Raw genomic sequence first — 42,486 nt, 5'->3', positions numbered from 1 at the left:
ACGCTTCACCGCCGAGCAATGCACAAACTACTTCAGCGCCGCAGGTTACGAGCCAGAGTGATCAGATTCTGCTCTAGCCGGCCGACTGGATCATGTAGAGCTTGCGCGTGGTCTCCCGGATCCGCCATTCGCCCTTCCATCCCCGCGGCAGCACGAGAAGGTCGCCCGGCCCCAGCTCGCGTGTCTCACCGTCGGCGCGGCTCACCTCCACCCGCCCTGAAATGATGTGGCATATTTCCGACGAACCCGACCGATCGGCGGTGAAGCGGCCGGGCGTGCACTCCCAGATGCCGACATCGATGGTCCCGTCCGGGGACTGGAAGAGCGAGCGCGCCGCCTCGATCTGATTGCCCTCGATGGACGTGGGCTTTGGGGAGAACGCGCCGATGTCAGCCTTGGCAAGGTCGTGGAAGGTCGAAAGATCGATCAAGTCGGACTCCATGGATCAGAGCATTCCGGGAAAAGTACAACGTTTTCCGCCCGGAATTGCGAAATAACAAAGACTTGGAGTGGGTCAACGATTCCAACCAAGGTTGAACCGCCCTAATGGCCTGTGATGCTGTCGGCCAGGGCGGCAAGCCTGGAAGTGTGTGCCAGGCCGGCAGCTTCGCGGCGATCGGCGAGATGATAAAGCTGGTACATCGAATGCACGCCAAGCCAGCGGAATGGCTCCGGCTCCCAGCGCCGCACGGTGCGGTTGACCCAGGGCAGGCGCGTCAGCTCCGTGTCTTGGCCGAGGATCAGGTCGGCAAGCGTGCGCCCCGAAAGATTGGAGCTCGACACGCCAAGCCCGACATAGCCACCGGCCCAGCCGATGCGGGTCGCGGGATCGAGGCCGACGGTCGTGCACCAGTCGCGCGGCACGCCGAGCACACCGCACCAGGCGTGCTCGATGCGGCAGCCCCCAGTCTGCGGCAGGAGCGTCGTCAGGATCTGGTGCAGCTGATCGATCGTGGCCTGCTGCGTCTGCCCCTTGACGTCGGTGCGCGAGCCGTAGCGATAGGGCACGCCGCGCCCGCCCATGGTGATGCGGCCCTCGCGCGTGCGCTGAGCGTAGCAATAAGCGTGGGCGGCATTGCCGAGAAGCTCGTGGCCTTCCCAGCCGATCTGGCGCCAAAGCTCCTCGGACAGCGGCTCGGTCACGATCTGCGCGCTGTTGAGCGCCAGCCAGGTCCGCTCCTCGCCGGGAATGCCGGCCGTGAACCCCTCCGTCGCCCGGATGATGGTTTCCGCGCGCACTGTGCCGCGGTCGGTCATCACGCTGCCCTTGGTGATGGCGGTCACCGTTGTCTGTTCGTAGATCGGCACGCCCAGCCGCTCGACGGCGGCGGCAAGCCCGCGCACCAGCTTGGCCGGCTGCACGCGCGCCTGGCCATGGATGACGAAGCCGCCCATGACATTGCGCACGTTGATGCGCGCCCGCGTCGCCGCTGCGTCGAGCAGCTCGATGCGTTTAGGGTCTGCGTCCCATGAGCGGATCGTCTCGCATTCCTCACGCACGCGTTCCAGCTGCGCCGGATTGGTGGCGACCGTCAGATTGTCGACGCGGCGGATATCGGCTTCGATGCCCTCTTCCGTCGCCACCCGGATCACCTCGTCGACGCAGCCGGCCATCGCCTTCTGCATGGCGGTGACGCCTTGCCGGGTCGAGGTCTTCAGATATTTCTCGCGCGACCAGCCGAAGCCGCCCGACAGCCAGCCGCCATTGCGGCCCGATGCGCCGAAACCGGCAAACTCGCGCTCGATCAGCGCGACGCGCAGCGAGGGCTTGGCCTTCTTCAGATAATAGGCGGTCCACAGCCCGGTATAGCCGGCGCCGACGATCGCGACATCCGCCTCGATGTCGCCGGGCAAGGGTGGCCGGGGCGCGGGAACCCCGCCCAGATCCGCATACCAGAACGATATGTCGCCGTTGCGCTTGGCTTGCATGGGATGACTTTCGGGTTGATTGGGATCAGGTCAGCGTTGTGTCGGCCGTGCTGTCGTCGACCAGAAGCTTGGCGTCGGCACCGTTGAAGCAGAGCTCCACCGTCTCGCCGAGGCCAAAGCTCTCGCCGGTCAGCGGCGAGCGCACGATCGCCGTGGAGCCGTCGGCGAGCCTGACTTCGTATTTCGATCCCGAGCCGAGATAGATGGCTTCCGCGATCGTCCCCGGCAGCCGGTTGGTAGTGCCCGCCGCGCTCTGGCCAGGCCGGCGGATGGCGAGCTTTTCGGGGCGCAGCAGCATGACCGGGCTGGCCTCCCCGGCAATCCGCCGTGGCGCCGTCACCGTCTCGCCGGCGATGCGCAGAGCCGTGCTGGCGCCGTCGCTTCGCGCCTCTCCGCGCAGCACGGTGGAGTCGCCGATGAAGCGGCCGACGAACAGCGTCTTCGGTTCATCGTAGAGCTCGCGCCCGGTACCGACCTGCTCGATCCGTCCCCGATTGAACACGGCGATGCGGTCGGACAGGACCAGCGCCTCTTCCTGATCATGCGTCACATAGACGAAAGTGGTGCCGAGCTCGCGGTGGATGCGCTTGATCTCGAGCTGGAGCCATTCGCGCAGCTTCTTGTCGAGCGCGCCGAGCGGCTCGTCCATCAGCAACAGCGGCGGGTCGAAGACGATGGCGCGTGCCAGCGCCACGCGCTGCTGCTGGCCACCCGACAGTTCGCTGGGATAGCGATGCGCGAAATCGCCCATCTTGACCAAGTCGAGCGCCCTTGCCACGCGCGCCTTGCGCTGCGCCTGATCGACGCCGCGCAGGGTCAACGGATAGGCGACATTGCGGCCGACGCTCATATGCGGGAACAGCGCATAATGCTGGAAGACGACGCCGATATTGCGCTTGTGCGCCGGCACGCCGACCACGCTTTTTCCCCCGACCATCAGCTTGCCGCTGGTCACATCCGTAAAGCCGGCGACCACATTGAGCGTCGTGGTCTTGCCCGAACCGCTCGGGCCGAGCAGCGTCATGAACTCGCCGGGCTCGATCCTGAGCGAAATGCCGTCCAGCGCCTTGAAGCCGCCATAGGCCTTGCTGATCGACTCCAGATCGATCGCCGCACCCTTGTTCTGCCGTTCCGGCTTCATTGGCGTCCCTTCGGCTCACGGCCAAGAAGAAGCATGCCGCCACCGATCAGGATCGTGGTGGCGCACAGCAGGATGGTGCCGACGGCGGCGACCGTCGGGTCGGCATCGCGGGTGATGGAGGAGAATATCTGCACGGGCAAGGTCTTCAGATAGGGGTTGGTGATGAACAGCGATACGACGATCTCGTCGAAGGACGTGGCGAAGGCGAAAAGCAGTCCGGACAGCATGCCGGGCAGGATCAGCGGCATCGTCACCGTGCGGAACGTGGTGAGCGCGCCGGCGCCAAGGCTTGCGGCGGCCGTTTCCAGGCGCCTGTCGAACACTTCGAGACTGGCAGAGACCGCGATCAGCACGAAGGGAAGCGCAAGGATGGTATGGGCGAGCACGAACCCCGCCAGCGTCCCGACCAGCTGCGCATCGAGATAGACGGCATAGATGCTAATGGCCAGGACGACGCCCGGCACCACCATCGGGGTCAGCATCAGCATCCGCAGGAGATTGGCGGGCCGCGCCTTCATACGATCCAGGCCGAAGGCGGCAAGCGTGCCGAGCACCGTAGCCAGCACCGCCACGATCGAGGCAACCTTCAGCGAATTCAGGAAGCTGGAGGACCAGTCCGGATTGGTGAGGAAATTCTGGTACCACTGCCAGGAGAAACCCTGCGGCGGGAAAGCAAGCGACTTGTTCCCGTTGAACGACATCGGCACGACGACCAGCGTCGGCGCCACCAGCCAGATCGCCACCAGCAGGCAGACGAGGCCGAGGATCACACGGGTGAGCGGCTTCATTTCCATCAGCGTCGCTCCGCTTCCCGATAGCGCGAGCGCATCACCGGTGCCGCCAGCGCCAGAAGCACGAAAGTGGTGACCAGAAGCACCACGCCCATGGCGCCGCCCCGGCCCCATTGCAGCAGGCTGAGCACCTGGGTCTGGACCAGCGTCGACAGCATGGTCGAGCGCGGCCCGCCGAGCAGCGCCGGCGTGATATAGAAGCCCAGCGCCAGGATGAAGACGATGATCGCCCCGGCATAGACGCCCGGCAGCGACAACGGCAGATAGACGGTGAAGAAGGCGCGGGAAGGTCGCGCGCCAAGACTCTGCGCCGCCCGCATCAGCCTGAGGTCGATGCCTTTCATCACCGAATAGAGCGGCAGGATCATGAAGGGCAAAAGCACCTGCGCCATACCGATCACGACGCCGGTCTGCGTGCGGATCAGTCGGATGCCGTCAAAACCGGCCGACCTCAGCAACGAATTGATGACGCCCGAATCCTGCAGCAGAATCACCCAGGAGAGCGTGCGCACCACGCCGCTCACCCAGAACGGGATCAGCACGCACAGCACCAGGATAAGCCGCACGCGCGGCCCGACGGCGGTCATCAGATAGGCATAGGGATAAGCACAGGCCACACAGACCACCGTGACCCAGGCCGAGATGACAAAGGTGCGCTGCAGCACCGTCAGATTGACGGGCGCGCCGAAGAACCAGATGTAGTTCTGCACGCCCCATTGCGGCTCCGACAGGCTGCGCAGCACGATGGTGAGCAGCGGGTAGCCGATCACGGCCACCAGCAGGAGCAGCGCCGGCAGCGTGAGCGCGTACGGCCTCCATGCCCAGCCCGCCCGGTTCGGGGCGGAAGGCGTCGTCGGTTCGAGCGCGCTCACGGGATTTGCCTCTCTCAGCCGGTCAGTTGCCGGCCATCAGCGCGGACCACTTCTCCTGCGCCACCGCGAAGTTCGGGACCCAGAACTTGAAGTTCTGCTTGTAGCCCTGCTTCTGGCGCTCGGGCGTGTTGGTCAGGAAGGCGGCGACGGAAGCGTCGACCTTGGGCTGCGCGTCGCTGTTGATCGGCGTATAGGAAGTCTGCTCGGTCAGGACCTCCTGGGCATGCTTGCCGAGATAGGCATTGAGCAGCGCGTAGGATGCGTCCGTATCCTTGACGCCGACCGGGATCGTCATCTGGTCCATCACCACCAGCCAGTCCTGCCAGGCCGGCGCATATTTGGCGCCGTTCTTGACGGCGGTCATGGCGCGGCCGGTCCACATCATCAGCATGTCGGCCTCGCCGGACTCCGCCAGCTGCTGCGATTCAGCCCCCGTCTTCCAGAAAATGGTATCGGGGCCGAGCTTGCGGACCACGTCGATGGCCTTGTCGATATCAGCCACGGTCATGGCCTTCGGGTCGCCGCCGGCAACCTTGAACGCCTGTTCCAGCAAGCCGCCGGTCGGGCTGCCGGAGCCGTCGATCCCGCGCACGCCCGGGAATTTCTGGGTATCGAAGAAGTCCGCCCAGCTCTTGGGCGGGTTATCCTTGTACTTTTCCTTGTTGTACATCAGCACGACGCCGTAGTTCATCGCCGGCACCGAGCATTCGCCGACCTGGCCTGCCGGAATCTTCGAGACGTCGAGCTTCGTCAGATCCAGCTTCTGGAACAGCTTGCCGCAATAGACGTAAGGCGGCAGGTCGTCGGTGTCGACGACATCCCATGTGACATTGCCGGACTCGACCTGCGCCTGCAGCTTGGCGATCTCTGTCGGCCCGTCATTGAGCAGCTTGACCCCGGACTTGTCGACGAACTCCTTCAGCGCCGCCGCCTGGCCGTCCTGGTAGATGCCGCCGTAGGAGACGAATGTCAGGGTCTTGCCCTTGAGCGACCCCTCCTTCACCTCGCCTGCCACCGGCTTGTCCTGCGCAAAGGCCGCGCCTGTCAGGACACCGAGCGCCAGAGCGGCGCCAAGCCTTGCATATCTCGATTTCAACATGACACTAACTCTCCCATTCATGCCCGCGTTTTGATCGGACTACCTGGCCGCGAGCGGTTTCCAGGCCGTGTATTGATCGAGTTCGGCGCGCGCAGAGGTCGGCGGCGCGATAATCCACATCACTTCGGCTCGGCCACCGCCGATGTTCTCGCTGCGATGCGGCGTCGATGTCGTGTATTCGATGCTGTCGCCCTCTTCCAGGACATGGCGCGCCTCGCCGAGCGAGACCTCGACGATGCCGCGCAGCACGACGAGCATTTCATGCGCGTCGCCATGCGTGTATTGGTCGTGCCCGGTCGAGCCGCCTATGTCGAATTCGCCGACATAGACCTCCATGTCGCTCAGCGGCGGGCGCGAGAGCAGCATCTTGCGGCAGCCGTCGCTGGGCGGCAGGCTCGGCCGCTCGCTGCGCCGAAGCACGCCGTGGTTCCGCGCGGCACTTTCCTCGAACAGCATCGCGACGCTGACGCCAAGCGCCGAAGCCATCTGGTTGAGCGAAGCGGTGCTGGCGCCGGTCAGGCCGCGTTCGAGCTGGCTGATGAAGCTGGCGCTGGTCCCGGTCGCCTCCGCGAGGTCGCGCAATGACAGCCTGCGGGCGAGGCGAAGGCCCTTGAGCCGCATGCCCAGCACCTGATGGGCATGGGTCGCGGCCAATGCGTCGAGCGTCTTCACTGAAGCCTGGCCGGAAGCCCTGCCCATGCCGTCTCCTCACCTCACTTAACGAAATGTACAGTACCACTGTACAGCTGGCAAGCCGCGCATGAGGCCAGGACCGCGGCACTCTTCGGGCCAGGCTTGCAGCCAAATATTTGCGCCGGAGCAGGATGTGTCTGCCGGACGACACGAGGACGGGCAGGAGAATCCCCTACCCTTCGCCGGAAAGGTCCCGGCGCGCCTTTTCGAGCTCCTCGGCATAGCGCCGCATCAAATGGCCCTCGGTCAGCAGGCCGAGCACGATGTGATCGGTGAAGTCCTCGACCACGGCCAGTTCTTCGGCGCCGGCGCGCTGGAACGTCTCGGCGGCGGCCTGCACGTTCATGCTTGGCACCAGAACGGCATCCTTGTACTGGGCCAGATCGCGCACCGGCACATCGTCATCGGAGGGGTCGCTGTGCAGTTCGGCCACGATCAGCACGCCGACATACTCATCACCCGGGTCGACGGCGATAACGCGCTGGGCAGAGCCGAGCGGGATTTCCTTGCGGAAGGCGGCAAGCTTCGTCGAGGCATCGATGGTCTTGATGTCTTCGCGCATCATCGAGCCGACGGTGAGGCTGCGCATCCAGCCGACGTCGTGGGCGCTGCGGATGGTCTCGCCGCGCAGATGGAAGCGCCATGTCGAGAACGAATAGCCGAAGGTTTCGCGCACCAGGATCGCCGCCATGATCGAGGCCGCCAGCACCACGCCGGTGAGCGTCAGGTCGCGGGTCGATTCCAGCGCCAGGAAGGTCATCGTCAGCGGGCCGCCGACAACACCGACGGCAAGCGAGGTCATGCCGACGACGGCGGCGACGGCAGGGTCGATGCCGGTCGCCGGTGAGACGAGCGCCATCACGCCGGCGAACGCCTTGCCGAGCAGCGCGCCGAGGAACAGCGAGGCGAAGAACAGGCCGCCACGAAAGCCGGAGCCTAGGGAAATGGCCGACGCTGCCAGCTTCAGCACGAAGACGCTGGCCACCGCCGCCAGCCCGTAGTTCATGGCGAATTCGCGATGCAGCGCGCCATGGCCGCTGGACAGGACCTGCGGCGTAACCAGGCCCAGCAGGCCGACAATGACACCGCCGATGACGGGCCGCACCGAGGCATCGATCGACAGTTTGGCAAAGCCGCGTTCGATCAGCGTCACCAACTGCATGATGGCGATCGAAGCGGCACCGCCGAGCAGGCCGAGCAGCAGGAACGGCACATATTGGCTGGGCGTCAGTGCCGGCAGGCCGGCGAGCTCCAGCGGGAACGGCACGCCGCCGAACACTTCCGCTGTCAGCGAGGCCGAGATAGCGGCGGTCATGACAGGCGCGACGTTGGCGACCGAATAGATGCCGATGACCAGTTCGAAGCCATAGAACGCGCCAGTCAGCGGCGCGTCGAAGGCGGCGGCGATGGCCCCGGCCGCGCCGCAGCCGACCAGGATGCGGACATCGTTGCGGCGCAGCCTGAAGATACGCGCCAGCCGCGATGCCAGGCCGGAGCCGACCTGTGTATAGCCGGCTTCCAGCCCGACCGAGGCGCCAAAGCCGCTCGAGATCATCGTCTGGCAGACGATGACGAAAGTATCGGTGAGCGACATGCGCCCGCCATAGAGCGCATTGGCTTCGATCGGATCGACGGGTGTGCGGAACTTGCGCTTTCTCAGCCAGATCACGCTCAGACCGAGCAGGATACCGCCTATTGCCGGGACCAGCGCCTGCATCGGATTGGCGAGCGAGAACATGCCGGAAAGCCGGCCGCCAGGTTGAACGCCGAACAGCAAGCCGTGCAGGTCCTGCACGATCTGGCTCATCGCGGTGACCAGAATGCCCGCCATGACGCCGACAACGCCAGCCAGGATGACCACGGCGATGCCGCGCGCCTCGAGCAGAGGAATTGACCTCAGGAGCACCGCGCGCATCCGGCGGGCGTAGACTTCGCTGTGGGTTCTGGAAAGCACCGGGGCGGCTCGCCGAAATGAAAGGCAATGGAAGACCCGCCTGATACGCCGGGCGGCTCGGCAAGACAACCACAATGCCGACATCAAAGGCGCCATTATGGCCGAGAGACCGGCTGATTTCGGTCTTTCCCGCCCCTTGGTCGTGAAGCCACCGGTTCCGCCGTCAGTCGGTATCCTGATTGTTATTCGATCAGGTCGGCATAGGCTCGCCGGCCTCATAGAGCACGAGGTTACGCTCACCAATGCTGAGTGCCGGCCAGCTTGAACGCCACTCGGCGATGTGCGGCGAGCGGAAATGCGCATCGAGTGCCGCCTTGTCGCGCCATACCTCGGTGACCCGGATCAGCCCCGCGTCAAGCACATCCCGCGCATAGGAATATTCAAGGCAGCCGTCCTCGCCACGGCTGCCCGAGATCATGCGCTCGATCGCGGGCCTTGCCTCCTCGAACATATTGGGAGGCAAACGGATCGTACCGATGATCAGGAGCATGGGTCTTCCTTCTTGCGTTGCATCCGGTTCGGCCACTTTCCCACCCTCGCGCAAGCTTGGCCAGCTACCCTCGCCGGGCTGTCGCATGCTTGGCAGCCCATGGTTCGAGGACGAGAATGGCGATCAGCGAAAGCATCCAGCCCGGCGCGGTGGCCAAGAACGGCCGCGACATCTTCTTCGCGCTCGGCATCGTCGTCATCCTGGCGGTTCTGTTCCTGCCGATCCCCGCCTTCCTCATCGACATCGGCCTCGCCTTCTCGATCGCGCTTTCGGTGCTGATCCTGATGGTGGCGCTGTGGATCCAGCGGCCCCTCGATTTCTCGTCGTTCCCGACCGTGCTGCTCATCGCCACCATGCTGCGGCTATCGCTCAACATCGCCACCACGCGTATGATCCTGTCGCATGGCAATGAGGGCACGCACGCCGCCGGCTATGTCATCGCCGGCTTCTCAAAGCTGGTCATGGCCAGCGACTTCGTCATCGGCCTGATCGTCTTCATGATCCTGATCGTGGTGAACTTCATCGTCATTACCAAGGGCGCCACCCGTATCGCCGAAGTCGGCGCCCGCTTCACCCTCGATGCCATCCCCGGCAAGCAGATGTCGATCGACGCCGATCTCTCCGCCGGCATGATCGACGAAAAGACGGCGCAGCTGCGCCGCCGCGAACTGGAGGAGGAATCGTCTTTCTTCGGCTCGATGGACGGCGCTTCGAAATTCGTCCGCGGCGACGCCATCGCCGGCCTCATCATCACCGCCATCAACATCGTCGGCGGCATCGCCATCGGCTATATCAGGCACGGCATGGGCATGGGCGAAGCCGCCGACGTGTTCATCAAGCTGTCCGTCGGCGACGGTCTGGTCACCCAGATCCCGGCGCTGATCGTGTCGCTCGCCGCCGGCCTGCTGGTCTCCAAGGGCGGCACCCGCGGCTCCACCAATCAGGCGGTGTTTGGCCAGCTCGGCGCCCATCCACGCGCCCTCTATGTGGCGGCGGCGCTACTGGTGCTGCTCGGCCTCATGCCTGGCCTGCCATTGTTCCCCTTCTTCGCGCTCGCCGGCGGCATGGCTGGCCTCGGCTACGTCATCCCGATGCGCCACGACCGCGCCGTCGCCGAAGCCGAGGCGCTGAAGAGCCAGGAGAAGGCGACCAAGGCCGAGGAAGAGAAGAACTCGGTCAAGGCCTCGCTCGCCACCGCCGAGATCGAGTTGCTGATCGGCAAGCAGCTTTCGACCCGGCTGCTGGTCTCGCATCAGGAACTGGTCTTCCGCATGGCCAAGATGCGCAAGAAATTCGCCCAGCAATACGGTTTCGTCGTGCCGGAAGTGCGCGTTGCCGACGATTTCGCCATCCCGCCGAAGAGCTACCAGATCAAGGTGCACGGCACGGTGGTCGCCGAATATTCGATGCGCGTCGGTGAGATCATGGTGCTGCTCGGCAACCGCGACCTGCCCGAAATCCCGGGCGAAGAGATCCGCGAGCCAGCCTTCGGCATGCGCGCCTATTCGGTCATGGAAACCTTCGCCGAGGATTTGAAGCGCGAGAGCTTCACCTTCGCCGACAACATGTCGGTGCTGCTCACCCATCTCTCGGAAGTCATCCGCAACAACCTGCCGCAGCTTCTATCCTACAAGGACATGAAGGCGCTGCTCGAACGCCAGGACCAGGAATACCGCAAGCTCGCCGACGAGATCTGCACCACGCACATCTCCTACCCGGGCCTGCAGGCGGTGCTGAAGCTGCTTCTGGCCGAGCGCGTCTCGATCCGCAACCTGCACCTGATCATCGAGGCGATCGCCGAGATCGCACCGCATGTGCGCCGCACCGAGCAGATCGTCGAGCATGTCCGCATCCGCATGGCCCAGCAGATCTGCGGCGACCTGTCCGAGGGCGGCGTGCTCAAGGTGCTGCGCCTCGGCAACCGCTGGGACCTTGCTTTCCACCAGAGCCTCAAGCGCGACGCCAAGGGCGAGGTGCGCGAATTCGACATCGATCCGCGCCAGCTGGAAGAATTCGGCCAGGACGCCACCAAGGCGATCAAGAAGCACCTGGAAGCCGGCGAACGTTTCGTCTTGGTCACCGCGCCGGACGCCCGCCCCTATGTGCGCATGATCATCGAGCGCCTGTTCACCACGCTGCCGGTGCTCTCCCACGTCGAAATCGCCAAGGGCGTCGAGATCAGGGTGCTCGGAACCATATCGTGAGCGTTCTCTCGCAAGCGGTCGTCATCGCGGCATTCCTCGCCTTCTGCCGCATCGGCGCCTGCTTCATGCTGATGCCGGGCCTGTCCAGCGCGCGCGTCCCGATGCAGGTCAGGCTGTTCGTGGCGGTGGCCGCGACCGGCGGCCTGCTCGCCTTCCTGTGGGACCGCATCTTTCCCTTTGTCGATCCGCGCCCGCAGATCCTGGTGCCGATGATCATTTCGGAACTCCTGGTCGGCGGTCTGATCGGCGCCATGACCAGGCTCTACATGGAAGCGCTGCGCTTCATGGGTTCGGCCATCGCCATGCTGATCGGCTATGGCGGCTCGGGCGGACCGGCGATCGAGGAGCCGGAACCGCAGGCCGCCCTTGCCGCCATCATCTCGTTCTCGGCGCTCTTGATGCTGTTCGTCTTCGATTTCGATCATGAGATCGTGCGTGCGCTGGTGGCCTCCTACACGGTCGCGCCGATCAACGTCTTCTTCAATCCGCAGGCGGCCCTCGTCGATATCACCGACACGGTTTCGGACACCTTCTTCCTGGTCATCCGCCTCGGCAGCCCGTTTGTCGCCTATGCCATTCTGGTCAATCTGACGATCGGCTTCGTCAACAAGCTGACCCCGCAGATCCCGATCTATTTCATCTCACAGCCCTTCGTCATCGCCGGCGGGATGATCATCTTCTATTTCGCCGTCGGCACCATGCTGTCGCTGTTCGTCAATGGCTTCGTCGACCTGACGCTGGCGAGGTGACATGAGCACGCGCAAGGATCGCCTCAAGAAACTGGTCAAGGTGCAGGAACAGCTGAAGGCGCTCCATGAAACCCGTCGCGCCACCTTCCTGGCCGCCGCCAACGCCGCCGAGGCAGAGGCCAGGGAATTGATCGGACACTTCGACCAGGACAATTCGCTTTCCGGCCTGTTCCCCGATCTCTATCATCGCCGCATCGCCCAGGCGGTGGCGCGCCAAGAGAAGAGCCTGGAGGGCGCCAGGCAGGAAGCCGGCCTCATCGCCGCGGCAACCGCCCGCACCAACATGGTCGAACGCGCCTACAAGGACGTGCGCAACCGCGACGAGCGCGAACGTTCCGACCGCGAACGCCTCGATCTGATCGCGCAGAAGCGGGGCCATGAAGCCGACGAATAGGCCGGGCATGGCCCGCAAGCCTGCCACAAGCTTGTTGAGGCATGGTCTGGCTAAAGGAAAACCGGCAAAAGGCGGACTTTCTTGGCGATTTCTCCACCCAGCGACATCGTTATGGATGTCGCCCGAGCCGCGGAGCCGGCGGACATCGAGGCTGCCCGTGCCGCGCTGACCAAGCGTGCCGGCGGTGCCGCAGGCACGTTCTCGGTCGACGCCGCCGCATCGGTCGACGCCGGCTCGATCCTGTCGCGCGCCTCCGCCGAACACGCCGCCGGGACCGATCCGGCCAAGAAGTTCAAGAAGTTCGAGGCCATGGTGCTGCAGACCTTCATCCAGAACATGCTACCCAAGGACACCGAGGGCGTGTATGGCACGGGTCTCGCCGGCGACATGTGGAAATCACAGCTTGCCGAGCGCGTCGCCGACATCATGGCCGATCGCGGCGGCATCGGCATCGCCAAGTCGCTGCTCGCCGACCACTATCTCGACGGCAAGCGCAAGGTGCCGATCGGCCCGGTTTCAAATGGACCGGAAAAGACCGAGATCGATCGGCAAACCCGTCTGTCCACCTCGCTCGTCCAGGAATTGCAGCGCAAGGCCGCCAGGTCGATGACCGGCGACGAGACAACCATAAAAACAGACATCAAGATCTAGACTGGAAACACCATGGCCGACTCATCCGAATTCACCGCCAATCTGCCAGCGCGCGCGACTGCGTCGGAAGCGTCGATTCCGTTCGCGCGCCCCGGAAATCTTGCCGCCATCATCGGCCGCATCGAGGAGGTGGTCGAGGAAGAGACCGTCGGCATCCGCAGCGACACCAGCTATGACCTCAAGGCCTCGAATGCCCGCAAGAGCCGCTATCTCTACGAATTGACGCGCGCCATGAAGGGCGGCAGCGAAGCCGAATTCCTCGAACAGCACCGCGAGGGCCTGACCCGGCTGCGGCAGAAGCTGGCCCGCAACGAGGCGGCGATCCTGGCGCATCTGAGCGCCGTCAACGAAGTCGCCAGCCTGCTGCGCAGCGCTATCCAGCGCGCCGAAACCGACGGTACCTATTCCGCCGGCGAGTTCGGCAGGCTGAAAGGTTAGAGCGCGACAATGTCGGGCTCGGTCTCCGAATGATCAAGGTCATCGCCATCGCGGTCTGGGTGTGCGCCGCCACGCTGGGCGCGGTATTTTATTCGTTCCAGGCCGCCGGCGAACGCGGCGTCGGCGAGAAACCCAAGCCGATGCTGGGCGGGCTGGACTACGTCAAGACCGACATCATTTCGGTGCCGCTGATCCGCGATTCCAGGATCGACGGCTACTTCCTGGCCAAGCTCGTCTACACCGTCGAGCCCGAGCAGATAAAAAAGCTCTCGGTCCCGGCCGAGGCATTGATCACCGACCAGGTCTACACCTACCTCTACGCCAATCCCCAGATCGACTTCACCAAGAGGGCGACGATCGACCTCGATGCCTTTCGCGCCGCCATCCGCGACACTGTCAATACCCGTGTCGGCGCGGACCTCGTGCATGAGGTTCTGGTCGACCAGGTCAATTTCCTGAGCAAGGACGAGATCCGCGACAACTGGCTGCGCCGCCGGCAGGAATCCGGCACAACCGCACCCGAGACGGCCAAGCCGGTCAGCGCGCATTGACGCCACCCGGCACGGCCACGCACCGATGGTCCCGGCTGTTCGCCGGTGCGGCGATAGGAACCAGCCGCTGCAATTCGCGTTGACGTAAACGTCAATCCAAAGCTATATGCGGCAGCGATTGTGATCGCCACAGATGCGGCATGGGCTTCGGCCGGACCGAAGCGCCGTTGCGCGACAGGTGCAACCAGACAAGCAGATGCAACCAGACAGGAGAACAGCGTGAGCGTTCAGGAGATTGCCGAGAAGATCAAGTCGCGCGTGGCCAGCAGCGGGTTCGATCGTTCCGTGAAGTTCGACACCGGCAGCGACGGCGTCATCGTCATCGACGGCGCAACTGTTTCGACCACCGACGCCTCCACCGACTGCACCATCAAGCTCTCGCTCGACGATCTCGATTCGCTGATATCAGGCGATCTGAACCCGACCATGGCGTTCATGACCGGCAAGATAAAGGTCGAGGGCGACATGACGGTCGCCATGGCGCTCAGCCAGTTGATCGGCTGAGCACAGCCGCCGATCGCTTCACCGATCACGAAAAACGCCGCCTTATCGGGCGGCGTTTTTGTTCGGGTTCGGGTGGATGATTCAGGCCGCCAGAGTCGGCGCCTGCGCCTTCAGCTTGCGGCCGGATGCCTTCAGCGTACCCCGCGCGCCGTCAAGCGCGCCCTCCACCAGCTCCAGCGCCAACAAGCGGTGCCGCTCGTACGGCCCCGGCATGGCAAGCGAGCCGGTCTTGGTGGCCGAAAAGCCGAAGCGTCCGTAGTAAGGCGCATCGCCGACCAGCAGGATCGCCGCGTGGCCCAGCCGCGCCGCCTCGGCGATGGCATGGCGCATCAGCACCGAGCCGATGCCGGCATTCTTGAGCGACGGATCGACGGCAAGCGGGCCAAGCAGAAGTGCTGCCGGACCGGCCTCGCCGAGCGTCACATCCCACAGCCGCACCGTGCCCATGACGGAGCCGGATGCATCGCGCGCAACGAAAGCCAGGCCTTCGGAAGGCCGGCGGCCGCGCCGCAGTTTTTCGGATGACTTTGTCTTGCGCTTCGGCCCCATGGCGTCGTCGAGCAGCGCCTCGCGGGCCGCGACGTCACCAGCGGTTTCGGCAATGACGACAATGGCGCGGGCACTCTCCCCCCTTGAGGGGGAGATGTCGCCAAAGGCGACAGAGGGGGTCGCGCGTGAAGCGCCAACATCCATACGCCGCAGGAGGTCGCATCCGGTCGAACCGACCCCCTCTGGCCACTTCGTGGCCATCTCCCTCTCAAGGGGGGAGATTCCGTGCGCGGCGTCCTCAACAACGAAATTTGCAATGTCCATTTCCGCAATCCTTCACGAGCGGAGATCTGTTCCACAAGCGAACCCGGGCGGGCGACAGGCGCCCACCTGGGATGATCTGACCGGCTCTTTCGAACCGTCAGATCACGTAGGATCGGAGAGGCTCGAAGCCGTTGAAAGCGACCGCCGAATAGGTGGTCGTGTAAGCGCCGGTGCCTTCGATCAGCACCTCGTCGCCGATGGTCAGCGACAGAGGCAGCGGGTACGGCGTCTTCTCGTACATCACATCGGCCGAATCGCAGGTCGGGCCGGCGAGCACGCAAGGCGCGGTCTCGCCGCCGTCATGCGCGGTGACGATCGGGTAGCGGATCGCCTCGTCCATCGTCTCGGCCAGACCGCCGAACTTGCCGATGTCGAGGAACACCCAGCGCACATTGTCGTTGTCGGCCTTCTTCGAGATCAGCACGACTTCCGACTTGATGACGCCGGCATTGCCGACCATGCCGCGGCCCGGCTCGATGATGGTCTCGGGCAGCGCATTGCCGAAATGCTTGCGCAGCGCCGAGAAGATCGCCTGGCCATAGGCTTGCGCCACCGGCACGTCCTTCAGATAACGGGTCGGGAAACCGCCGCCCATATTGACCATCTTGAGTACGATGCCTTCCTCGGCCAGCGTCGAAAACACCGTCTTGGCGTCGGCGAGCGCACGGTCCCAGGCGGTCAGGTCGGTCTGCTGCGAGCCGACATGGAACGACACGCCATAGGCGTCGAGGCCGAGGCCCTTGGCATGGCGCAGCACGTCGACGGCCATGGCCGGCACGCAGCCGAACTTGCGCGACAGCGGCCATTCGGCACCCTCGCCATCGGTCAGCACGCGGCAGAACACGCGCGCGCCGGGAGCGGCGCGGGCGATCTTCTCGACCTCCTCGACGCAGTCGACCGCGAACAGCCGGATGCCGAGCTGGTAAGCGCGGGCGATGTCACGCTCCTTCTTGATGGTGTTGCCGAAGGAGATGCGGTCGGCCGGCGCACCGGCGTCCATCGCCATCTCGACTTCGGCAACGGATGCGGTGTCGAAGGACGAGCCCATCGCAGCAAGCAGGCGCAGGATCTCCGGCGCCGGGTTTGCTTTCACCGCATAGTAGATCTTGGAATCGGGCAGCGCCTTCTCGAAGGCGCGGAAATTGTCGCGCACGACATCGAGATCGACGACGAGGCACGGGCCGGTCGGACGTCGGGTGGCGAGAAAGTCGAGGATGCGCTGGGTAGCCATCGGTATCTCCATCACGCCTTTCGGCGCGCGCAAGGGTGCGGACGCGGGCTGTCGGCCTCGCGAACACGCGGTCAAACAAAGGCGGGACGGAAAATCCATGGAACCAGCCGGTGGAGACCCCGGAACCATGAAACGCCGTCTCGCGGCGATGAACCTAGCCTTGCCCGGCTTCGGTTCGCTTTGTCTGCCTTGGCTTGGATTGGGAGAACCCCGTTCCGCACTGCCGGCAATGAAGGTGTGCCTCTTCAGTAACCCCGGTCTTTGGACAACCGGCAGAGAACCAGAAAGGCCCGCACCGTCGTTGCTTCAAGGTGTCCTCGGTCTGGCGGTTGGCCGCTAAACCGACTGGAGGGGTTAGCTCCAGTTACCTTACCGATTGCCCTCACCATTCGAGGATCGGCGGACACCCACAGGCACGTGCGACTTTGGGCAAGCGCGATATATGGCCGGTGGCCGTCACAATCAATAAAAATCGTATCTCAGGTTGTAAAATTTCCGGCACCGAACAATGTTGGCGCAAACGTATCCGGATATCGAACAATGACAGGCACGCACGGCCCTCTCAACGCCTTTCTCGATCTTCGCCAAGTGCCGGTGGCGCATGCCAAGCTCGGCCCGCTCGCCGGACTGCGGCTGGCCGTCAAGGACATCTACGACGTTGCCGGCTACCGCACCGGCTGCGGAAATTTGCGGAAATTCGCTGAAAGCCCTGCCGCCTCGCGCACCGCCCCCGCCATCCAGATGATTCTTGATGCCGGCGCGCGCTTTGTCGGCAAGACCCAGACCGACGAGCTTGCCTTCGCGCTGTTCGGCCAGAACGCGCATTTCCCGTTTCCGGTAAACCCTGCCGCGCCCGACCGCGTCACCGGCGGCTCGTCGTCGGGGTCGGCGGCGGCGGTCGCGGGTGGGCTGGCCGATATCGCCACCGGCTCCGACACCGGCGGCTCGATCCGCGCGCCGGCGAGTTTTTGCGGGCTGATCGGGCTGCGCACCACACATGGCCGCATCTCTCTCGACGGCACCATGAAGCTGGCGCCGAGCTTCGACACATTCGGCTGGTTCGCGAATGACATCGATACCTACGAAGCCGTCGGCAAGCTTCTGCTCAGCCGCGACCCGCACCAGCACACGCTGGACCGTCCGCTGACGCTCGCCTGGCTGGACGAGATGGTCGCCCGGCCGGCGCTCGACGAATATGCCGGGATGACGGCGCTGGCGAGCGCGGTCTTCGGCGCGCCGGCGACGCCGACGACGCGCTTCAGCTCTTCCCCGGATGAACTCTACTGGTGCTTTCGCCGGCTGCAGGCCAGGGAGGCCTGGGCGGTGCATGGCGAATGGATCACCAGCGGCGAGCGCGACCTCGGCCCCGGCGTCGAGGAGCGATTCGGCTTTGGCCGTGCCGTCGATGACCGCACGGCACAGGCCGAGAGGGTGCGCCGGCTGACCTTCCGCGGCGAACTCGGCGCCCTGCTCGGCGAGGACGGATTCCTCATCCTGCCGACGGTGCCGGGGCCGGCGCCCTATGTGGACAGCACACCCGAGCAGTTCCAGGCCTATCGCGAGCGGGCGCTGCATCTTCTGTGCCTTGCCGGCCTGTCGGGCTTTCCACAGATCACCCTGCCCATCGGCTCGGTCGCCGGCGCTCCGTTCGGCCTGTCGCTGCTGGGCCCTTCCGGCAGCGACATTGCCCTGATACGGCTCGGCCGAAAACTTCTAATGCATGTCGCGCAAAAGTGACCTCGGTTTTGCGATGACGACATGCATCAAACAAAAACTCAAAGCGCGTCGCATGAATCCGCTTCGACGCGACGCGCTTTGGACGCCGCACGAAAGGCCTGATCCATGGACACACTGACCCGCATGCGTGCCTTCATCGATGTGGTCGAGGCCGAGGGCTTTTCGGCGGCGGCGCGCAAGATCGGCCGCTCCAAGGCGCTGTTGTCGAAATATGTACGCGAGCTGGAGGACGAGCTCGGCGCGCTGCTCTTGAACCGCACCACGCGCCAGTTTTCGATGACCGAGGCCGGTCATACCTATTACCGGCGCGCCTCGGAGATCGTGCGCGAAGTCGATAGCCTGGCCGACGCGGTGCGCGAATCCTCCGGCGATGTGCGCGGCCGGATCAAGCTGTCGGCGCCGCGCACCTTCGCCGACGCGCCGGTCGGCCAGTCGCTGATCGATTTCGCCAAGCAGCACCCCGACATCGTGCTCGACATCCAACTCGACGACCGCTTCGTCGACCTGGTCGAGGAAGGCTTCGATCTCGCGGTGCGCATATCGCGTCTGGAGAACTCGTCGCTGATCGCCAGACGGCTGGCGCCATTCTCCGTAAAGCTCTGCGCGTCGCCGGAGCTGATCGCCAAGCATGGCATGCCGACACGGCCGCAGGATCTCGGCCACATGCCTTGCATCGTCGACACCAATGGCCGCGGATTGAACAACTGGGCGTTCAAGGGCGACAACAACGATCAGTTGAGCGTCGCCGTGTCCGGCCCTATCGAGGTCAACAGCCCGATGGCGGCGCGCGCCGCCGCCATGTCGGGGCTCGGGTTTTGCATCCTGCCGGATTTCATCGCCGCGCCCGATCTCAAGAGCGGCCAGTTGGTGACGGTGCTTGACGACCGCATCCTGTCCGGCGGCGGCATCTTCGCCGTCTACCCGCACCGCCGCTATTTGCCGGCCAAGGTCCGCGTTTTCGTCGACTTCCTGGTGCAGTGGTTCAGGACGCGTGAGATTGCTTGATCCGTTTCAATCGTCTCGCGGTCCCAATTTCGCCCCCTTTGTGGTAACTGTCGGGCTTTCTCCGAAGCCAAGGGAATCGCGACCGGGAATGCACCTGAAACGGCACGCAATCATGTTGGCTTCGGGCTTGGCGGCGACTCTTGCCGCCACGGGGCCGGCTTATGTGCATCCGCATGTTTTCGCCGAGGCGCGGCTCGACGTGATCCTGTCTCCGGATCACCAAAGCGTGAAAGCGCTACGCCATCTCTGGCGCTTCGACGACCTGTTTTCGAGTACGGTGATGATGGAGTTCGACAAGAACTCCGACCTGAAGCTTGATGACAAGGAGCTGAAGGAGGTCGCCGACACCGTTCATGCCTCTCTGGCCGAATTCAATTATTTCCAACTCGTCACGCAGAACGGCAAGGACGTGACGATGGTGCCGCCTCCACATCTGATGGCCAATTTCGACAACGACCAATTGATCATCCTGTTCGAGTCCGAACCCAAGGTGCCGATCAAGCTGACCGGCAAGGTCGACATCGGCGTCTACGATCCGACCTTCTATACGGCGATCGATTTCACCGAGGATTCCAACATCACGGTCGAAGGCCTGCCGCCGAACTGCGCCAGCAAGGTCATCCGGCCGGATCCGGACGAAGCCATCAAGGAAAACCAGAAAACCCTGACGGATGCCTTCTTCAACGACCCCACAGGCACCAACATGAGCAAGATCTTTGCCACCAAGCTCGAACTGAACTGTCAGCCAGAAGGATGAACCCGGTGACGAAACCGTCCCTGCGTTTGGCATTCGGCCTGTTGGCCCTCACCTTTGTCACGATGCATTTCGCCAACGCCGCGCACGCCCAGAGTTCGCTGGGCATCGGCGTCAATGACGGCATGGCGCCCAGCACTGGTCCGTTCGCCCACGTCCTGATGTGGATCAATCTGAGGCAACAGGAATTCTATCGTGCGCTGGCGACGGCCATGAAGGCGATGCGCCAGGACGGCAGCAAGATCTGGATACTCGTCGGCCTGTCCTTCGCCTACGGCATCTTCCACGCCGCCGGCCCCGGCCACGGCAAGGCGGTGATCTCGTCCTACATGGTGGCCAATGAAGTGGCGCTGCGGCGCGGCATCCTGTTGTCCTTCGTCTCGGCCCTGCTGCAGGGTCTGACCGCGGTAGCGGTGATGGCGCTCGCTTATTTCGTGCTGCGCGGCACGGCCGTCTCGATGACCGACGCGGCCTGGTTCATGGAGATCATGAGCTTTGTCTTTGTCACGCTGTTCGGCGCCTGGCTGCTGTGGCGCAAGCTCGGTCCTTCCATCACGCGCCTGTTCGGCGGGGCGCCCGCTTACAGCTTGTCGGCGGCTCATGCCGGGCATTCCCACGCCAGCCATTCGCATGCTGCTCATTCGGCGCATGCTCATTCGCATGCGCTGCACGTTCATGAAGACCACGACCATGCACATGGCCATTCGCACGACCATCACGGCGCGCATGACCACCACCATGACCATGGCGCGCGCGATCATGCGCATCATGGCCATGCGGCCGGCGAAGTCTGCGAAACCTGCGGCCACTCGCATGCGCCCGATCCGGCGCTGCTGTCGGGCGACCGCTTCGACTGGCGCACGGCCTGGACGGCGGTGGCGGCGGTTGGCATCCGCCCCTGCTCCGGCGCGCTGATCGTGCTGAGCTTCGCACTGCTCAACGGGCTCTGGCTCGGTGGGCTGCTGTCAGTGCTGGCGATGTCGATCGGAACCGCGATCACTGTGTCCGCGCTGGCGACGGTCGCGGTGACCGCCAAGAACTGGGCGGTCTATTTCGCCGGCGACGGCCGCATGGGCAACCGCATCCATTCGGTCGTCGAGATCGGCGGCGCCGCCTTCGTCTTCCTGTTCGGACTGTTGTTGCTTTCAGCGAGCCTGACGGGCAGCGTCTAGGCCTGTCCCATCCCGATCGAACGTGATGGGGGCCCGCAGACGGTTAACCGGGAATCTTGCCGCCGAGTTCATCCTCGATATGGGCGCGGATGATCTCGTCGAAACTCTTCTCGGCCACAAAACCGAGTTCTCGTGACCGCCGCGCCTCGAACCGCGTCGGCCAGCCCTTGACGATCGCCCAGATCGTCTCATCTGGCTCCTCGCGGATCAACTTCACTGCCTTCGCGCCGGCAATGCGTTCCAGCGCCTCGATCTGCTCGCCGACGGTGACGGCGACGCCCGGCATCGTCAGGTTACGGCGCGGCCCGACAGCCGCACCATCGATTTCAGCCGCATGGATCAGGAAGTTCACGGCCGAGCGCGGGCTGGCATGGGTGTGCACGACCGAGCGCGGCACCGGCAGGATCGCCTCGTGGCCGCTCAGCGGCTCGCGGATGATGCCGGAGAAGAAGCTGGAGGCCGCCTTGTTGGGCTTGCCTGGCCGCACGCAGATCGTCGGCAGCCGGATGCCGATGCCGTCGAAGAAACCGCGCCTGGTATAGTCGGCCAGCAGCGCCTCGCTCATCTGTTTCTGCGTGCCGTAGGAGGTCAGCGGCGTCGGGTGGAAGTCATCGGGGATGACATCCGGGAACGGCGCGCCGAACACGGCGATCGATGAGGTGAAGACGATGCGCGGCGCAAAGCCCCCCAACCGGATGGCATCGAACAGCGCCCGCGTCCCGTCGAGATTGACGCGGTAGCCGAGATCGAAATTGGCTTCCGCCTCGCCGGACACGATGCCGGCGAGGTGGAAAATGACGTCGGGACGCGACGCGACCAGGCTTTCGGCGGCGCCCGCCTCGGCGAGATCGCCGGTATGGGTATGGATGCTGACACCGTCGAGGGTCGGCGCCTGCGGCGGCACGATGTCGTGCAGTTCGAGTGCGGTGATCTTCTTGCCGCGCAGCGTGCCGTCCTTGGCCAGCCGGGCGATGAGTTTGCGGCCGACCATGCCCGCGGCGCCGGTGATCAGAATGCGCATGTCAAACTTCCCTTATTTGTCCTGGTTCTTGCGCTGGCTGCGGGCCCGCAGCCAGAAAACCGTAAAAAACGCCAGCACGAAGACGACGCCGAAAATGCCCGCGAGCACTGTCGAAAGGCTGCCGAGTGCCAGCATCACGGTCGGCAGATAAAAGGCCGCCGTGCCGAACAGAAGTATGATCAACAGCGCAGCGATGGCCGAATTCCTGGTATCTCGGTCCATTAGGCTGGACCAGGACGGCGGGCGTTGGTCAAGCTGGCTTCCAAGGCAGTGAAACTCCTGAGGCAGGGCCGGTCATTGACCGGGCCTAGTGGTGGTGGCCGTGATGCGCGGCCGCATCGTGGTCATACTCATGACCGTCGCCGGCGTCGGCGCATTGGCCGAACTCCGGTTCCACGGTGGCATGGCTGATGGCGTGCTCGCTGGCAAGCCGCTTCTTGATGGCGCTGACCGCCTGGTGCGCGTCGACGCCTTGGTCCAGGCAGGCATGCAGCGTCGCCATGTTGCTGGCGCCGTCGAGCGACCAGATATGCATATGGTGCACTTCACGCACGCCCTGGATGGTCTTTTCGAGGTCCCTGGCGATGAGATCCCGGTCAAGGCTCTCCGGCACGCCTTCGAGCAGCACATGGGCCGCGGCACGCATCAGCGACCATGCCGTCGACAGGATCAGCAACGCGACGAGCACCGACAGGATCGGGTCGATCGGCGTCCAGCCGGTCGCAAGGATGACAACCGCCGCCACGATCGCCGCAGCCGAGCCCAGCAGGTCGCCAAGCACATGCAATATGGCGCCGCGCATGTTGAGGCTCTCGCGATCGCCGCCATGCAGCGCCAGGAAGGAGCCTATATTGACCAGCAGACCGAGCACCGCCACGACCAGCATCGGTCCGCCCAGCACCGGCGGCGGCCTCTGCAGGCGCTCCCACGCCTCATAGACGATCCAGAGCGCGATAACGAAGATGGCGATGCCGTTGGTATAGGCGACCAGCGTCTTCACCCGGCTAAAGCCGTAGGTGAGACGGCCCGTCCCCGGCCGGTCCGCGAGATGAAACGCATACCAGGCAAGGCCGAGCGCGATGGCGTCGGCAAGCATGTGGCCGGCGTCCGCCAGCAGCGCCAGCGACCCGGTGAAAAGACCGCCAAACGCTTCCGCCACCATGAAGCCCGCCGTCAGGCAGGCCGCGATCAGGACGCGCTTCTTGTCGGTCGAGCCATGCACATGGCCGGCCCCGTGATCATGCCCGCTATGGTCGTGGGAATGGGCATGCGCCAATGGCAGACTCCTGAAGCGCTTTGTTACCACGCAATTCCGGACGGAAAACCGCCACGCACTTTTCCTGGACGTGCCCTAAGCCCCGAACTCCGCGCGAAAATCCTCGAGCCGTCGTTTCTGCTGGCCGGCGCCGTCGAAATTGGCCGGATCGAGCCACGCCTCATAGGCTTTGCGAAGGGCCGGCCACTCCTTGTCGATGATCGAATACCACGCGGTATCGCGGTTTTCACCCTTGACGATGAGATGCTGGCGGAAAATCCCCTCGAACTTGAAGCCGAACCGTTCAGCGGCCCGCTTCGACGGCTCGTTGCGGTTGTTGCACTTCCATTCGTAGCGCCGGTAGCCGAGCTCGTCGAAGACATATTTCATGAACAGGAACTGCGCTTCCGTCGCTGCCGGCTTGCGCGAGATGATCGGCCCCCAATAAATGTGGCCGATCTCGATGACGCCGTTGGTCGGATCGATGCGCAACAACGTCTGGCGACCTGCGACCTTGCCGCTGGCCTTGTCGATGACGGTGAAGAACAGCGGATCCTCACTGGCTTCGACCTTGTCCAGCCAAGGCTGGAAGGCGGCACGGGTTTCCGGCGGATAGTCCGGCAGCCAGGCGAAGCGGCCATCGACGTCGGAAACCGAGGACGCCTCATAGAGGCCATCACCATGCTTTGCGGCACTCAGCGGTTCGAGCCTGACAGTGCGGCCCTCCAGAACCTTGCGCTCCGGGCGCGGACGCGGTTGCCAATCCTTGAGATTTTCCGACACCGAAAACTCCAATCCGTTTGACTTTTGCCCGATGAGGCTCACAAAAACGCAACGTCATGGTAAGAACCACACGGACGGGAAAAATGCTCCACACGATTTCGGCCTTCGATCGTCTCGGCGAGGAAAACGCCTTTGCCGTGCTGGCGCGCGCGACGGCGCTGGCGAGCCAGGGCCGCGACATCGTCAACCTCGGTATCGGCCAGCCCGACTTCAAGACGCCGCAGCACATCGTCGAAGCCGCGATCAAGGCGCTGCGTGACGGCCATCACGGCTACACGCCGGCCAACGGGCTTCTGGCAACGCGCGAAGCGGTGGTGCGGCGCACGCTGACCACCACCGGCGTCGAGGTCTCGCCCGAAGCCGTGATGATCCTGCCCGGCGGCAAGCCGACCATGTTCGCCGCCATCCTGATGTTCGGCGAACCCGGCGCCGAGATCCTCTATCCGGACCCCGGCTTTCCCATCTACCGCTCGATGATCGAGTTCACTGGTGCGGCACCAATCCCGGTGCCTATGCGGGAGGAGAACGGCTTCGCCTTTTCGGCCGAGGAGACGCTGGCGCTCATCACCCCCAGGACGAGGCTGCTGATCCTCAACTCACCGGCCAACCCGACCGGCGGCGTGACGCCGCGCGCCGAGATCGAAAAGTTGGTCAAGGGGCTGGAAAAGCACCCCGACGTCGCCGTCCTCTCCGACGAGATCTACGACGTGATGACCTATGACGGCGAGACGCATTGTTCGCTGCTCCGCTACCCCGAGATCCGCGACCGCCTGATCGTGCTCAACGGCTGGTCCAAGACCTGGGCGATGACCGGCTGGCGCATGGGCTGGTCGATCTGGCCCAACGGCGACAAGGGTGCCCATCTCTATGACAAGGTGCGCAAGCTGGCGGTCAATTGCTGGTCCTGCGTCAACGCGCCGAGCCAGTTCGCCGGCATCGCGGCCATCGACGGCCCGCAGGACGACGTCGACAAGATGATGCGTGCTTTCGACCGGCGCCGGAAGGTCGTCGTCGAAGGGTTGAACGCCTTGCCCAACATCTCCTGCATCACGCCGAAGGGCGCGTTCTATGCCTTCCCCAACGTGTCGAAGACCGGCTGGAAGGCAAAGAAGCTCGCCTCCGCCTTGCTTGACGATGCCGGCGTGGCGCTGATCGGCGGTCCCGATTTCGGCATTCTCGGCGAAGGCTATGTCAGGCTCTCCTACGCCAACTCCGAGGAGAACATTTTGCGCGCGCTGGACAGGATCGGAGCGTTCCTGGCGAAGTGAGGCTCAAGGCGGGCCGGTCTCCTCGTCGAGATAGGTTACGGCCGGCCGCCACGGCGGCGTCATGAGCCGTCCGGAGGCGCTTGGCCAAGGCTGGGCGGGCATGCCGAAAACGGCTACGACTTCCGCGGATCAGAAAAGATGAGGGACCCCGGATGTTCTACGCAATCCTTGCCTATCACGTCGAAGATGCGATCAAGGCGCTGACGCAGCAGGAAGATGCGGCGCTGATGGCCGAGTTGCTGAAGATAAACACCCGGCTTCACGAGGAAGGCGCGCTTGGACCCTCCGCGCGTCTGGGGGCAACACAGGATGCGTGCACGCTGCGCGGCCCGGGCGACGGCGTGATCCTCGACGGCCCTTTCGCCGAGACCAAGGAACAGTTGCTTGGCCTCTATGTCGTCGACTGCACCACGAGAGACGACGCCATCGCGATCGCCCGCGACCTTCGCCGCGTCAATCCTACAGCCGTTTACGAGATCAGGCCCATTTTGCTCTTCAAGCCCGGCGTGCCGCTGGCGGGCAAATGAGCGGGCTGCGAAAGTCCCGCCGGCATCCGCCGCTCAGCCGCGCCCGACAAACGGCATCTTGGTCGCCATCACGGTCATGAACAGCACATTGGCGTCAAGCGGCAGGCTGGCCATGTGGAGGACGGCATTCGCGACATGCTGGACATCCATCACCGCTTCGGCGGCGATGGAGCCGTTGGCCTGCGGCACGCCGACGGTCATCGGCTGCGCCATATCGGTCAGCGCATTGCCGATGTCGATCTGGCCACAGGCGATATCATAGGGGCGGCCGTCGAGCGCCAGCGTCTTGGTCAGCCCGGTGATCGCATGCTTGGTGGCCGTATAGGGCGCCGAGCCCGGGCGCGGCGCATAGGCCGACACCGAGCCGTTGTTGATGATGCGGCCGCCCATCGGCCGCTGCTTGCGCATGGCGCCGAAGGCGGCGCGCGCGCACAGGAACGAACCTGTGAGGTTGACCCCGACGATCTCGTCCCACACCGCGACCGGGATCTCGTCGATCGGCGTCGACTTGTAGCCCATACCGGCATTGTTGAAGAGCAGGTCGACGCGGCCAAAAGCCTCCGCCACCGTCTCGAAGAGGTCATCGACTTCGCCGGCCTTGCTGATGTCGCATGCAACCGCCAGCGCCTTGGCCTCCGTCGGCCCGGCCTCGGCGACCGCCGCGTCCAGCACCGATTTGCGCCGACCGCAGAACACCGTGTTCCAGCCCGCCTTGAGCAGCGCCGTAGCGACGCTTTTGCCGATGCCCGTGCCGGCGCCAGTGACGATGGCGGTTTTCTGCTCGGTCATGGCTGTCCTCCGAATGTACGTCGACCAAAAAGCGCGTAGCGGTTTTGGGACAATGGCATGCGTAAGACAATAGCCAAGCGTGCGGCGCGTTCCCTGAAGCACCCAAAAAGGTGCCGGTTTTGCTGTTTGGGAACGGACTTCGGGGGATGATCGGGGCCAGTTTTCGGCGCAGCTACCCGCCGACAAAAAGGGCGGTCATTGGCGACCGCCCTGATCTGAATCGGGCTTGGGAGGAGGAAAAGCCGATCCGACTGTGTAGAATGATGCGCTTCCTGAGTTAATGAAAGGTTAACGCTGGAAACGTGGCCTGTGCCGTTTTGGCCTACCAGCGCGGATTGGGCGAGGTGCCCGCCTTGGCCGCCGGCACCTTGGCCGCTGAAACCGTCGCCTCGACATGGTCGACCAGCGCGTCCGGCAGGCCCAGCCGTCCGGCGAGCAGGTCGAGATAGCCGCGCTCGGCGCGCGTGTCGGGATCGATGGTGAGGCGCGAGGCAGTGTAGAGTTCGAGCTTCTGTGCGTCGGTGTGGGCGCCGGCCACCAGCGTGTCGAGATCGAGCGGCTTCTCCAGTTCGGCCATCAGGAATCTCTCGGCCTCGGCGCCAATCCCTGCAAGGCTGAGCTTGCCGGCGATCTTCTTGCGCTCGTCGTCGTCGACATGGCCATCAGCCTTGGCGGCCGAGATCATCGCCCGCACCAGCGTCAGCGTGAATTCATCCTCGCCTTGCGGCGCCTGCGACGGATGGAAGGCCGTGTCCTTGGGCGGCGGCAGCAATTCCGGTTCGCCGGCGGCTGGCGCTTGCTCCGGCGCGTTGCCGGCCTTGTAGTTCTGGTAGGCCTTGTAGGCGAGGCCGCCGATCGCGGCGAGCCCGCCGAGCTTCACGGCTGCACCCGTCACTTCGCGGCCGGCACCCGTTCCAAGCAGCACCGCCGCCAGCGCGCCTGCGGCCAGCGGGTTGTCCTTGGCCATCTGCACCGCCTGCCCGGCCTTGTCGCGGACAGTGCCGCTGGTGCCGGGAATTTGCGAGCCGAGCAGATCGTCGAGAAGCTTCTTGGGATCGAACATTCAATGCCTCCAGCATGGGCCCGGCCGAACGGGCAGGTTTCGAACCCCGAAGACGTAGGTCCCGAAGCTTGACATTGCAATGACAGCCGGCCCTCTGCCGGTGGCCCGGATGCCTCGATCAGGATCCGATATGCGGTCCTTTGCCGCGCGCATCGGCGAGCGCCACCTGCCGCTGACGCTCCGCGTAGCGCTTGCGGTCTTCGTCCGAACGGGCGTCGAAGCAATGCGGGCAGGAAACGCCCGTGGCATATTTCGGCGACGTCAGCTCGCTGGCCGTCACCGGCTGGCGGCAGGCTCGACACAGTTCCGCTTCGCCCTCGGCGAGGCCGTGCGATACGGAAACCCGCTCGTCGAAGACGAAGCACTCGCCCTGCCACAGGCTCTGCTCCGCTGGAACCTCCTCGAGATATTTGAGGATACCACCCTTGAGGTGGAAGACGTCCTCGAAGCCGAGCGACCTGACATAGGCGGTCGCCTTTTCGCAGCGTATGCCGCCGGTACAGAACATCGCCACCTTGCGGCCTTCGAAATCCGCCCTGTGCGCTTCCACCCAGGCCGGAAAATCGCGAAAGCTCGCGGTCGCCGGGTCGACCGCGCCCTTGAAGGTGCCGATCGAGACCTCATAGGCGTTGCGCGTGTCGACGACGATCGTGCCGGGCTCGGAAATCAGCGCGTTCCAATCGGCGGGCGCCACATAGGTCCCCGCACTCGTCGCCGGGTCGATATCCTCGACGCCCATGGTGACGATCTCGCGCTTCAACCGCACCTTCATGCGGTGGAACGGCATTGCCGCAGCCACGCTGTACTTGACCTCGAGGCCAGCCAGCCCATCGATAGTTTCGATATGCTCGATGAGCTCGGCGATCGCGGCTTCGCTGCCGGCAACGGTGCCGTTGATCCCTTCATGCGCCAGGAGCAGCGTGCCCTTGATACCGCGTCCGCGGCAGAAGGCCGCGAGCGGCACGCGCAGCTCGCCGAACGCGTCCAGCCGGGCAAACCGGTAAAGCGCGGCGACGCGGACAGGCTGGGATGGCGCGGACGGTGTCATTGTCCGCAGCAACTAGACGCTCATGGCAACCGATTCAAGGCGACGCCGTTCATCAGCCCGTCATTGTGTGTGATGGTAATGGCCGGCTTGATCATCCCAGGACGCGTGACACCGCGACACGCTTCGTTTCATGGACAGAAAAACACGCGTCTGCTAATCGGTTGAATTGCCCACGATATGGAGAGACAAATGCCCAGCAAGACCGAGAAACTCCTGTCGCTCCTCAATGGCCAGCCGGTCATTCCGGTCCTCAGGATCGCCGATGTGGCCGACGCCGTGCCGCTGGCCCGCGCCCTGGCGCGTGGCGGCCTGCCGGCGATCGAGATTACCCTGAGAACCGCCGATGCTCTGGAAGCGATCCGGAAGGTGGCGGCTGAGGTCGAAGAGGCCATCGTCGGCGCCGGCACCATTCTGGACGCCAGGCAATTCAACGAAGCCGCGTCCGCAGGCTCGCGCTTCATCGTCAGCCCCGGCATCACGCGCGAGCTTCTGGCTGAGGCCGCTGACAGCGAGGTCCCTCTGCTGCCCGGCGCCGTCACGCCCGGCGAGATCATGGCCGCGCGCGAGGCGGGCCTGCGCTTCCTGAAATTCTTCCCGGCCGAGCAGTCCGGCGGCATCGCTTCGCTGAAGGCCTTCGCCTCGCCGCTGGCGGATGTCAAATTCTGCCCGACCGGCGGCATCACCGGCAAGAACGCGGCCGACTACCTCAGCCTGCCTAATGTCATCTGCGTCGGCGGCTCCTGGGTCGCGCCCGACGATATGGTCAAGGCGGGCAAGTGGGATGAGATCGAAGCGCTGGCGCGCGCAGCGAGCAAGCTCGGGAATAGCTAATGCATGCCGCCCAAACGTGACATCGCTTTTGGGACGACGACGTGCATAAAGGGACCCTAAGCGCGTCGCATGAATCCAGTTCGACGCCGCGCTCCAGGCGCATGAAAAACCCGGCCGGCTTTCGCCGACCGGGTCAGTTGCTTGGACATGGTCAGTTACAGACCCTGACCTTCTCGACCACCTTGTGGTGATGCCGCCAATGCGTGACCACCCTGGTGCGGCAGTGATGCTTGCCGTTCTTGACGATCACTGTTTCAGCCTGCGACGGAACGATCGCGGCTGACGCGGCCGCCAGGGCCAGAACTGATGCCAATAGAATCTTCTTCATGAATATCCCCAGGTTGGAACGTACGCGTTCTAACCTGTAAACAGAGAGGCCGTTCCGGGTTCACGAGAAGTTCAGGCGCACGTGATTCCCACTGAGTGCGGTCGACGTCCTGTCGTAGCTGGTCATCGCTTCAACCCCTGGCGCACCCATCGGCGCCGTCGCCGATGAGCGGCCGCAAGCGCTTCGAAACTCCATATGCATCGCGCTTTTGGACGGCAAAAAGCCGCGCGGGTCGCCCAGCGCGGCTTCCGATTCCGGCCCGTTCGTTACTTCGTCTGGAAGCGAGCGACCGACAGGAACTTGACGGCGTTGCCGGTGAAGCGATTGGCATCGGCCATCTGGTTGCCCGACTGGAAGCCGGCTGTATAGACCTCGCTCGGCGGTGTATGCACGATGTTGTACGCATAGCCCGGCGCCGTCGTCGCGCTGGAAACGGTGGTGACGTTCTCGCCGCTGGTCAGCGCCCAGCGGGCGGCCTGCGGCGCGGCGGCGATCACCACAGCCTTGGGGCCGGGCTTCTGGTCGCGGGCGGTGGCCCTGGCTTCCTTGCGGGTCGTCTTCACGCCGGCGCCGATCGCGGCGACCGGGTCGGAACCGGCCGGGCGGGCGACGATAGCCTGGCGCGGCGATGCGGTGTTGACGTCAGACGGATCGTTGAAGGCCGAGCGCGGCTCTTCGGACAGCGACGCAACCTGATATTCGTCAGCATTGCCGACCTGGGCATTGGCCTCGTCCAGCACGGCCTTGACGGCATCCGGCTTGCTCGGCTCAGGCCGCGCCGTCGGTAGCACCGAGAACGCATCGGTCGCCGTCTTGCCGCGATCAGCGGTTTCAGCCAGCGCCATCAGTACGTCCTTGCCGGGCGGCGGTGCGAGGTCCGCCGGCAGCGAGTGTTCGGGACGCCATGTCGGCAAGGGGATGTTGTTGGCCGCAACCTGCGCCGGATCGGCTGATGCCGCAGCCGTCATGGCAGCAGGGTCGGCCTTGCCGAAAGGCATGTTCGCCGGCGCCTGCGCGATCGCCACGGCCTGCTCGGCGGTCGCCGTCGCATCCGCCATGGCGAACGGAACATTCGCAGGCGGCTGCGCACCGACATCGGCCTTCGGCCGCGGCGCGAAATCGGGCAGCGGAATCTCCTTGGCCGGCAGCGCGGCAATGATCGTTTCCGGCGTATCCTTCTCCGGCTCCGGAGCCTGCTCGTCGGCGACCTGCGGAATGTTGGCGCGCTGTGCATTCTCAGGCGCCACGACGGCGATGCCCGGGAGGTTGCTGCTCTTGGCAGTCGCGGCCGGCTTCAGGTCTCTAGCCTTGGGCGCCGGGGCAGCCGAAGCGGTCTCGACATCGGCGCTATCGTCGGCTTCATCGGAGCCGCCGCCGCCAAACAAGGCAGAGAGGAACCCACCGGACCTCTTGCCGCCGGCACTCGCAAGCTCGACGTTGGGCGTACCAGCACCTTTGCGTGCCTTGTAGGAGGCCAGCGCCTGTTCATAGCCAGGCAGCGGCCGGCCATCGCTCGGCACGTGCAGCGTCTTGCCGTTCGGGAACAGGCTGACCAGTTCCTGGCGGCTGATGCCGGGCCAGTGGCGCACATTGCCGACATCCATATGGACGAACGGCGAACCCGAGGTCGGATAATAGCCCACGCCACCGCCCTGCATCTTCAGGCCGATGTTGCGCAACTTCTTCAGCGGCACGCCGGGAATGTAGAAATCCATTGCCTTGCCGAGCATATGCTGGCTCTTCTCGGCGACGCCCTTGCTGCGGCTGCGCAGCATCGAATTTGTCGATGGCGAACGATAGCCGCAGACGACCTGAATATAGTCGGTGGCGCCGCTTTCCCGATACGCCTCCCAGACCAGGTCCAACAGACGCGGGTCCATCTTGGTCGGCTCGTTGCGACGCCAGTCGCGCAGGATGATGTTGATCTTCCTCAGGCCTTCCGGATCGTAGCGGCCATTGCGCTTGTAGACGATCTCGGCCTTCTCGTGCGTGTGGAGATGATAGAGCTTCAGCGAGCGAACTTCGGCCTGGGCGCCGGTGGCAGCCGCGGCAACAAACCCAAATGCGACAATCATCACAGCCAGCCATGCCGGCCAGACGCTCAAATGATTATGACGCCCGTTTGTGAGTCGTTCGATTCTGTTCAAATCAAAAGGCCTTGCAGGCTGCCGTTTGTCCCCGGATTTGCCCAAACGGACGTGTCGTTTTCACATCCGAATATCGATCCTAGTGGTTAATCATCGCTTATTGAAGTCGAAATGCGGTAACACCATGGCGATTTCCCGTCAAAAATTATTCACGAGGTCTCTTGGTAAACCGCTGGTTTACATCACGTTTCCGGCTTTGGCCGAAACACGATCTGTTACCGTTAGCCTTAATGCGTGAACAATGTCCCATCGAGCGTCGCCCCAACCCGCCCTGATGCGGCAGCGACACTCCATCAAGCGATATCGTGACGGGGAAAACTTGTCCCGGCCTTGCGCGAGAGCAATTTCAGGAAAGCGCGAAGCCATTTTCCTGGAATTGCTTCATAACTAAGGAGAGCGGTTCTGCTTCCGTGAACCGATGATCTAGGACGCGAGCCGGTCGATACGGCCTGTTTCCGGATCGATGCCGTATTCCTTTAGCTTGCGGTAAAGCGTCGAGCGGCCGATGCCGAGACGCCGGGCGACCTCGCTCATCTGGCCGTTATAGTGATCGATGGCGAGCCTGATCATCTCGAATTCGACGTCGGCCAGCGCCCGCACATTGCCGCGTTCGTCGAGTGCCCGCAGCGTGCCGAATCTGGGCTGAAACATGGCCGGCGGATCGGACTCTGCCGCCGGAACGTCGTCGCCGACCAGCACCTCCTCATCGCACGGCCCCGCGGGCGACGAAATGTGAGGCGCCGCATCGTCCGTTTCGAGATTGACGGTGCCTTCAACTTGCGCGCGGATCTGCGGAAAATCATCGATCGTCAGCACGTCGCCTTCACACAGCACCGAGGCGCGGAAGACGGCGTTCTCCAGCTGCCGGATGTTGCCAGGCCAATCATAGGCCTGCAGCACGGCAAGCGCTGCCGCCGAAATGCCTTGCAGGCGACGCCGAGGGTCGGCCGGCGCCACCTTCTCCATGAAATGCGTGACCAGGTGGGAAATGTCGTCGCGGCGGTCGCGCAGGGGCGGCACGAAGATCGGATAGACGTTCAGGCGGTAAAAGAGGTCCTCGCGGAACTTACCGTCCTTGACCTGCTGCAGCAGGTTGCGGTGCGTCGCCGAAATCAGCCTTATGTCGACTTTGACGGTCGAGCGGCCGCCGACCGGGTCGACCTCGCCGTCCTGGACGGCGCGCAACAGCTTCACCTGCACGTCGAGCGGCAGGTCGCCGATCTCGTCGAGAAACAGCGTGCCGGAATGCGCCTCGACGAATTTGCCGGTGTGCTTGTCGGTGGCGCCGGTGAACGAGCCTTTCTCGTGGCCGAACAGGATGCTCTCGACCAGATTATCGGGGATGGCGCCGCAATTGACGGTGACGAATGGTTTCGAGCGGCGGTCGCCGCTGCCCTGGATGGCACGCGCCACCAATTCCTTGCCGACGCCGGATTCGCCTTCGATCAGGATCGGGATGTTTGAGGCAGCCGCTTTCTGGCCGAGGCGTATCACCCGGTCCATGGCCGGACTGTGGGTGATCATGTCCCTGAAGGTCAGCAGCCCGCCGCGTTTGCGCGACGTGCGCTTGACCTCGCCCTCGACCGCCTCGACCTTGAGCGCATTGGAGATCGAAGCTTGCAGCCGGTCGGGCGAAGCCGGCTTGACGACGAAGTCGAAGGCGCCGTGGCGCATCGCCGAAACCACGGTTTCGATGCCGCCCTGCGCGGTCTGGACGATGACTGGCACGCTGATGTCGCGTTCGCGCATCGCCTTCAGCACGCCGATGCCGTCGAGTCCGGGCATGACCAGGTCGAGAATAACCACCGAGACGTCGCGGGCACCGGGCCCGTCAAGCACGTCGAGCCCGGCGGCGCCGCTGTCGACCACGATGGCCGTGTGGCCGAAGCGCGTCACCGCGGCTTCGAGCAGCCGGCGCTGCACGGGATCGTCATCGACTATGAGTATGGAACCTGTCATGACTGTCTTGGCTTGCCCGCGCCCGATATCCCCATGGATCATCTTGGCACAGGGTTCTAAAGAAGGTTTCAAAAAACCCGGTGAACGAATTCCTTAGGATTTGACCGGCTTCTCCATTCTCCCCGATTCTGGCCCCTTGATTCTGACCTCGTAATTCACAAAAGGTATTGTCGATGCGCATGATGTTTGGTCGGCGGCTTGCGGCACCGGCGTCCGGTCAGGGCGCGGCCGAGCTTGGCGATCTGCCGGAATGGAACCTTGCCGACCTCTATGCCGGCATGGACGCGCCGGAACTGAAGCGTGACATCGCCAGGGCCGCTGCCGACGCGATCGCTTTCGAAACGCGCTGGAAGGGCACGCTCGCCGCCGAGGCCGGGCGCGGCGGCACCGGCAGGCTGGGCGAGGCGCTGGTTGCCTACGAAGCACTGGAAGAGCTGATCGGCCGCATCGTCTCCTATGCCGGCCTGATCTATGCCGGCAACACCGCCGACCCGCAGCGCGCCAAGCTCTATGGCGACGTCCAGGAGAAGATGACCGACGCCAGCGCGCATCTTTTGTTCTTCGCGCTCGAACTGAACCTGATCGACGACGCCGCGATCGAAGGAGCGCTCGTTGCCGACCCGGTGTTCGGCCACTACCGGCCCTGGGTGCTCGACCTTCGCATGGACAAACCTTACCAGCTCGAGGATCGCGTCGAGCAGGTTTTCCACGAGAAGTCGATCACCGGGCGCGGCGCCTGGAACCGCCTGTTCGACGAGACGATGACCGACCTCCGTTTCGACGTCGATGGCGAGGAGCTGACACTGGAGCCAGCGCTGAACCGCCTGCAGGATGCCGATGGTGAGGTGCGCCGCCGAGCCTCCGAGGCGCTGGCCGCGACCTTCCGCAAGAATCTGCGCACCTTCACGCTGATCACCAACACGCTGGCCAAGGACAAGGAAATCTCCGACCGCTGGCGCGGCTTCGAGGACATCGCCGATTCACGGCACCTTGCCAACCGGGTCGAGCGTGGCGTGGTCGACGCGCTCGCCACCGCGGTGCGCGAGGCCTATCCGCGCCTGTCGCATCGCTATTACGCGATGAAAGCGCGCTGGCTTGGCATGGAGGTGATGAACCATTGGGACCGCAACGCGCCTCTGCCGGAGACGCCGCAGGCGGTGATCGGCTGGGATGAGGCCCGGAACACGGTACTCTCGGCTTACCATCGCTTCTCGCCCGAAATGGCCGAGATCGCACGCACCTTCTTCGACCGCAACTGGATCGACGCCCCGGTGCGCCCGGGCAAGTCGCCAGGCGCCTTCGCGCACCCGACCGTGCCCTCCGCGCACCCCTATGTGTTGCTCAACTACATGGGCAAGCCGCGCGACGTGATGACGCTGGCGCATGAGCTTGGTCACGGCGTGCACCAGGTGCTGGCCGCCGGCCAGGGGGCACTGATGGCCTCGACACCGCTGACGCTGGCCGAGACGGCCTCCGTCTTCGGCGAGATGCTGACCTTTCGTTCGCTGCTCGAGCGGACCACAGACAGGCGTGAGCGCAAGGCCATGCTCGCCCAGAAGGTCGAGGACATGATCAACACGGTGGTGCGCCAGATCGCCTTCTACGAATTCGAGCGCAAGGTGCATGCCGAGCGCCGCAACGGCGAACTGACATCCGACAGGCTCGGCCAGTTCTGGCTGGAGGTGCAGGCCGAGAGCCTGGGGCCCGCGATCAAGTTGCGCGAGGGCTACGAGGTCTTCTGGACCTACATTCCGCACTTCATCCACTCGCCCTTCTACGTCTACGCCTATGCTTTCGGCGACTGCCTGGTGAACTCGCTCTACGCCGTCTACCAGAATGCCGAGCGGGGCTTCCAGGACAAGTATTTCGAGATGTTGCGCGCCGGCGGCACCAAGCATCACTCCGAGCTTCTGGCGCCTTTCGGGCTCGACGCCACCGATCCCGCCTTCTGGCAGATCGGACTTGGCGTGATCGGCGGCCTGATCGACGAACTGGAAGCACTGGACGGCTGATATGTCTCTCGTCCGCGAAGAACAGTTTCGCCGGAAAACGTGCTGGAACCACATTATTCTTGTCCTAAATATTTGTTCTTGAAGAACTCTCCGCGAAAGTTTTCGGATAGCTTTCCGTAAGCTCTATGATAGCCTTCGCTGCAAGTTCAGCCGGAGCGCGTGCGGATCGGCGGGGAAAATCTCAGCCGGTCGTGGCGCTCAGGCGAACGCGACAGCGGCCGTTGGCCCACAGGCAGGCAAAGCCGATCGCCGACAGCTCGACCGAAGCAGGCTGTTCCGCGAGCCGTGGAACCACCATCGAGTAGTCCCGCCGAAAGTCATGGCCTCATGCCACGGCAGACGGACCTGACTGGAGAGAGAGACAATGGGCACTTTTTTCTACATGCTCCTGGCGTTCCTTGTGGGTGTACTGGTTGGCTGGTTCCTCTGGGGCCGTCTGCGCGGTGAGCTCGACAGCCTGCGCGGCGACCTCGACCGCACCCGCGGCGAGCGCGACAGGCTGCGTGCCGACAGCGACCGCCTGACCGGCGAACTCAATGCATGTGGCAAGTCCCGCGCCGATCTCGAGCGCCAGTTGCGCGAGGCGCAGGCTTCCTCGGGAACCGGCGCGGCGAAGGCCAGTCAGTCGCCGGCAGTCCCGGTGTCGGCGCCGGCTGCTGCCAAATCCGCTCCGGCGGCGGCCAAGGCTGCGCCTGCCAAACCGGCCGCGAAGGCCGCGCCAGCGACCACAGCCAAATCGGCCGCGCCGAAGCCATCCGCTCCAGCCAAACCGGCCGCGAGCAAGCCCGCAGTCTCCCCAGCTTCGGCAACAAAGAGTTCGGCCGCGTCCAAGCCGGTAGCCACCAAGAAGGCTGCACCGGCGGCAGTCAAGCCGGCAGCTGCAAAGCCCGACAATCTGCGCCGGTTGATCGGCATCGGCCCGGTCAACGAGAAGCTGCTCAGGGGACAAGGCGTGACCAGCTTCGCCCAGATCGCAGCCTGGACGGCCGACGACATCGAGCGGATCGAACACGCCCTGCAATTCGGCGGTCGCGTCGAACGCGAGCGCTGGGTCGAACAGGCCAAGCTGCTGGCCGCCGGCGACGAGAGGGAATTCGCCCGGCGCTTCCCCAGCGCGGGAACTTCCAGCAATAGCTGAACGGCCAAGGCAAGGGCAACAACCGGCGACGCCACGGGCGCCGCCGGTTTTCTTTGCCGCAGGGCAGGTCGCCTAAGGTCGGCCCATAGGTCGGCTTTGAGGGACAGGGCGCCGTTCCCTCGATTGCGCGCGGCCGACCTCCCATATAGAGCGATCGTCGGCCTTATCGATCTCGGTTCCCATGTCCCTGCCCGCCGCCATTTTCCGCAACGACGACAGCGCGCGCCAGCTCGTTTTCGACCGGCCGGCCGACATCATCGTGGCGCATGGCGCCCGGGATTTCGCGCCGGCGCTGCAGGCCGCGCAAGCCGCGCACGACGCCGGCAAATGGCTGGCCGGCTATTTCTCCTACGAAGCGGGTTACCTGCTCGAGCCGAAACTTGTGCCCCTGCTGCCGGAGGGGCGCCGTGCGCCGCTGGTCTGCCTTGGCGTCTTCGATGCGCCGGTCGAGGAGGCGGTGCCTGCGCGCACGGCTGCAGCGACCAATGGCCCGATCTTCGATGCAAGGGCGGCCTGGTCGTTCGACGACTATGAGAAGCGTTTTACGCGGCTGCACCAGCACATCAGACAAGGCGATTGCTACCAGGGCAATCTGACCTTTCCGGTGCAGGCGCAATGGTCGGGCGATCCGCTGGCAGCCTTCGACGCGCTGACCGAACGTCAGCCGGTGAAATATGGCGCGCTGGTCGCAATGGGGAACCCGATCGTGCTGTCGCGCTCGCCCGAACTCTTCTTCGAGATCGACGCGCAAGGCATGATCGAGACCCATCCGATGAAGGGCACCGCGCCGCGCGGCGCGACCAAGGCCGAAGACGAGCGGCAGAAGAACTTCCTGCGCAACGACGAAAAGAACCAGGCCGAGAATCGGATGATCGTGGATCTCCTGCGCAACGACATCTCGCTGATCAGCGAGGTCGGCACGCTGGAGGTGCCGGAACTGTTCCGCATCGAGAGCTACCCGACTGTTCACCAGATGGTCAGCGACGTCAGGGCGAAGCTGCTGCCCGGTCTCACCATCCGCCAGATCTTCGCGGCGTTGTTTCCCTGCGGCTCGATCACCGGGGCGCCAAAAATCCGCGCCATGGAAATCCTGCACGATCTCGAAGGCATGCCGCGCGACGTCTATTGCGGCGCCATCGGCTGGATCGCTCCCGGAGGCACCATGCGCTTTTCCGTGGCGATCCGCACCATCTCGCTCTTTGCCAATGGCGAGGCCGTCTACAATGTCGGCGGCGGCATCGTTTTCGATTCGGTCGCCGAAGAGGAGTATCAGGAGTGTCTGCTCAAAGCCCGCTTCGCGACGGGGACACCGCCGATTTCGAGCTGATCGAGACCATGCGCTGGGAGCCGGGGACGGGCTTCCTGCGCTTCGATCGCCACCTTGCGCGCCTCTATGGTTCGGCGGGGGAGCTCGGCTTTGCCTGCGATCCGCGAAGGATCGCAGAGGTGCTGAGCGACGCCCTCGATGGCGCCCGTGGCGCCATGCGCACCCGGCTTGCCTTGTCGCGCAACGGCGACCCGACCGCCTCGGCGCAGCCTTATGAACCGCTCGCCGCCGACAAGGTCTGGATGCTGCGGCTGGCGCGAACGAAGCTCGATTCGAACAACAAGCTGCTGCGCCACAAGACCAGCCGGCGCCAGCTCTACACCCATGCCCGCTCCGAATATCTCGTCACCCAGGCCGACGAGGTGATCCTGGTCAATGAGCGAGGCGAAATCTGCGAGGGCACCATCACCAATATCTTCGCCGATTTCGGCGACGGCGTGCTGGCAACACCCCGGCTCGACTGTGGCTTGCTGCCTGGCGTACTGCGCGAGGCGCTTCTGGATGAAGGCCGGGCCGAGGAAGCAATCTACAGCTACGATGATCTGATGTTGGCCAAGGCGTTGTTCGTCGGCAATTCGCTGCGCGGCCTGGTCCCGGCGAGGCTGGCCTGACAGGCGGCCCGGAGAATGCGACAGTCGAAAATGAGTCTTCGCCAGCCCACCCATACGCCCTATGACGGCTCCTCGAAACTCTTCACCATCGGGTTGAAGCCGCTCGACCCCGCGGACTGGATCGAGATCGACGACCATCTGCCGGCGTATCTCGCCGAGAAGCGCCGGCTTTACGCCGAAATTCCGGAGCGGGTCTTCGTCGAGGAGGACGGGACTCGCGATGCCCAGCAGGAAGTGCTCGACCTGCTCGGCGTATACCTGCCTCAGAGATTTCCGGGCACCTATAGGCGCACCGATGCGGGCATCGAAATTGTGGGCGCCACGAAGCAACCTGCCCTGCCTTCCGGTATCTGCAGCGCACCGCTCGTCGAAGCCTCCCTGCTGGTTCAGGAAGACCTGATCCTGATGCGCCGCGACGACAGCGGCTGGCGGCTCGCCGCGGGTTCGCTGTGCTTCCCTTCGTCCTGGTCGCTCAATGAAAAATTCGGCAAGCCGCTGCAGCAGATCCACGCGCCGGTGCCGGGCTTCGGCCCGGGCACCAGGCCGGCCGAATTGATCAACCGCATGTTCGACGGCCTGCAGGGCCAAGCCGTCGAACGCTACAACTGGTCGATCCAGTCGGGCGATGCGCTCTACCATCCCCTGTCCAACGTCGAGCGCATCGACCGCGCCACGAACCGGCCGACACGCTTCCCCGACGGTGACGTCAAGGCGCACGCCTTCATCCGCGTCGAGCGCCAGACGCTGCGCAAGCTGCCCTCTTCGCGCGACATCCTGTTCACCATCCGAATCCATCTCGATCCGCTCGCCGTGCTGGCGCGGCACCCCGACCGGACGACGCTCGCAATGTCCTTTGCCGCCCAGCTTAAAGAACTCGATCTTGCCCAGCTCGACTACAAGGGCCTGACATCGGACCGCGATCGGCTGGTGTCGGTCCTTAACCACATGGCCAAGGATGGCTAGCCACGGGTTGGCGCTTTTCGCTGGTTTATGACAATGATCTGTGATGTAGCGCATGGCCGTTGGCGAAAATGCCTGGCTTTTTTGCACGTGTCTGAAGGAGTGCTCGATAAAATGGCGAATGAAAACTGGCCTGTTTACGGTGAGATCACCGGCCCTGTGGTGATGATCGGCTTCGGTTCGATCGGACGGGGAACGCTGCCTCTCATCGAACGCCATTTCAAGTTCGACAAGTCGCGCATGACTGTCATCGACCCGCGCGATACCGACCGCAAGCTGCTCGACGAGGGCGGCATCGCCTTCGTCCAGGAAGCAGTGACCGAGAAGAACTACAAGAAGCTTTTGACGCCGCTTCTGACCAATGGCGGCGGCCAGGGCTTTTGCGTCAACCTCTCAGTCGATACCGGTTCGGTGGACCTGATGAAGCTCTGCCGCAAGCTTGGCATGCTCTATATCGACACCGTCGTCGAGCCATGGCTGGGCTTCTATTTCGATGCCAAGGCCGACAATGCCAGCCGCACCAACTATGCGTTGCGCGAAGCGCTGATGAAGGAAAAGCACGACAAGCCGGGCGGCGCCACCGCCGTCTCCACCTGCGGTGCCAACCCGGGCATGGTCTCGTGGTTCGTCAAGCAGGCGCTGGTCAACCTCGCCACCGACCTTGGCATGGACTTCTCGGAGCCGGCACAGGACGACCGTGAGGGCTGGGCCAAGCTGATGAAGAAGGCCGGCGTCAAGGGCATCCACATCGCCGAGCGTGACACCCAGCGCACCAAGAAGCCGAAGCCGATGGATGTGTTCTGGAACACCTGGTCGGTCGAGGGCTTCATCTCGGAAGGATTGCAGCCCGCCGAACTCGGCTGGGGCACGCACGAGAAGTGGATGCCGAAGAACGGCAAGAAGCACAAGCACGGCTCCAAGGCCGCGATCTATCTCGAGCAGGCCGGCGCCAACACGCGCGTGCGCTCCTGGTGCCCGACCCCGGGCGCCCAATACGGCCTGCTGGTGACGCATAACGAGGCGATCTCGATCGCCGATTTCTTCACCGTCCGCTCCAAGAAGGGCAAGGTTCAGTACCGGCCGACCTGCCACTATGCCTACCACACCTGCAACGACGCGATGCTGTCGCTGGACGAGATGTTCGGCGCCGCCGGCAAGCCCCAGCCGGTGCACCACGTGCTTGACGAGAACGAACTGGTCGACGGCGTCGACGAGCTCGGCGTCCTGCTCTACGGCCACGACAAGAACGCCTACTGGTACGGCTCGCAACTGTCGCTCGCCGAGGCGCGCAAGCTGGCGCCCTATCAGAATGCCACCGGCATGCAGGTCACCTCGGCGGTTCTGGCCGGCATGGTCTGGGCGCTGGAAAATCCTCAGGCCGGCATCGTCGAAGCCGACGAGATGGATTACAGGCGCTGCCTGGACGTGCAGTTGCCTTATCTCGGGCCGGTCAAGGGTTACTATACCGATTGGACGCCGCTCGACCGGCGCCCGGGCCTCTTCCCCGAGGACCTCGACCGTAGCGACCCGTGGCAATTCCGCAACATCCTCGTCCGATAGCATCGCGCGCACCCTGCCCCATTGCCTTGCAATCGCCCGGAAATCGGGCGATTGAAGAGATGCGGCCTGGGCAGCGTGCGTCTTGTGGGACGCACGCCCGCTCCAGCACTTTGGACGTTCGCATCATGCCTTCCAAAATCGGATCTGATCTTTGGGCTGATGCGTTTGGAGAGGATTTCACATGACTATTGCGCGCAAAGTTCTTTCGATGGGCGTGGCGGGCGCCATTTCCACGATGCTCGCGGCCTGTGCCACCAGCGGTCCGGACGCGCCGCCGATGGCAGCCGCGCCGAAAGGCGTCGAAGGGTCGTGGATCGATGCCAAGGGCACCGGCTTGTCGACCTTCAATGGCGGAAAGTTCACGACCGTCGCCACCGATACCGGCCAGAAGCTTGCCGATGGCAGCTACACGATGACCGGCCCAACCTCGGTGCAGATCAACGGCACCTCGCTGATCCGCCAGACCGGCGTCAGCTTCAACTGCCTGCTGGTGTCCACCAGCCAGCTGAACTGCACCAGTTCAGCCGGCCAGAACTTCGTGCTGACACGGCGCGTCTGAACCAGCAGACATCGAGCTCATCGGGGACGGCGCCACTGGCCGCCGTCCTTTTTTTGCGCTTGCAAATACCCCGGGTTTTGCGCTTGCAAATACCCCGGGTTTTGCGCTTGCAAATACCCCGGGTTTTG

Annotated in this window: 42 protein-coding genes; 21 read left to right on the top strand and 21 right to left on the bottom strand. The window is 64.2% G+C overall.

The features are described 5' to 3' along the window. Positions 1-73 precede the first annotated feature (73 nt). The 9 genes from FJ548_RS27635 to FJ548_RS27595 form a co-directional block, all read right to left on the bottom strand. Positions 74-442 (bottom strand): cupin domain-containing protein, encoded by a 369-nt coding sequence (locus FJ548_RS27635; RefSeq protein ID WP_140779553.1) that lies wholly within the window; start codon positions 440-442, stop codon positions 74-76. A gap of 101 nt (positions 443-543) precedes the next feature. After that, entirely contained in the window at positions 544-1,929 is a 1,386-nt protein-coding gene (locus tag FJ548_RS27630; RefSeq protein ID WP_140779552.1) for an FAD-binding oxidoreductase, read from the bottom strand. A gap of 25 nt (positions 1,930-1,954) precedes the next feature. After that, entirely contained in the window at positions 1,955-3,070 is a 1,116-nt protein-coding gene (locus FJ548_RS27625; RefSeq protein WP_140779551.1) for an ABC transporter ATP-binding protein, read from the bottom strand. Continuing rightward, a complete protein-coding gene (locus tag FJ548_RS27620) occupies positions 3,067-3,864 on the bottom strand; it encodes an ABC transporter permease (protein ID WP_140779550.1) in 798 nt (265 codons plus the stop codon). Before FJ548_RS27620 ends, FJ548_RS27625 begins: the two co-directional genes overlap by 4 nt. Further along, entirely contained in the window at positions 3,864-4,733 is an 870-nt protein-coding gene (locus tag FJ548_RS27615; RefSeq protein WP_140779549.1) for an ABC transporter permease, read from the bottom strand. Before FJ548_RS27615 ends, FJ548_RS27620 begins: the two co-directional genes overlap by 1 nt. A 22-nt stretch (positions 4,734-4,755) precedes the next feature. Next, positions 4,756-5,832 carry a PotD/PotF family extracellular solute-binding protein gene (locus tag FJ548_RS27610; RefSeq protein ID WP_140779548.1) on the bottom strand — a complete coding sequence of 359 codons (1,077 nt, stop codon included), beginning with the start codon at positions 5,830-5,832 and terminating at the stop codon, positions 4,756-4,758. A gap of 39 nt (positions 5,833-5,871) precedes the next feature. Beyond that, positions 5,872-6,531 carry an XRE family transcriptional regulator gene (locus FJ548_RS27605; protein WP_140779547.1) on the bottom strand — a complete coding sequence of 220 codons (660 nt, stop codon included), beginning with the start codon at positions 6,529-6,531 and terminating at the stop codon, positions 5,872-5,874. A 166-nt stretch (positions 6,532-6,697) separates the two neighbouring features. Next, a complete protein-coding gene (locus FJ548_RS27600) occupies positions 6,698-8,479 on the bottom strand; it encodes a chloride channel protein (RefSeq protein ID WP_140607233.1) in 1,782 nt (593 codons plus the stop codon). A gap of 190 nt (positions 8,480-8,669) precedes the next feature. After that, positions 8,670-8,969: a putative quinol monooxygenase gene (locus FJ548_RS27595; protein WP_140779546.1), complete on the bottom strand. Its 300-nt coding sequence runs from the start codon at positions 8,967-8,969 to the stop codon at positions 8,670-8,672. 116 nt (positions 8,970-9,085) lie between these two features. On the opposite strand from FJ548_RS27595, the gene flhA reads away from it, so the two are divergent. From flhA to FJ548_RS27560, 7 genes are all read left to right on the top strand, one after another. Further along, the gene (gene flhA / locus FJ548_RS27590; protein ID WP_140779545.1) at positions 9,086-11,173 is read left to right on the top strand and encodes a flagellar biosynthesis protein FlhA; all 2,088 of its coding nucleotides are present in this window, start codon (positions 9,086-9,088) and stop codon (positions 11,171-11,173) included. Continuing rightward, positions 11,170-11,922: a flagellar biosynthetic protein FliR gene (gene fliR / locus FJ548_RS27585; protein WP_140779544.1), complete on the top strand. Its 753-nt coding sequence runs from the start codon at positions 11,170-11,172 to the stop codon at positions 11,920-11,922. The genes flhA and fliR overlap by 4 nt, the downstream gene beginning before the upstream one ends. Position 11,923: 1 nt before the next feature. Beyond that, a complete protein-coding gene (locus FJ548_RS27580) occupies positions 11,924-12,316 on the top strand; it encodes a hypothetical protein (protein WP_140779543.1) in 393 nt (130 codons plus the stop codon). 111 nt (positions 12,317-12,427) lie between these two features. Next, positions 12,428-12,967, top strand: coding sequence for a rod-binding protein (locus FJ548_RS27575; RefSeq protein WP_140690630.1), 540 nt, complete (start codon positions 12,428-12,430; stop codon positions 12,965-12,967). Positions 12,968-12,979: 12 nt separating this feature from the next. Next, positions 12,980-13,405, top strand: a complete 426-nt coding sequence (locus FJ548_RS27570) for a hypothetical protein (RefSeq protein ID WP_140779542.1) — start codon at positions 12,980-12,982, stop codon at positions 13,403-13,405. 29 nt (positions 13,406-13,434) lie between these two features. Next, positions 13,435-13,956, top strand: a complete 522-nt coding sequence (locus FJ548_RS27565; protein WP_140607239.1) for a hypothetical protein — start codon at positions 13,435-13,437, stop codon at positions 13,954-13,956. Between the two features lie 219 nt (positions 13,957-14,175). Continuing rightward, positions 14,176-14,460, top strand: a complete 285-nt coding sequence (locus tag FJ548_RS27560) for an SCP2 sterol-binding domain-containing protein (RefSeq protein ID WP_140690409.1) — start codon at positions 14,176-14,178, stop codon at positions 14,458-14,460. Between the two features lie 81 nt (positions 14,461-14,541). Here the strand turns inward: FJ548_RS27560 and FJ548_RS27555 are convergent, their stop codons facing one another. Both FJ548_RS27555 and odc2 read right to left on the bottom strand, forming a co-directional pair. Next, positions 14,542-15,210: an N-acetyltransferase gene (locus tag FJ548_RS27555; protein WP_226890405.1), complete on the bottom strand. Its 669-nt coding sequence runs from the start codon at positions 15,208-15,210 to the stop codon at positions 14,542-14,544. A 160-nt stretch (positions 15,211-15,370) separates the two neighbouring features. Next, on the bottom strand, positions 15,371-16,504 hold the full coding sequence (gene odc2 / locus FJ548_RS27550; RefSeq protein WP_140607241.1) for an ornithine/lysine decarboxylase: 1,134 nt from the start codon (positions 16,502-16,504) through the stop codon (positions 15,371-15,373). A gap of 540 nt (positions 16,505-17,044) precedes the next feature. Here odc2 and FJ548_RS27545 point away from each other — a divergent pair. From FJ548_RS27545 to FJ548_RS27530, 4 genes are all read left to right on the top strand, one after another. After that, positions 17,045-18,241: an amidase gene (locus tag FJ548_RS27545; protein WP_140759491.1), complete on the top strand. Its 1,197-nt coding sequence runs from the start codon at positions 17,045-17,047 to the stop codon at positions 18,239-18,241. A 105-nt stretch (positions 18,242-18,346) separates the two neighbouring features. Continuing rightward, a complete protein-coding gene (locus FJ548_RS27540; RefSeq protein ID WP_140690414.1) occupies positions 18,347-19,246 on the top strand; it encodes a LysR family transcriptional regulator in 900 nt (299 codons plus the stop codon). Between the two features lie 88 nt (positions 19,247-19,334). Beyond that, positions 19,335-20,003: a DUF1007 family protein gene (locus FJ548_RS27535; RefSeq protein ID WP_140607244.1), complete on the top strand. Its 669-nt coding sequence runs from the start codon at positions 19,335-19,337 to the stop codon at positions 20,001-20,003. Further along, a complete protein-coding gene (locus tag FJ548_RS27530; protein WP_140607245.1) occupies positions 20,000-21,172 on the top strand; it encodes a nickel/cobalt transporter in 1,173 nt (390 codons plus the stop codon). The genes FJ548_RS27535 and FJ548_RS27530 overlap by 4 nt, the downstream gene beginning before the upstream one ends. Before the next feature lie 43 nt (positions 21,173-21,215). Here FJ548_RS27530 and denD read toward each other — a convergent pair whose 3' ends face one another. From denD to FJ548_RS27510, 4 genes are all read right to left on the bottom strand, one after another. Next, a complete protein-coding gene (gene denD, locus FJ548_RS27525) occupies positions 21,216-22,193 on the bottom strand; it encodes a D-erythronate dehydrogenase (protein ID WP_140607246.1) in 978 nt (325 codons plus the stop codon). Positions 22,194-22,205: 12 nt separating this feature from the next. Next, positions 22,206-22,415 (bottom strand): hypothetical protein, encoded by a 210-nt coding sequence (locus tag FJ548_RS27520; RefSeq protein ID WP_140607247.1) that lies wholly within the window; start codon positions 22,413-22,415, stop codon positions 22,206-22,208. An 85-nt stretch (positions 22,416-22,500) separates the two neighbouring features. Next, a complete protein-coding gene (locus tag FJ548_RS27515) occupies positions 22,501-23,469 on the bottom strand; it encodes a cation diffusion facilitator family transporter (RefSeq protein ID WP_140779541.1) in 969 nt (322 codons plus the stop codon). 75 nt (positions 23,470-23,544) lie between these two features. After that, the gene (locus FJ548_RS27510; RefSeq protein ID WP_140607249.1) at positions 23,545-24,231 is read right to left on the bottom strand and encodes a GNAT family protein; all 687 of its coding nucleotides are present in this window, start codon (positions 24,229-24,231) and stop codon (positions 23,545-23,547) included. Positions 24,232-24,314: 83 nt separating this feature from the next. Here FJ548_RS27510 and FJ548_RS27505 point away from each other — a divergent pair, with 83 nt between their 5' ends. Then, a complete protein-coding gene (locus FJ548_RS27505) occupies positions 24,315-25,499 on the top strand; it encodes a pyridoxal phosphate-dependent aminotransferase (protein WP_140607250.1) in 1,185 nt (394 codons plus the stop codon). Positions 25,500-25,651: 152 nt separating this feature from the next. Then, complete coding sequence (locus tag FJ548_RS27500) at positions 25,652-26,026, top strand: YciI family protein (protein WP_140779540.1); 375 nt, start codon at positions 25,652-25,654, stop codon at positions 26,024-26,026. A 33-nt stretch (positions 26,027-26,059) separates the two neighbouring features. Here the strand turns inward: FJ548_RS27500 and FJ548_RS27495 are convergent, their stop codons facing one another. The 3 genes from FJ548_RS27495 to FJ548_RS27485 form a co-directional block, all read right to left on the bottom strand. Then, the gene (locus tag FJ548_RS27495; RefSeq protein ID WP_140690428.1) at positions 26,060-26,815 is read right to left on the bottom strand and encodes an SDR family oxidoreductase; all 756 of its coding nucleotides are present in this window, start codon (positions 26,813-26,815) and stop codon (positions 26,060-26,062) included. 322 nt (positions 26,816-27,137) lie between these two features. Further along, complete coding sequence (locus FJ548_RS27490) at positions 27,138-27,878, bottom strand: tellurite resistance TerB family protein (RefSeq protein WP_140607253.1); 741 nt, start codon at positions 27,876-27,878, stop codon at positions 27,138-27,140. 118 nt (positions 27,879-27,996) lie between these two features. Further along, complete coding sequence (locus FJ548_RS27485; RefSeq protein WP_140779555.1) at positions 27,997-28,926, bottom strand: rhodanese-related sulfurtransferase; 930 nt, start codon at positions 28,924-28,926, stop codon at positions 27,997-27,999. A 189-nt stretch (positions 28,927-29,115) separates the two neighbouring features. Between FJ548_RS27485 and FJ548_RS27480 the strand changes: the two genes are divergently transcribed. Next, positions 29,116-29,757 (top strand): 2-dehydro-3-deoxy-phosphogluconate aldolase, encoded by a 642-nt coding sequence (locus FJ548_RS27480; RefSeq protein WP_140779539.1) that lies wholly within the window; start codon positions 29,116-29,118, stop codon positions 29,755-29,757. Positions 29,758-29,908: 151 nt separating this feature from the next. Here the strand turns inward: FJ548_RS27480 and FJ548_RS30075 are convergent, their stop codons facing one another. From FJ548_RS30075 to FJ548_RS27470, 3 genes are all read right to left on the bottom strand, one after another. Beyond that, complete coding sequence (locus FJ548_RS30075) at positions 29,909-30,085, bottom strand: hypothetical protein (protein WP_181165494.1); 177 nt, start codon at positions 30,083-30,085, stop codon at positions 29,909-29,911. A gap of 266 nt (positions 30,086-30,351) precedes the next feature. Beyond that, on the bottom strand, positions 30,352-32,160 hold the full coding sequence (locus FJ548_RS27475; protein ID WP_181168926.1) for a DUF882 domain-containing protein: 1,809 nt from the start codon (positions 32,158-32,160) through the stop codon (positions 30,352-30,354). A gap of 495 nt (positions 32,161-32,655) precedes the next feature. Then, positions 32,656-34,191 (bottom strand): sigma-54 dependent transcriptional regulator, encoded by a 1,536-nt coding sequence (locus tag FJ548_RS27470; protein WP_140779537.1) that lies wholly within the window; start codon positions 34,189-34,191, stop codon positions 32,656-32,658. Positions 34,192-34,364: 173 nt separating this feature from the next. Between FJ548_RS27470 and FJ548_RS27465 the strand changes: the two genes are divergently transcribed. The 7 genes from FJ548_RS27465 (at position 34,365) to FJ548_RS27435 (ending at position 42,358) form a co-directional block, all read left to right on the top strand. Next, on the top strand, positions 34,365-36,203 hold the full coding sequence (locus tag FJ548_RS27465) for a M3 family oligoendopeptidase (protein WP_181168925.1): 1,839 nt from the start codon (positions 34,365-34,367) through the stop codon (positions 36,201-36,203). A 364-nt stretch (positions 36,204-36,567) separates the two neighbouring features. Next, positions 36,568-37,341, top strand: coding sequence for a proton-conducting membrane transporter (locus FJ548_RS27460; RefSeq protein ID WP_140779536.1), 774 nt, complete (start codon positions 36,568-36,570; stop codon positions 37,339-37,341). Positions 37,342-37,510: 169 nt separating this feature from the next. Further along, positions 37,511-38,668, top strand: coding sequence for an aminodeoxychorismate synthase component I (locus FJ548_RS27455; RefSeq protein WP_181168928.1), 1,158 nt, complete (start codon positions 37,511-37,513; stop codon positions 38,666-38,668). Continuing rightward, the gene (locus tag FJ548_RS27450; protein WP_140779534.1) at positions 38,617-39,279 is read left to right on the top strand and encodes an aminotransferase class IV family protein; all 663 of its coding nucleotides are present in this window, start codon (positions 38,617-38,619) and stop codon (positions 39,277-39,279) included. Before FJ548_RS27455 ends, FJ548_RS27450 begins: the two co-directional genes overlap by 52 nt. Before the next feature lie 30 nt (positions 39,280-39,309). Next, the gene (locus FJ548_RS27445; protein WP_140779533.1) at positions 39,310-40,242 is read left to right on the top strand and encodes a DUF3445 domain-containing protein; all 933 of its coding nucleotides are present in this window, start codon (positions 39,310-39,312) and stop codon (positions 40,240-40,242) included. A gap of 111 nt (positions 40,243-40,353) precedes the next feature. Continuing rightward, entirely contained in the window at positions 40,354-41,799 is a 1,446-nt protein-coding gene (locus FJ548_RS27440) for a homospermidine synthase (RefSeq protein WP_140779532.1), read from the top strand. Between the two features lie 181 nt (positions 41,800-41,980). Continuing rightward, a complete protein-coding gene (locus tag FJ548_RS27435) occupies positions 41,981-42,358 on the top strand; it encodes a hypothetical protein (RefSeq protein WP_140759447.1) in 378 nt (125 codons plus the stop codon). The last annotated feature ends 128 nt before the right edge of the window (positions 42,359-42,486 follow it).

The sequence above is a fragment of the Mesorhizobium sp. B2-4-17 genome (genome assembly GCF_006441275.1).
Classification (GTDB): Bacteria; Pseudomonadota; Alphaproteobacteria; order Rhizobiales; family Rhizobiaceae; genus Mesorhizobium.
The sequence above is the reverse complement of the archived record's forward strand: the minus strand, read 5'-3'. Positions and strand labels throughout refer to the sequence as shown.

Bases quoted from the DNA above. Each gene is read 5' to 3' on its own strand.
- FJ548_RS27635 (WP_140779553.1), bottom strand. From the start codon at position 442: ATGGAGTCCGACTTGATCGATCTTTCGACCTTCCACGACCTTGCCAAG.
- FJ548_RS27630 (WP_140779552.1), bottom strand. From the start codon at position 1,929: ATGCAAGCCAAGCGCAACGGCGACATATCGTTCTGGTATGCGGATCTG.
- FJ548_RS27625 (WP_140779551.1), bottom strand. From the start codon at position 3,070: ATGAAGCCGGAACGGCAGAACAAGGGTGCGGCGATCGATCTGGAGTCG.
- FJ548_RS27620 (WP_140779550.1), bottom strand. From the start codon at position 3,864: ATGGAAATGAAGCCGCTCACCCGTGTGATCCTCGGCCTCGTCTGCCTG.
- FJ548_RS27610 (WP_140779548.1), bottom strand. From the start codon at position 5,832: ATGTTGAAATCGAGATATGCAAGGCTTGGCGCCGCTCTGGCGCTCGGT.
- FJ548_RS27605 (WP_140779547.1), bottom strand. From the start codon at position 6,531: ATGGGCAGGGCTTCCGGCCAGGCTTCAGTGAAGACGCTCGACGCATTG.
- FJ548_RS27595 (WP_140779546.1), bottom strand. From the start codon at position 8,969: ATGCTCCTGATCATCGGTACGATCCGTTTGCCTCCCAATATGTTCGAG.
- flhA (WP_140779545.1), top strand. From the start codon at position 9,086: ATGGCGATCAGCGAAAGCATCCAGCCCGGCGCGGTGGCCAAGAACGGC.
- FJ548_RS27580 (WP_140779543.1), top strand. From the start codon at position 11,924: ATGAGCACGCGCAAGGATCGCCTCAAGAAACTGGTCAAGGTGCAGGAA.
- FJ548_RS27575 (WP_140690630.1), top strand. From the start codon at position 12,428: ATGGATGTCGCCCGAGCCGCGGAGCCGGCGGACATCGAGGCTGCCCGT.
- FJ548_RS27570 (WP_140779542.1), top strand. From the start codon at position 12,980: ATGGCCGACTCATCCGAATTCACCGCCAATCTGCCAGCGCGCGCGACT.
- FJ548_RS27565 (WP_140607239.1), top strand. From the start codon at position 13,435: ATGATCAAGGTCATCGCCATCGCGGTCTGGGTGTGCGCCGCCACGCTG.
- FJ548_RS27555 (WP_226890405.1), bottom strand. From the start codon at position 15,210: ATGGCCACGAAGTGGCCAGAGGGGGTCGGTTCGACCGGATGCGACCTC.
- odc2 (WP_140607241.1), bottom strand. From the start codon at position 16,504: ATGGCTACCCAGCGCATCCTCGACTTTCTCGCCACCCGACGTCCGACC.
- FJ548_RS27545 (WP_140759491.1), top strand. From the start codon at position 17,045: ATGACAGGCACGCACGGCCCTCTCAACGCCTTTCTCGATCTTCGCCAA.
- FJ548_RS27540 (WP_140690414.1), top strand. From the start codon at position 18,347: ATGGACACACTGACCCGCATGCGTGCCTTCATCGATGTGGTCGAGGCC.
- FJ548_RS27535 (WP_140607244.1), top strand. From the start codon at position 19,335: ATGCACCTGAAACGGCACGCAATCATGTTGGCTTCGGGCTTGGCGGCG.
- FJ548_RS27530 (WP_140607245.1), top strand. From the start codon at position 20,000: ATGAACCCGGTGACGAAACCGTCCCTGCGTTTGGCATTCGGCCTGTTG.
- denD (WP_140607246.1), bottom strand. From the start codon at position 22,193: ATGCGCATTCTGATCACCGGCGCCGCGGGCATGGTCGGCCGCAAACTC.
- FJ548_RS27520 (WP_140607247.1), bottom strand. From the start codon at position 22,415: ATGGACCGAGATACCAGGAATTCGGCCATCGCTGCGCTGTTGATCATA.
- FJ548_RS27505 (WP_140607250.1), top strand. From the start codon at position 24,315: ATGCTCCACACGATTTCGGCCTTCGATCGTCTCGGCGAGGAAAACGCC.
- FJ548_RS27500 (WP_140779540.1), top strand. From the start codon at position 25,652: ATGTTCTACGCAATCCTTGCCTATCACGTCGAAGATGCGATCAAGGCG.
- FJ548_RS27495 (WP_140690428.1), bottom strand. From the start codon at position 26,815: ATGACCGAGCAGAAAACCGCCATCGTCACTGGCGCCGGCACGGGCATC.
- FJ548_RS27490 (WP_140607253.1), bottom strand. From the start codon at position 27,878: ATGTTCGATCCCAAGAAGCTTCTCGACGATCTGCTCGGCTCGCAAATT.
- FJ548_RS27485 (WP_140779555.1), bottom strand. From the start codon at position 28,926: ATGACACCGTCCGCGCCATCCCAGCCTGTCCGCGTCGCCGCGCTTTAC.
- FJ548_RS27480 (WP_140779539.1), top strand. From the start codon at position 29,116: ATGCCCAGCAAGACCGAGAAACTCCTGTCGCTCCTCAATGGCCAGCCG.
- FJ548_RS30075 (WP_181165494.1), bottom strand. From the start codon at position 30,085: ATGAAGAAGATTCTATTGGCATCAGTTCTGGCCCTGGCGGCCGCGTCA.
- FJ548_RS27475 (WP_181168926.1), bottom strand. From the start codon at position 32,160: ATGATTGTCGCATTTGGGTTTGTTGCCGCGGCTGCCACCGGCGCCCAG.
- FJ548_RS27470 (WP_140779537.1), bottom strand. From the start codon at position 34,191: ATGACAGGTTCCATACTCATAGTCGATGACGATCCCGTGCAGCGCCGG.
- FJ548_RS27465 (WP_181168925.1), top strand. From the start codon at position 34,365: ATGCGCATGATGTTTGGTCGGCGGCTTGCGGCACCGGCGTCCGGTCAG.
- FJ548_RS27460 (WP_140779536.1), top strand. From the start codon at position 36,568: ATGGGCACTTTTTTCTACATGCTCCTGGCGTTCCTTGTGGGTGTACTG.
- FJ548_RS27445 (WP_140779533.1), top strand. From the start codon at position 39,310: ATGAGTCTTCGCCAGCCCACCCATACGCCCTATGACGGCTCCTCGAAA.
- FJ548_RS27440 (WP_140779532.1), top strand. From the start codon at position 40,354: ATGGCGAATGAAAACTGGCCTGTTTACGGTGAGATCACCGGCCCTGTG.
- FJ548_RS27435 (WP_140759447.1), top strand. From the start codon at position 41,981: ATGACTATTGCGCGCAAAGTTCTTTCGATGGGCGTGGCGGGCGCCATT.